At 40.9% G+C, this 57671-nt stretch carries 48 protein-coding genes and 1 pseudogene (1 of these 49 running past the window's edge); 25 read left to right on the top strand and 24 right to left on the bottom strand.

Going from position 1 to position 57671, the window contains the following annotated elements; genetic code table 11:
* Together V7K25_RS10875 and argZ are read right to left on the bottom strand one after the other, a co-directional pair.
* Positions 1 to 14: the beginning of a DUF2085 domain-containing protein gene (locus V7K25_RS10875; RefSeq protein WP_335157721.1), read on the bottom strand. It extends 502 nt beyond the left edge of the window; the window shows 14 of its 516 coding nt (coding positions 1-14); its start codon is at positions 12 to 14; the stop codon falls past the left edge of the window.
* Positions 15 to 138: 124 nt separating this feature from the next.
* On the bottom strand, positions 139 to 2250 hold the full coding sequence (gene argZ / locus V7K25_RS10870) for a bifunctional arginine dihydrolase/ornithine cyclodeaminase (RefSeq protein ID WP_335157719.1): 2112 nt from the start codon (positions 2248 to 2250) through the stop codon (positions 139 to 141).
* 392 nt (positions 2251 to 2642) lie between these two features.
* Between argZ and V7K25_RS10865 the strand changes: the two genes are divergently transcribed.
* Together V7K25_RS10865 and V7K25_RS10860 are read left to right on the top strand one after the other, a co-directional pair.
* The gene (locus tag V7K25_RS10865) at positions 2643 to 6683 is read left to right on the top strand and encodes a DUF2157 domain-containing protein (protein ID WP_335157717.1); all 4041 of its coding nucleotides are present in this window, start codon (positions 2643 to 2645) and stop codon (positions 6681 to 6683) included.
* Between the two features lie 120 nt (positions 6684 to 6803).
* Positions 6804 to 6932 (top strand): hypothetical protein, encoded by a 129-nt coding sequence (locus tag V7K25_RS10860; protein ID WP_335157715.1) that lies wholly within the window; start codon positions 6804 to 6806, stop codon positions 6930 to 6932.
* Positions 6933 to 7097: 165 nt separating this feature from the next.
* Here V7K25_RS10860 and V7K25_RS10855 read toward each other — a convergent pair whose 3' ends face one another.
* The 6 genes from V7K25_RS10855 to V7K25_RS10830 form a co-directional block, all read right to left on the bottom strand.
* Positions 7098 to 7679 carry a hypothetical protein gene (locus V7K25_RS10855; RefSeq protein WP_335157713.1) on the bottom strand — a complete coding sequence of 194 codons (582 nt, stop codon included), beginning with the start codon at positions 7677 to 7679 and terminating at the stop codon, positions 7098 to 7100.
* 78 nt (positions 7680 to 7757) lie between these two features.
* Positions 7758 to 9473, bottom strand: coding sequence for an S-layer homology domain-containing protein (locus V7K25_RS10850; RefSeq protein ID WP_335157712.1), 1716 nt, complete (start codon positions 9471 to 9473; stop codon positions 7758 to 7760).
* Between the two features lie 139 nt (positions 9474 to 9612).
* Entirely contained in the window at positions 9613 to 10608 is a 996-nt protein-coding gene (gene galE / locus V7K25_RS10845) for a UDP-glucose 4-epimerase GalE (RefSeq protein ID WP_335157710.1), read from the bottom strand.
* Complete coding sequence (locus V7K25_RS10840; RefSeq protein WP_335157708.1) at positions 10605 to 12014, bottom strand: sugar transferase; 1410 nt, start codon at positions 12012 to 12014, stop codon at positions 10605 to 10607. The genes galE and V7K25_RS10840 overlap by 4 nt, the downstream gene beginning before the upstream one ends.
* 466 nt (positions 12015 to 12480) lie before the next feature.
* Positions 12481 to 13977 (bottom strand): MBOAT family O-acyltransferase, encoded by a 1497-nt coding sequence (locus V7K25_RS10835; protein WP_335157706.1) that lies wholly within the window; start codon positions 13975 to 13977, stop codon positions 12481 to 12483.
* Positions 13978 to 14072: 95 nt separating this feature from the next.
* Entirely contained in the window at positions 14073 to 15275 is a 1203-nt protein-coding gene (locus tag V7K25_RS10830) for a hypothetical protein (protein WP_335157704.1), read from the bottom strand.
* A 768-nt stretch (positions 15276 to 16043) separates the two neighbouring features.
* On the opposite strand from V7K25_RS10830, the gene V7K25_RS10825 reads away from it, so the two are divergent.
* The 9 genes and pseudogenes from V7K25_RS10825 to V7K25_RS10785 all read left to right on the top strand — a co-directional run bounded on the left by V7K25_RS10825 (position 16044) and on the right by V7K25_RS10785 (position 26377).
* Positions 16044 to 18233 (top strand): GumC family protein, encoded by a 2190-nt coding sequence (locus tag V7K25_RS10825; RefSeq protein WP_335157702.1) that lies wholly within the window; start codon positions 16044 to 16046, stop codon positions 18231 to 18233.
* A gap of 21 nt (positions 18234 to 18254) precedes the next feature.
* A complete protein-coding gene (locus V7K25_RS10820; RefSeq protein WP_335157699.1) occupies positions 18255 to 19580 on the top strand; it encodes a flippase in 1326 nt (441 codons plus the stop codon).
* 240 nt (positions 19581 to 19820) lie between these two features.
* On the top strand, positions 19821 to 20471 hold the full coding sequence (locus V7K25_RS10815; protein WP_335157697.1) for an acyltransferase: 651 nt from the start codon (positions 19821 to 19823) through the stop codon (positions 20469 to 20471).
* A 418-nt stretch (positions 20472 to 20889) separates the two neighbouring features.
* Positions 20890 to 21072: pseudogene (locus V7K25_RS31590) on the top strand (DapH/DapD/GlmU-related protein); the annotation flags it as partial.
* Between the two features lie 97 nt (positions 21073 to 21169).
* Positions 21170 to 22102 carry an NAD-dependent epimerase/dehydratase family protein gene (locus V7K25_RS10805; RefSeq protein ID WP_335157693.1) on the top strand — a complete coding sequence of 311 codons (933 nt, stop codon included), beginning with the start codon at positions 21170 to 21172 and terminating at the stop codon, positions 22100 to 22102.
* Positions 22099 to 23250 (top strand): glycosyltransferase, encoded by a 1152-nt coding sequence (locus tag V7K25_RS10800; RefSeq protein WP_335157691.1) that lies wholly within the window; start codon positions 22099 to 22101, stop codon positions 23248 to 23250. The genes V7K25_RS10805 and V7K25_RS10800 overlap by 4 nt, the downstream gene beginning before the upstream one ends.
* A 59-nt stretch (positions 23251 to 23309) precedes the next feature.
* Complete coding sequence (locus tag V7K25_RS10795) at positions 23310 to 24494, top strand: hypothetical protein (protein WP_335157689.1); 1185 nt, start codon at positions 23310 to 23312, stop codon at positions 24492 to 24494.
* A 54-nt stretch (positions 24495 to 24548) separates the two neighbouring features.
* Positions 24549 to 25313, top strand: a complete 765-nt coding sequence (locus V7K25_RS10790; protein ID WP_335157687.1) for a glycosyltransferase — start codon at positions 24549 to 24551, stop codon at positions 25311 to 25313.
* Positions 25310 to 26377 (top strand): glycosyltransferase family 2 protein, encoded by a 1068-nt coding sequence (locus V7K25_RS10785; protein ID WP_335157685.1) that lies wholly within the window; start codon positions 25310 to 25312, stop codon positions 26375 to 26377. Before V7K25_RS10790 ends, V7K25_RS10785 begins: the two co-directional genes overlap by 4 nt.
* Before the next feature lie 154 nt (positions 26378 to 26531).
* Here the strand turns inward: V7K25_RS10785 and V7K25_RS10780 are convergent, their stop codons facing one another.
* The 4 genes from V7K25_RS10780 to V7K25_RS10765 all read right to left on the bottom strand — a co-directional run bounded on the left by V7K25_RS10780 (position 26532) and on the right by V7K25_RS10765 (position 29187).
* Entirely contained in the window at positions 26532 to 27491 is a 960-nt protein-coding gene (locus tag V7K25_RS10780; RefSeq protein ID WP_335157683.1) for an NAD-dependent epimerase/dehydratase family protein, read from the bottom strand.
* A gap of 309 nt (positions 27492 to 27800) precedes the next feature.
* Positions 27801 to 28073 carry an IS5/IS1182 family transposase gene (locus V7K25_RS10775; RefSeq protein WP_335157933.1) on the bottom strand — a complete coding sequence of 91 codons (273 nt, stop codon included), beginning with the start codon at positions 28071 to 28073 and terminating at the stop codon, positions 27801 to 27803.
* Positions 28074 to 28182: 109 nt separating this feature from the next.
* A complete protein-coding gene (locus V7K25_RS10770) occupies positions 28183 to 28632 on the bottom strand; it encodes a transposase (RefSeq protein WP_335157681.1) in 450 nt (149 codons plus the stop codon).
* Positions 28633 to 28989: 357 nt separating this feature from the next.
* Positions 28990 to 29187: a hypothetical protein gene (locus V7K25_RS10765; protein ID WP_335157931.1), complete on the bottom strand. Its 198-nt coding sequence runs from the start codon at positions 29185 to 29187 to the stop codon at positions 28990 to 28992.
* A 59-nt stretch (positions 29188 to 29246) separates the two neighbouring features.
* Between V7K25_RS10765 and V7K25_RS10760 the strand changes: the two genes are divergently transcribed.
* Positions 29247 to 30311 (top strand): vWA domain-containing protein, encoded by a 1065-nt coding sequence (locus V7K25_RS10760; protein WP_335157679.1) that lies wholly within the window; start codon positions 29247 to 29249, stop codon positions 30309 to 30311.
* A 194-nt stretch (positions 30312 to 30505) separates the two neighbouring features.
* On the opposite strand, the gene V7K25_RS10755 is transcribed toward V7K25_RS10760, so the two are convergent.
* Positions 30506 to 31630, bottom strand: coding sequence for a THUMP domain-containing class I SAM-dependent RNA methyltransferase (locus V7K25_RS10755; protein ID WP_335157677.1), 1125 nt, complete (start codon positions 31628 to 31630; stop codon positions 30506 to 30508).
* Positions 31631 to 31945: 315 nt separating this feature from the next.
* On the opposite strand from V7K25_RS10755, the gene V7K25_RS10750 reads away from it, so the two are divergent.
* Entirely contained in the window at positions 31946 to 33346 is a 1401-nt protein-coding gene (locus V7K25_RS10750; protein WP_335157675.1) for a hypothetical protein, read from the top strand.
* Between the two features lie 212 nt (positions 33347 to 33558).
* On the opposite strand, the gene V7K25_RS10745 is transcribed toward V7K25_RS10750, so the two are convergent.
* On the bottom strand, positions 33559 to 34446 hold the full coding sequence (locus V7K25_RS10745) for a UTP--glucose-1-phosphate uridylyltransferase (protein ID WP_335157673.1): 888 nt from the start codon (positions 34444 to 34446) through the stop codon (positions 33559 to 33561).
* Between the two features lie 52 nt (positions 34447 to 34498).
* Positions 34499 to 35680 (bottom strand): radical SAM family heme chaperone HemW, encoded by a 1182-nt coding sequence (hemW, locus tag V7K25_RS10740; protein WP_335157671.1) that lies wholly within the window; start codon positions 35678 to 35680, stop codon positions 34499 to 34501.
* 404 nt (positions 35681 to 36084) lie between these two features.
* Between hemW and V7K25_RS10735 the strand changes: the two genes are divergently transcribed.
* Positions 36085 to 37161 carry a PIN/TRAM domain-containing protein gene (locus V7K25_RS10735; RefSeq protein ID WP_335157669.1) on the top strand — a complete coding sequence of 359 codons (1077 nt, stop codon included), beginning with the start codon at positions 36085 to 36087 and terminating at the stop codon, positions 37159 to 37161.
* A gap of 86 nt (positions 37162 to 37247) precedes the next feature.
* Here the strand turns inward: V7K25_RS10735 and V7K25_RS10730 are convergent, their stop codons facing one another.
* Entirely contained in the window at positions 37248 to 38039 is a 792-nt protein-coding gene (locus V7K25_RS10730) for an Rpn family recombination-promoting nuclease/putative transposase (protein ID WP_335157667.1), read from the bottom strand.
* Positions 38040 to 38253: 214 nt separating this feature from the next.
* Here V7K25_RS10730 and V7K25_RS10725 point away from each other — a divergent pair, with 214 nt between their 5' ends.
* A complete protein-coding gene (locus V7K25_RS10725; RefSeq protein ID WP_335157666.1) occupies positions 38254 to 38391 on the top strand; it encodes a hypothetical protein in 138 nt (45 codons plus the stop codon).
* Between the two features lie 88 nt (positions 38392 to 38479).
* The gene (locus V7K25_RS10720; protein WP_335157664.1) at positions 38480 to 38740 is read left to right on the top strand and encodes a hypothetical protein; all 261 of its coding nucleotides are present in this window, start codon (positions 38480 to 38482) and stop codon (positions 38738 to 38740) included.
* 165 nt (positions 38741 to 38905) lie between these two features.
* Here the strand turns inward: V7K25_RS10720 and gloA2 are convergent, their stop codons facing one another.
* From gloA2 to V7K25_RS10705, 3 genes are all read right to left on the bottom strand, one after another.
* The gene (gloA2, locus tag V7K25_RS10715; protein WP_335157662.1) at positions 38906 to 39292 is read right to left on the bottom strand and encodes an SMU1112c/YaeR family gloxylase I-like metalloprotein; all 387 of its coding nucleotides are present in this window, start codon (positions 39290 to 39292) and stop codon (positions 38906 to 38908) included.
* Between the two features lie 83 nt (positions 39293 to 39375).
* Positions 39376 to 39903 (bottom strand): PEP-CTERM sorting domain-containing protein, encoded by a 528-nt coding sequence (locus V7K25_RS10710; protein WP_335157660.1) that lies wholly within the window; start codon positions 39901 to 39903, stop codon positions 39376 to 39378.
* A gap of 90 nt (positions 39904 to 39993) precedes the next feature.
* Complete coding sequence (locus V7K25_RS10705) at positions 39994 to 43017, bottom strand: beta-propeller fold lactonase family protein (protein ID WP_335157658.1); 3024 nt, start codon at positions 43015 to 43017, stop codon at positions 39994 to 39996.
* Positions 43018 to 43413: 396 nt separating this feature from the next.
* Here V7K25_RS10705 and V7K25_RS10700 point away from each other — a divergent pair, with 396 nt between their 5' ends.
* Positions 43414 to 44814 carry an esterase-like activity of phytase family protein gene (locus tag V7K25_RS10700; protein ID WP_335157656.1) on the top strand — a complete coding sequence of 467 codons (1401 nt, stop codon included), beginning with the start codon at positions 43414 to 43416 and terminating at the stop codon, positions 44812 to 44814.
* Between the two features lie 117 nt (positions 44815 to 44931).
* Here the strand turns inward: V7K25_RS10700 and V7K25_RS10695 are convergent, their stop codons facing one another.
* Positions 44932 to 45447, bottom strand: a complete 516-nt coding sequence (locus V7K25_RS10695; RefSeq protein WP_335157654.1) for a DUF1036 domain-containing protein — start codon at positions 45445 to 45447, stop codon at positions 44932 to 44934.
* Between the two features lie 72 nt (positions 45448 to 45519).
* On the opposite strand from V7K25_RS10695, the gene V7K25_RS10690 reads away from it, so the two are divergent.
* Complete coding sequence (locus V7K25_RS10690) at positions 45520 to 45669, top strand: hypothetical protein (RefSeq protein WP_335157653.1); 150 nt, start codon at positions 45520 to 45522, stop codon at positions 45667 to 45669.
* Between the two features lie 508 nt (positions 45670 to 46177).
* Here V7K25_RS10690 and V7K25_RS10685 read toward each other — a convergent pair.
* The 3 genes from V7K25_RS10685 to V7K25_RS10675 all read right to left on the bottom strand — a co-directional run bounded on the left by V7K25_RS10685 (position 46178) and on the right by V7K25_RS10675 (position 49072).
* Complete coding sequence (locus tag V7K25_RS10685) at positions 46178 to 46318, bottom strand: hypothetical protein (protein WP_335157651.1); 141 nt, start codon at positions 46316 to 46318, stop codon at positions 46178 to 46180.
* A 204-nt stretch (positions 46319 to 46522) separates the two neighbouring features.
* Positions 46523 to 47803, bottom strand: a complete 1281-nt coding sequence (locus V7K25_RS10680; RefSeq protein WP_335157649.1) for a vWA domain-containing protein — start codon at positions 47801 to 47803, stop codon at positions 46523 to 46525.
* Between the two features lie 12 nt (positions 47804 to 47815).
* Positions 47816 to 49072 (bottom strand): vWA domain-containing protein, encoded by a 1257-nt coding sequence (locus V7K25_RS10675; RefSeq protein WP_335157647.1) that lies wholly within the window; start codon positions 49070 to 49072, stop codon positions 47816 to 47818.
* Positions 49073 to 49310: 238 nt separating this feature from the next.
* Between V7K25_RS10675 and V7K25_RS10670 the strand changes: the two genes are divergently transcribed.
* The 3 genes from V7K25_RS10670 (at position 49311) to V7K25_RS10660 (ending at position 51532) form a co-directional block, all read left to right on the top strand.
* Entirely contained in the window at positions 49311 to 49973 is a 663-nt protein-coding gene (locus tag V7K25_RS10670; protein ID WP_335157645.1) for an ATP-dependent Clp protease proteolytic subunit, read from the top strand.
* Positions 49974 to 50073: 100 nt separating this feature from the next.
* Positions 50074 to 50685 (top strand): ATP-dependent Clp protease proteolytic subunit, encoded by a 612-nt coding sequence (locus V7K25_RS10665; protein ID WP_100901456.1) that lies wholly within the window; start codon positions 50074 to 50076, stop codon positions 50683 to 50685.
* A 220-nt stretch (positions 50686 to 50905) separates the two neighbouring features.
* Positions 50906 to 51532, top strand: a complete 627-nt coding sequence (locus V7K25_RS10660; RefSeq protein ID WP_335157643.1) for a J domain-containing protein — start codon at positions 50906 to 50908, stop codon at positions 51530 to 51532.
* Between the two features lie 172 nt (positions 51533 to 51704).
* On the opposite strand, the gene V7K25_RS10655 is transcribed toward V7K25_RS10660, so the two are convergent.
* Positions 51705 to 52904, bottom strand: coding sequence for an aminotransferase-like domain-containing protein (locus V7K25_RS10655; protein WP_335157641.1), 1200 nt, complete (start codon positions 52902 to 52904; stop codon positions 51705 to 51707).
* A 251-nt stretch (positions 52905 to 53155) separates the two neighbouring features.
* Between V7K25_RS10655 and V7K25_RS10650 the strand changes: the two genes are divergently transcribed.
* The 4 genes from V7K25_RS10650 to V7K25_RS10635 form a co-directional block, all read left to right on the top strand.
* A complete protein-coding gene (locus tag V7K25_RS10650; RefSeq protein WP_335157639.1) occupies positions 53156 to 53488 on the top strand; it encodes a transporter substrate-binding domain-containing protein in 333 nt (110 codons plus the stop codon).
* Positions 53485 to 54045 (top strand): transporter substrate-binding domain-containing protein, encoded by a 561-nt coding sequence (locus V7K25_RS10645; RefSeq protein WP_335157637.1) that lies wholly within the window; start codon positions 53485 to 53487, stop codon positions 54043 to 54045. Before V7K25_RS10650 ends, V7K25_RS10645 begins: the two co-directional genes overlap by 4 nt.
* A 249-nt stretch (positions 54046 to 54294) precedes the next feature.
* Positions 54295 to 56292 (top strand): serine/threonine phosphatase, encoded by a 1998-nt coding sequence (locus V7K25_RS10640; protein ID WP_335157635.1) that lies wholly within the window; start codon positions 54295 to 54297, stop codon positions 56290 to 56292.
* A 147-nt stretch (positions 56293 to 56439) separates the two neighbouring features.
* The coding region (locus V7K25_RS10635; protein ID WP_335157633.1) for a protein kinase domain-containing protein at positions 56440 to 57671 on the top strand (1232 nt) is incomplete at its 3' end.

Raw genomic sequence — 57671 nt, 5'->3', positions numbered from 1 at the left:
GCTACTCTTGTCATTTTCCTTTCTTTGCGTCCTTTGCGTCTTCGCGGTATCCTGCGGGAAGCCCTACGGGTTCGCCAGTTCCTTTATGCCGGGGAACCCGTCCACCGGACTGGCTCACCGTTTTACGTCTACGTTCTCCTAACCTACCTTATTAACATAAGGACTTGTCAACTTATCCAACTGCTGAATCAACAGACTCAAGAATAATCCCACATCTGTCACTACACCCACCGATTCCACAGAACCGCGATCGCTTAACTTAGTTACCACAGCTGGATTAATATCCACACACACCATTTTCACCCCCGCCGGAGTCATATTTCCTACGCCAATGGAGTGCAGCATCGATGACAGCATCAAAATCATCTCCGCACCTTCTAAGTGTTTTGCATATTCCTCCTGTGCTTGAATCAAATCCATTACGGTATCAGGCAAAGGCCCGTCATCCCGAATCGAACCCGCAAGCACAAAAGGTACATTATTGTGGACACACTCATACATCACGCCACTTTTAATTGCCCCCGCCTCTACAGCTTTGGGAATGCTGCCATAACGGCGGATACTATTAATTACCTTCAGGTGATGGCGGTGTCCACCATGCACAGCGATACCCCGCTTCATGTCTACACCCAAGGAAGTGCCCATGATATTTTGCTCGATATCGTGAACTGCGATCGCATTACCACCGAGCAACGCTTGCACGTATCCTTCCCGAACCAGTTGCGCCAAATGTTCACCGCCACCAGTGTGAATCACCACCGGGCCAGCCGTGACAACTACCTTACCACCAGCATCGCGGATTTTTCGCAATTCCCAAGCTACTTGCTCAACAACCAATTCCACGCGCCGTTCGCTGGAAACCCCTGCCGACATAAAGCTGAATTCTTGGGTGCTGCGGAGTTCGCGCGATTCAGTTTTGCGGATGGTGCGGATACCTAGCACGTCTACAATTACCTGTTCGCCAACTTTTAAATCGCGTAGTATTTTACACCGAGCAACAAAGCCATTGGTAGTTTTAGTAATTGCGATCGCGCCATCCATCCGTTGATTTTCCACCTTCACCCACTGGCCATTAATTCGGACTTCGGTGGGATAAATTGTACTAACGTAGAAATCATCAGGTGCAACGCCGTCTTGAATTACCGGCTCCAGTTTCGCGTCTCGCTCATCATGGGGTAAATCTACAGCACCCAAATCAATCAACATTGAGATGATTTCTTCCATCACCTCATGGGATGGCGCTGATACCCTAACCTCTGCGGCTGAGGTACTTTGGCGCTGTTCTCCTAAGTTAAAATTTAGGACTTTGAAGCTTCCTCCAGCGTCTATAATCAAATCCAAAGCGCGGTTAATTAAGCCTGCATCGAGCAAGTGTCCCTCCATGCGAATGACACGGCTTTCTACCGAGACATTGGCATGAATTTCATCTCTAACTGGTTCTGTTACCCGCAAAGTTAAACATTTAGCCGCACCGCCAGCTTTGAGAAATTCGGTAAGCGGTGTTTCCAGCACTTGGAAACCGGCATCTGCAAGGCGGGTTTTCAAAACATGACTCGCCTTGTTCATGATGACGATGCTATCTACATTCACCGCATTACAAGCGAAGTTGACTGCATCAGCCTCTTCAAGTGCAATTCGCTTTTCGGGTGCGACTCGCATTTCGATTAAGCGGTTGGAATAAGAATCAAAAGCGCCTGGATAGTATAGCAAATAGCCATTTGCTAGGGGACAAAAACAGGTATCCAAGTGATAAAAACGTTCGTCTATGAGTCGCAGGGATAGCACCTCAATATCCAGCCATTTAGCTAAATAAGGGTGAGAATCTAATTCTGAGCGGAAACCGTATCCCGCCCATAACCAGCGTCCTTCTCGATCCAGCAGTGCGTCCCCTGCTCCCTCAAAGGGCAAATCTTTGGGAAGTTCATTAACTGTATAACCATTTGCCTCAAACCATTGTTTGAAGAAAGGCTCCTCTCCCTGACGTTCTTTGTGCAAAAAGCGACTGAGGACGACATTAGTCCCCAGTACTAAGCCAGCGTTGGCAGTAAAAACCAAATCTGGCCAACCTTTTTCAGGTGGTACTAAGTCTACAATGGCGTGTTGTTTAAGGATCTGGTGTAGTCCCTGCCACTGTTCCACGGCGCGATCGCGCGATGACTTGTGAATATTCCCTTCCATCCAAGGATTAATCACATAGTCTACATCGTAGTGGTCAGGAGGGCACATCAAAAAGCGAATACGGGAAGTCATAAAAATCTTACAAGCGTTTTATATACTAGCTTATTTGGGATACAGATTTTCGATTTACTGACATTCGGTAGAATCTGTTACTAGAGCTTCTATCTTTTGATAGTTGAAGGCTTTACAAAAGGTTCACTATTAATTCTATTACTGGAAGATGGTAATTGGTCATTAGTCATTGGTCATTAATATTCTCCCCCTGCCTCCTCTGCCTCCCCTGCTTCCCCTGCCCCCCTACCTCCCCTGCCCCCTGCCTCCCCTGCCTCCCCTGCCCCCTGCCCTTTAAATATTGCTCGTAGGTTAAAAATTAATATCAATTAGCCCAATAAGTGGCACAATTAGAGCCAAAATATACTTTAATTAGATGAAAAATTAAGTATATACATATACTGCTGCCGCTTATGTCATCGCCCCTTGAGCGCCCGCTAAAATTTGAAATCAGACTGCCATCCTCCCATCCTCATTTATTAGAAGGGCTAGATATATGGCTGCGCTTAGGTTTGATATCCGATGCCCAAGTTAAGCAGCTATGCCGAGAATTCTTGGTGTGTACGGTGGTGTTGCAACCCCAGCCCGAAGCCGAAACAAAGGTAGCTTTTGTAACTTCTAGTCCCGTGCAGCAGTTGCCTGTAGTAGCTTTACAATCTAGTAGCCGTAGACAACCAGAGCAAAAACAAGCTAAACCCAACTTTATCAGCACAATGTTGCAGTCCTTGGGGGCAGAACTGAGTGTGCGTTGGCTGCTTTTTCTAGGGGTATTCTTGGTAGTAGTGTCCTCTGGGGTACTGGCTGCGAGTCAGTGGGAGAGGTTTCCGGCCTCTGGACAGTATGGAGTTTTATTTGCTTATACTTTGACTTTCTGGGGATTAAGCTTTTGGGCAACTAGGCAAAGCAACCTTAGATTGACGGCTCAGACATTGCTGATTGTCACCCTTTTGTTAGTGCCAGTAAACTTTTGGGCAATGGATAGCTTTCGATTGTGGCAAAATCCTTTAGATTGGATTGTAGTTGCGATCGCCTTTCCTACTCTTACTGCTATAACTGTTCTACTCTCTAAAAATCGCAGTATTTTTCCCAATTTACTTACTGGCAAATTACCTCTAATAAATATTCTGGGGCTGAGTTATCTACATTGGGGTTGGCAATTACCAGGATTTCCCTTGATTGCCGTTTATGTGGCAATGATCGGCACAACTATTATTACCGTTTATCACAATTACCAACAGCCTAATTTTATCAGTGAAGAAGATCGGCGCGATGTCTACGACGGGCTACGCCTACGCCGCCGAGCAAGTATTAGTTTAGCTGCCACTGTAATTATTTATGCTTTGATAGTGCTGCTAGTGCGGGCAATTTTTGTTGTCCGGGTAGATGTCACGCAGTTGGGGTTAGCTATAGGTATTTGTGGCTGGCTAGTAACTTGGCTAGCAGAGCAGGGGAGGGCAAGGGGCAGGGGGCAGGGGGCAGGGGCAGTAGGGGAAGCAGGGGGAGTAGGGGAAGCAGGGGGAGTAGGGGGAGCAGGGGGAGCAGGGGGAGTAGGGGGAGCAAAAGTAATATTCTCCTCATCTCCCTCATCTCCCCCATTCCCTTCATCCCTCTTACTCTGGGAAAGACTGGGCGGCACTCTACTCTTCTTGGGTTGGCTGGTTTCGGTAGTAAATTATCCTTGGCAAGCAATAGCTGTAAGTGGTTTGGGTTTGTGGTTTGTGGGAAGTCGTCTGCGGCAGTACAGTTTCAAGGTAGACTTTGCAGCAGTTTTCGTCATTGGGTTGCAGACGATTTGGTTAGGTTGGCGATTAGTACCTGATAACTTACAGAAATTAGCGATCGCAACTGGTACTCAACTAACTAATTCTCAAAATGAACCTTGGGCGTTGCTAAGTATAGCTTTATTCCCCTACATAATTTTGATGGTGGCGCTCACAGATAGTCTGCATCGCACCGAAAAACGAGAATTGGCTAAATTTGGCGAACTGCTCACCCTCTTATTTGGAGCTTTTTTAACAACAATCGCTATAGTAAATCCGGCATTGCGATCGCTAAATCTGCTATTTTCTACAATTACTCTGGCATTCGTCACTCAACGCCGCTCCCCTGCATCCCTTCCCCTGATATATCTAACTCACATCATGGGAGTGCTGACTTTTTGCTTTACCATTAATTGGTTATTACCAACCCTGAATCATCAAGTCTGGGCAAGTATTTTATTAGCTCTGATGGTTGCAGAATGGGTATTTAGTTTAAGCGAAGGACTATGGCGACGTAGTGCCTGGGACATTGGTTTAGGATTAGCCGCCGCTAGTTTTTTCCTATTGTGGATGAATGCAGAATCATCTTGGTATGGCATAGCTGATGGACAAGCTCTTTGGGGAGTCTTATGGCTAGTTACGCCTATAGCTCTCACGGGTGTTGCCAATGTCACAATTATAGAGCGTCGCCTTACTAGCCGTTACTTGAGTGTATTGGCTGTGGGAGTTGCCCAGCTATTGACTTTACAGCTACCAGAAACCAGATTAATTGGTTTGGCCGTGGGTACGGGATTGATGTTTGCAAATACGCGCTATTTGCGAAATCAAATATCTGCGGTAATTACAGAAGGATTTCTTCTGAGTTTCATTGTGGCGCTGTTATGGACAGGTGTACCTAGCTTACCTCGCCTCACGCTATCAGGTTGGTTTGTCGTCGGAGCGATCGCAATCCTAATTTTATGGTTAACACGGACAGTTTTGAACCGACGCGGTAACGAATTAGCAATTATATATGCAGCCGCCAGTGATAAATGGGCGATTGCCTTGTGTGGTTTTGAGTTGTTTGGTTTAACGGTACACTCAATACTAATTTACTCAGGGTTTATTACTTCTGGATTTTTGTACTTAGCTGCCACTGCAATCACCGTGACAGCTATTGTTTATCGCAGTTGGCGAGAACCGACAAATTGGGCATTTTATGGCATCGGTTGGTCTTTGGAATTGTTAACTGCCCAAGTGTTGGGATTTGGGGAACGATCGATAGTTAAGATTGCGATCGCAAATATTGCTTTAGGTTTAACCGCTCAACTTGTCGGTGAGTGGTGGCGGCGACGACATCAATTAGAAAGACTTCCTAGCAGTTTTCATATTTTGCCATTAATTTATGCTGCATTCAGTGTATTGCTGCGTGTGAACACCTTCACCGAATGGACTGGTTTGTATTCTTTAGGTGTAGCTTTAATTATCATTGGCGTGGGGCGACGCCGCGAAGACTTTAAACCCCTGCTGTACTTAGGAATTATTGGCGTATCAATTTCTGCCTATGAACTTTTGTTCTATCAAATGTCACAAGCTTCAGGAGGAGCATTAGGTGATGGATTGATTGCCATGTCAGCCCTTGGTGCAAGTATTATGTATGCTTACCGTATCCTGTCGCCTTGGTTAGTAAGCTACTTACGGCTGACTCCTCAAGAACTGAAAGGAATTGCCCATATTCACTGGGCTTGGAGTAGCTGTTTATTAATGACTGCGATTCCTCTTCCCATTGGAGTTAACCGTTTACTGGGATTGGGAACGGGGGTATTTTTGATTCGCTATGCCATCTTTCAGGGACGAAATTCGTCCACTTCCCCCAGCATTTTTGGAGGAATCACAATAGCCGAAATGTGGGTTTACCTTGGCTTATTAGAGGTAGCCGGGATGAGGGTTTATTGGCGCGAGACAGCAGTGGGAAAATTTTGGGCTGGGCCGTTAGTTCCTTGGAACGGTGCGATCGCTTGTGTGGTAGCCTATTTTCTATATATTCTGCCTTGGGAAAGTTGGGGTTGGTCTAAAAGACCTTGGCAGCAAGCCGCCTGTATCATACCACTGATAATTTTATGGGAAACTAGACTGCAAACTTACCCCATTACCTTGCTACTCGCAGCTGGATTTTACATTTTCCTTGCAAAGGTGGGTGAAAACATCCGTTTCACTTATGTTAGTGTGGCGTTGATTGATTGGGCACTTTACCGTTGGTTTGATTCCTTACGCCTAACTGATGCTTTATGGTATGTAACGCCAATTGGATTATCACTACTTTATATTGCTCAAGTAGATACCCAACTGAAGCTACCAGAGTACAAATCAACTCGCCATATTCTGAGAGTGCTAGGTAGTGGTTTAATTTGTGGGTGGGCAATTTTATTTGATCAAAATCCAGCCTGGATACCTGGAATTTTCAGCCTCATCGCCATTTTTGCCGGATTAGCTTTGCGAGTGAGAGCTTTTCTCTATATTGGTACAGCCACTTTTTTTATCACTACAATCTATCAATCAGTCATTTTTAGTTTGCAGTACTCCTTTTTAAAATGGGTTGTTGGCTTGCTAGTTGGCATTCTACTGATTTATATCGCCGCTAACTTTGAAACCCGTCGCGCTCAAATAACTTCCTTAATTCGTAGCGCTATTGATGAATTTCAATCATGGGAATAGGCGTAGTACCGCAAGGCAGAAATCAGCCCCTTGGGGGAAATCAAAAGTCTTCGCTCTGCACATCAATTTTAGGAAAAGTATCCTGATAGTGAAACTGGGCTGATTCCTTGCTTTAAACTCATGAACTCGACAAACTTTCAGACTTTTGATGTTACTAATTTCAGTAATCCCCTTTGGAAACGCCACTTTCTTGTAACACTTAACTACTACAAGAATGCGATCGCACTGTGCCAGTTGCGTAAGTCCTGAAAATTTTTAGCGAAACTTATTACTGTTGCAACGAATATCCGTACTGGATTACACCAAACTGAACCAAATACGCTACGGCGGGCGTCAAAAGAGGCAGGGGAGCAGGGGGCAGGGAGCAAGGGGGAAAACACCAGACGAGCTTGTACTCCGCCCCAGTATCACAAATTACGATAAAGCTTTTGTCAATTGCAATAGTATCGATTGAATACCTAGTAGTTCAGGCGGTGGATTATTTAGAAACTGTTCAGAGCTATTATCAATTAAATCATTGTAATTTTTTACTGCTGCGATTAATTTAGTTGGATTAATTTGGACATTTGGTAACGTAGTTACACTAGCTGGACTAATTGTTACCAAACCTTGCAAGCTATTCACTAATTGTTGAACTTGGTTCCCTATAGGCCCACCCTGAACGCTACTTAAAGAGTTCATCAGCCTACTGTTGGCGTTCTCTTGTAATGACCTTGATGTTGTTAGAACACTTAATAAATTCTGTTGTGTCTCAGAAGGAATAGAGTTACCTAATGGTGAAGTTAAGCTATTTACATTCAGTCGACCGATTACATCAAGAGCGGTTTGGTTGACAATAGCCTGCACGCTGCTGGGAAATACTGCTTGAACGCTTCCTCCTTGAGAAGGCTGGGTAAAAGTACCGCCTACGATGTCGCTAGTTGTAACGATCGCACCAGTGACATCTGACTGGTTACCAGTTTGGGCTTGAGCTGGTAGCGATACTTGAAAAAGCATTAAAGCTGCTCCAAAAGTAAAGCTTAGACCCAGGCGAAAGGAAAAATATTTGATATTAATCATGGTGTTTAAGAGGATTTAGAAAGAGTAGCCAAAACCGAAACCGAGAATAAATCTAGCACCATCACCAGCATTACCAGTAATATCACTAACAGCAGGAGTAATCACAAATGGAATATTTCGGAAGGGAGCGATAGAAGTACCGATTGTCAAATCTTGACCAGTCCAGTCTGCTATTAACGATATCGGTTGAGCTACTCTTAGCGCTACACTGCCAAACACATTAACAGAGTCTATACCTTTTTGAACATCGTATTCTGAACGAAAACGACCCCCCCCCAAACCTAATGATACAGTGAGAGCGCTAAAGGGTTCGGTAAGATCATTTTTCAACTGGAAGGTTTTACTAACAACGCCATAAACACTGCTTCCCCCATCTGGAGAACCGAAGGTAACTGCATTTTCTACCCCAAAAGCGATCGCTAAATTATTAGGGAACAAATGGTGAAGCTTAAAGCTAACACCTCCGTTTTTAAAAAAACCTTCTCTCAACGTCGAAAAAGAAGAAACAGCGACTTCTAAACCTACTGTTTGCTGTTCTCCCAAACCAAACCCTAATACGACTCCACCATCATCAATATTAGTAAATCGCGCCCTCGTTTGGTAACTACCTCCCACGAAAACATCACCAAATTCTGCACCGAAAGCAGTAGGGCTAGAAACAGATGAGCCAGGTACATTTAGAAGTCCCGTAATTAGCCTCAGTTTGTTTGAAGATATTGATGGCACGCGAAAACGTTGACGCAAATCTTCAATTTGGGCTATTTCAGGAGTGTTGGTTTGTGGTGGTTTGTACTCTACGACATATTGAGTTACAGTTTCAGAGGTCGTTAGTGCCGGAAGAGTTCCGTCCTTGACTAAAGCTTGATAGATTAACGCTGCGACATCTGCTCGTGTCGCTACTTGATTCGGATTTAGCACCTGAACATCGGGATGATTAACAATCAGACGATTTTGTATAGCAGCAGCAACTTGTTTACGAGCATAGTCAGGAATTTGAGATGCACCCTGAAAATAAGTATTTAAATCTGTTGGCGTTGTTGTGTTTGCGGATAGATTCAGACCACTGACCAGAGAAACTAATATCTGAACGCGAGGGATATTTTGGTCAGAATTGAAGATATTGTTTGGATACCCCTCTATAAAACCCGTTTTGTAAGCAGCTTGAATCGCGTCGTTAGCCCAATAATCGGCAGGTATATCCACAAATTGAACAGCATTGCGAACAGGAGGTTTCGGAAAACCTTTCTGAAGCATAGTGGCGAATTGGGCGCGTGTTACTGGTTGGTCTGGACGGAAAGTGCCATCCGGAAATCCTTGAATAATCCCCCGTACTATCAAAGGTTCAATGAAACTTTGCGCCCAATTACCTTGGATATCTGATAGTATTTTTGTCTGTTGAGCAACAAGAGACTTATTTAGTGGCAGATTAAGTCTTTCATTAGTGCTTGTATTCTGCTGCTGGGTTCTGATATTATTTGGCAATTTCCCCGTTAGGCGATCGCTTAATTGACGAGCCTCAGTCCCTTGCAAGTACTGAGTTTCAGTCATAGGGCTACTTGGAGGAGGGCTAGCCTTCACCGCAAAGCTTTGGCTGATAAGAGCTTTATCTGGTGGTTTGAGATTTATGCTTGCAGATGTAGCAGTCTTGCTCAAAGTGGCATAAGCGCTATGGCCTAGTTGATAAACAACTAAAGTAGCTGAAGTACAAATTGCAACTTTCCAAATCCGCATAATATAAATAGCTCTATTTCTGAAATTAAATCTGAATACTTGGCAAATACTTGAGAGTTTCAGCCTTCACTTCGGTTTGTTAACAGGCTTGCTATGAAAGTTAAAAGGTATTTGAAAAATAGCCGTTGGTTTTTAGAATCTATGCAATACGTATTAGCCCTTCTCGCTGCATTTCCCACGCCAAGGTGCTGCGTATAATCTGGTCAAGGTTGTCATATTTTGGTTTCCAGCCTAAGATTTTGCAGACTTTATCTGCATTAGCGGTGACACAGGCTGGGTCTCCAGGGCGACGATCAGTTTCGAGTACAGGAAAATCTACTCCAGAAATTGCCTTTACCCGTTCGATAACTTGCCGTACACTGTAGCCGTGTCCATAACCGCAGTTGAAAATTTGGCTTTTTTGACCTCGCTCCAAATAGTACAAAGCATCTAGGTGAACTGCTGCCAAGTCTTCAACATGAATATAGTCCCGAACCCCTGTTCCATCTGGTGTGGGAAAATCAGTGCCAAAAATTCGTACTCCCGGTTTGCGCTTGAGTGCAGCATCACAAACAGATCGCACTAGATGAGATGCCTCCGGTGACATCTGCCCTAGTCTACCTGCGGGATCTGCTCCAGCGACGTTGAAGTACCGGAGAATGACGTAGCGCAATTGAGAAGCTTTCCCGTAGTCAGAAATGAGCCATTCGCTCATGAGTTTTGAGCGTCCGTAGGGGTTAATTGGCAGTGTTGGCGCAAGCTCGGTGACAGGATTTTCTTGAGGTTGCCCGTAAACAGCAGCTGTACTCGAAAAGATAATTTTGTTAACACCCATCACACTACAGCAGCGAAGCAAATTCAGAGTATTACGGGTGTTGTTGGCGTAGTAATCTAAGGGATGAGTAACCGATTCTGGCACAATCAGACTGGCGGCAAAGTGCAGCACTGCACTAAATTGATGCTTGGCAAATATTTGATAAAGCCGATCTGTATCAGCTAAATCGGCAACAATCAACTCACCGTGTAGCACTGCCTTTGGTGAACTTGTAGAGCAGTTATCGTACACTACTACATCGTAACCGGCCTCACCCAGTTGCCGCACAACGTGGGAGCCGATATAGCCTGCACCACCTGTGACTAAAACTTTTTTGTTCATCTACCTTTACCTAACAAAACAACTCGAACGGTTTTAAAAGCGATCGCTAAGTCTAACCATAAGGAATAATTTTTGATGTAATAGAGGTCGTAAGCCAACTTTTCGTAAGCATCTTCAATCGAAGCGCCGTAGGGATACATTACCTGCGCCCAGCCAGTGATTCCTGGTTTGACCAAATAACGAACCTCATAATAGGGAATTTCTTGTTTGAGCTTGATATCAAACTCTGGTCTCTCTGGACGCGGGCCAATTAGGCTCATCTCCCCCCGCAACACATTCACAATTTGCGGTAGTTCATCAATTCGCATAATTCGTAACCAGTGTCCCACTTTAGTTATGCGAGGATCGCTTTTGTTTGCCCACTGCGCTCCCTGTTTCTCGGCATCGTGATACATGGAGCGGAATTTATAAACCTTAAATGGCAAGCCATGCAAACCTGTCCGTACCTGGGTGTAAAATACCGCTCCTGGACTATCTATCTTAATTACCAATGCTATGAGTAGCATGAGTGGGGAAAAAATTAAGAGTAAAAGTGTGGCAACAATCATATCTATGAACTGCTTCAGCTTGAGACTGATGCCAGCAGGCAACAAGTTAAATCCAGCACTAAAAACTAACCAACTGTCTTGGACTAGGGATGAAGGAATTTTGTACCATAAGGTTTCACAAACATCTAGTAACCTGTAAACTGGAATACCTTTCAGCCGTATATCCATTAACTGCCGCACGTCTGCATCAGACAAGTCGATTTGGGTTGCCACTATCACACCTGACCATGACTGTTGAATCCAGGTAGGTAAGTCATTAAGACTACCTACGTGATTTAACCGTTTGTCTATTAACTGAGTTGGATGTTGACTAGTTTCTGATAAGATAAACAATCTTCCTAATGAGTTGGATTCTAGAAATATTTGTCCAAACTGAAGAGATGTCTTGCTAGCACCTAGCATTAGCCAACGACTCTGTTGAGTGTGCGATCGCACCCACTTTACTGCTAACAGGCGCAACATCACTGCCCAGATTGTAAAGACCCCTAAACTTGGTAGCAAAATTCCCCGCCCAAAAAGCTGGTGTTGTCCCCATGCACCAGCTAAGTAAACTAGAGCAGCTGTGATTCCACCAACTATCATATTGCTGATCAAAATACGAGCCGGAGCTCGCAAACCTGCAATTTGCGTATCTGGTTGGTAAGAGTTTGTCAGATAAAGCCCCACGAGAGTTAACAGGAAAAATCCATAAAAAACCAGATCAAAACCATCAATAGGTTGACCAAATCGCAACCATAGGGCAAGAGTGAAACTGAGAACTAAGCCAAGAATATCCCCCACCAAAAGCAATATAGGCAGAATATTCTGGATTTGTTGTAACTTATTTCCTTGATTGCTCTGAGAAAAGGTGATGCTCATGAATCTAGCCTTTCCCGCATAGATAAAGTGCAAAAGTAATTAACCACACAGAGAAGTCTCAACGGGGGCTTCCGGCTTTCAGAACTTTGGTCTGAATACAGATACTAGATACTCGTAGAGGCGCACAGATGCTTACTATTCGTGTACCTCTTTTATACGTTGTCTAAAATCTAACTATTAATTTCCCAAATATTACAACCAGTTAAAAACCGTAAAAATACTCAATCAGCTTTTTAATTTAGTATTTATTGGGACTTTTAACTATTAAAATACTTATAATCTTTACTTAAGGTCTTTGTAATCCGAAAAATTACTTAAAAAAAACTTACTGCACTTAAAAAATATCTAGTAAAAATACGTAAGCAATTTCATCAATAAATGCTAACAACTTTTAATCCTTGGCTCAAGGTTGAGCCAAAATATATTTTAATTAAGCCAAGTTATATATCAACCTCTGCTTTTTCCTCTAAAACTGAAAGTAAAGAAATTCACTGCGACTGTTACAGAAACCTACACCAATACAGAACAAAATTCCTATCAACACAGCATAGAGTATTTTCGGCTTCCAGCCCCACCAAGGGGTAGCTTTATTATCTAAATTATCCAAATGTTGGTAAACATCTAACGCAACTGGCTCACCTTTCATAAATTCATAAACGTTCGGCAATAGGAAAACTGCTATTAATAAGCTCAAGATAATGGCTACTGCCTGTATATCGCCGAAGTTTTCAACAGTGCCAAACTCAATACCAAAGCGAGTGAGCATTTGCAACTTCGTCGCATAACTCTCTGGCAGAATAAAGCCATCAAAACCAGCCATACCACATAGTATCCGTTTTGCACCCTCTAAAGTTTCAGCTCGAAACAACACCCAAGAGATAACCACAGCTACGAAAGTTAGCGCCTGTGCTGCGATCCGGCTCAATCGACCGGAAGGTTTCCAGTTGCGCTGCTTGAGAAACTGCTGCCAACCGCGATCTATGCAGAGATAGATACCGTGTAAACCACCCCAGAGTAAGAATGTCCAGTTAGCTCCGTGCCAGAGTCCGCCTAAAAGCATCGTTATAAATAAGTTCAGATAGCGACGTACTTCACCTTTGCGGCTACCGCCAAGGGGGATGTAAAGGTAGTGGCGCAGAAAGCGTGAGAGGCTAATGTGCCAGCGTCGCCAGAAGTCACTAATGCCAATTGCCTTATAGGGCGAGAAGAAGTTTATTGGCAGCTTAATATTGAATAGTCTGGCCAACCCTATCGCCATGTCTGAGTAACCAGAAAAGTCAAAGTAGAGTTGCAACGTGTAGGCGATCGCAGCTTGCCAAGAAAGGAAGAAGCTGATAACTTGACCATTATCAGCCGCTTCAAAGATCGGTGTGGCATAGCCAGCAACAGAATCAGCAAGGACGGTCTTCTTGAACAAACCAATGGTAAAGACTGTAAAGCCGATAGCCAGACTACGAGTATTAAAGCGATAGTTGAGCGAGCGAAACTGTGGTATCAACTCTTTGGCGCTGAGAATAGGGCCAGCTATTAAATGGGGAAAAAAGGTGACAAAAAGTAGAAACTGAGGCAAGCCATAGGATCGTCCTTTGCCGAGCGCGATGCCAACCAGATAGGTGATTTGCTCAAATGTATAAAAGGAGATGCCCAAGGGTAAGACGAGGCCGTTAATCTTCCCCAGCGAAGCACCTAGACTGTTGATGATATCGATAAAGAAATTAATGTATTTGAAATAGCCAATTGCCCCTAGATTTAAAGCAATACCAAGGAAAAGCATTGCTCGGATAGCATTTGTCATTGATTGACTATCGGGTAGGTCAGATCGCAGACGCACTATGACTTCGCCAATTAGCCAGTTGACACCTACACTAACTAGCAGCAGTAAAAGGAATCTTGGCTCCCAATATCCGTAAAAGATCAGTGAAACAAGGAGCAGCCAACCTGTCACCAGCGAGTGGATGCTCATTTGACAAAACAAGAAGAAGCCTCCAAGAGCAAGGGGCAAAAATAGAAAGATAAACTCATAAGAGTTAAAAAGCATAATTAACAATTTTATATTTTTTAAAGATAATTATTTAGAATATTTATGATATTTTTGGTACGCCAATTTCTACCTTTATCATTAGGATGATAAGGAGTATTAAACATCATTTTTTCTTCAAGAAAGCTTTGATTAGAAGAGTCTTTAAAAAGAATACCTTCCTTTGACCAAAATTCATTGATTTTAGAGAAATAAGTTTTATAATTATCAGTATTATAATCGGCATAAAAGAGCGCCGCTGGATAAAGAGGTATAATAGTTATTTTATTATTCTTCGCAAATTTACAGAAATCCCTGAGAGAATCAGATACATCGATAGGTTCTTTCAGAGCAGGATCAATTTTTTCTAGTTTCTTAAGATCACTCGTTGGTGATTTACCTATATTACATGTTTCATCGCCATTCCTATTCAAGGTTATCCCTGTATAGCAATTTCCTGTGTTAGCTCTTTCTAAAATTTGGCTGAAAACTGCTTTTTTATCAAAAACTGACTTTTTAGTAAGGAATTCTTTGATTATTTTAATATCATTTATATTAAAACCGAAAGGGTATACCATAACTTTTAATTTATCAATAAAATTTAGTTTATCAAAGTAAACATGATCGTAAGAAATAATATAATTTTTTAAAGTATTTTCTAATATTTGTTCGTCTGATCTTTGATGATAAAGTGAAAATTCAAGGGGTATTAAAACAATGTCTCCAGGTTTTAATATTTTCTTAGCTCTATACAACATATAATCAATACCAAGCCCTGCATGAACAGCAAAATTTACTGTTGGTATACCAGTTGAAGCTTCTATTTGCTTCGCATCAATACCAAAGAGTCCATTGCTACCTGATATAATTAAGATTTTTTGTTTGACTATTTGCGATGCATACTTTTCCTTGCTTTCATAGGCATAAAATATCCAATCTTCCGTCAAAGGTTTTCTATAGTTTTGTGAAATTATCAGTAAATTAAGAATTGGATTTTTTGCAAAACAAAAAAATATTATTAGTATTGTTACCCCTAAAAAGTAATGATAACTAATTAATTTATTTTGCTTTTTATTTGGAATTTTATTTTGAATACCAGTAGCAGCCTTAATATAATTAATTTTCATGAGCTTTATACCATTGGTTTCTAAAAAATTTTTACTACGCATAAACAAAGCGTAAGATAGCTCAGTATAACAACTGGAAAAACCGAGCCAGCCTTTAGATGCGGCGGCTATTAGCAACTATAAATCCTCTACTATTAAAATAAGTGTTTAAATCTGTTGGTGTTGTGTTTGCGGATAGATTCAGACCGCTGACCAGAGAAACTAATATCTGAACGCGAGGGATATTTTGCTCAGAATTGAAGATATGTCTGGATACCCCTTTAGAAAAACCGTTTTGTAACCTGCTTGAATAGCGTCGTTAGCCCAATAATTGCTAGGTATATCCACAAATTGAACAGCATTGCCAACTGGAGGTTTCTAAAAACCTTTCTGAAGCATAGTGGCGAATTGGGTGCGTGTTACTGATTAGACCTCTTGCAAAAGTTCTAATTTTAGACTTTCTCTCTGCACCTCCCTCTTGAAAAGCTTTGAACGGAGGAAACCTCCGCTCAAACTTTTCGCTGCGCCCACCGAAGCTTTGGTCGGCGGAAGCTGCCGCTAAAACTTCATCTCTGCGTGAGATAAAAAAATATTTATGCAAGAGGTCTATTGGTCTGGACGGAAAGTACCATCTGGACTATCTTAATTACCTAAGTGATAACTATAATCTGCTTTTCCCCATTCATTTAACAACGTTGTATTACGTGCCTGCACACTTATAGTATTTCTACAAAGCATTTTAAATCCGAATAACTACTTAAATTAAATATTAATCCCTGAAGAAAAACTAGTAAAAATACGTAAGCAATTTACATATAAATTGCTAAAAATAGTATAGATAATTTCATTGAAAGTAAATCAAGCTCAAATTAGGCACTCTTCTTGAGCGCTTTAACATTTTTATTTATGCCTTCTAACCAAGAAGACCGAGACTCAGTAGATTTTCATCAGTACTGGCTGATCCTAAAAAGACGTTGGTTACTCATCGCAATTGTCATAGGATCTGTGTTTGGAATGACAGGGTTATTCACTTTCATACAAAAGCCAATTTACGAGGCACAAGGCAAGTTGCTTTTCAACAAGCAGAATGGTGTTTCTTCGCTTACAGGTCTAAGCGATCAGGTTGGACAACTCAGTGGTTTAACAAGCCTCACTAACCCCTTAGATACAGAAGCGGAAGTCATCCGTTCAAATGCCATTGTCCAAAAAACGATTGCTAATCTGCAATTAAAGAACAAAGAGGGCAAACCCCTGGTAATTGATAGGTTTATCAAACAACTGAAGCTTAAGAGTATCAGGGGTACGGATGTTATGGAGCTTTCTTACCGCAGTACCGACCCCCAACAAGCGGCAGAGGTAATAAGAGTGTTAATGGCTAATTACTTAGAGAATAACATTCGCACGAACCGAGCAGAAGCTACAGCTGCGCGGGAATTCTTGAGTAAGCAGTTACCTGATATTGAAAAGAGAGTTATAGAAGCAGAAGCGGCATTGCGTCGGTTTAGAGAAGAAAATAGCATTGTTGCTTTAGAAGAAGAAGCAAAGACTGGGGTGGAAAGACTCAATGAGCTATCAGACCAAATTACCAAAGCCCAAGCGGCTTTGGCGGATGCTAACTCTCGCTCTCAAACTTTGCAAAGTCAATTGCAATTAACTACTCAGCAGGCGATCGCACTTAGCACTCTCAATCGCTCCTCTGGTGTACAGCAAGTGCTAACTGAATACCAGAAGGTACAAGACGAGTTAGCTGTCGAGCGGTCTCGCTTTCAAGATGAACATCCAACTGTCGTTAACTTGATTAGTAAAGAACAAGCCCTCAGAGAACAACTGGAACAGCGAGTTACCAAAACTTTTAACAGTTCCCAGCTTGTGCCAGAAAAGAATTTACAGCTTGGAGAACTCAAACAAACTCTGAGTGTTAATTTAGCCGAATCAGAGGTAGAACGAGTCGGATTCGCACATCAAGTAGAAGTCTTAAGCAAGGCATTCTTACTTACTCAAACACGGTTGAGAGTTATACCCCGACTGCAACAAAAACAGCAACAATTAGAACGACAACAGCAAGTAGCGCGAGTTACTTATGAACAGATGCTGAAGCGATTCCAAGAAGTGCAGGTGGTAGAGAACCAGAATGTGGGTAATGCAAGGGTTATCTCTGAGGCTTTAGTTCCCAAAAAGCCAATTTCTCCCCGCATTGCTCTAAATCTAATATTGGGCGGATGTTTGGGGATTGTACTGGCTGTAGGAATAGCTCTGATTCTGGAAAGTACAGATAAATCCTTGAAGACGGTTGAAGCCGCCAAGGAGCTTTTACGCTATCCCTTACTAGGTACGATTCCTTTATATATTCAAAAGGCTCCAGAGGATGGTACAGAAAGTCAGGTAGAACTGCCTGTACTCAACAATCCCCATTCAGCAATAAATGCAGCCTTTGAGATGCTTCTAGCTAACTTAGGCTTTGCCCTTACTGATAAACCACTGAAAGTGATTGTGGTTACCAGCTCAATTCCATCTGAAGGTAAATCTTATATTGCAGCTAACTTGGCGGTAGCCACGGCGCAGATGGGGCGCAGAGTCCTATTAGTGGATGCTGATATGCGTCACCCACGTCAACAACAAATTTGGCAACTACCTAATTTGATGGGGTTGAGTAATGTGCTAGTTGCTCAGACTACGTTGCAAAATGCTACCCAAGAAGCACTGGTTAATGTGGAGCTATTAACATCTGGTACAATACCGCCTAACCCAGGAGCGTTACTCGATTCACAGAAGATGTCGTCTTTAATTGCTGAGGCTAGTAGAGACTATGATTTTGTCATTATAGATACTCCACCCTTAAGCATATTTGCGGATGCAATGTTCTTGGGTAAACTCGCAGATGGGATACTACTGGTTGTGCGTTCTGGTTTAGTTAAATCTACCGTGGCTACTAATACGAAGATATTGTTGGAACAGTCAGAACAGCGAGTTTTAGGAATGGTAGTGAATGGAGAAAGTACAAAAAGCAGCTACGGCTACTACTACAATCACTACAATGACGGTTCTGCTCCAACTCGCAAGAAGAAGTCTCAGCCACCTAACATTGGTGTTTCTTAATTACGTGTATATTTGGATTTTATGCTAGGTAAGTACAATATTCAGAAATTATTGCCGTTTAAGAAAAACCTTGGCTCTGAACTGCGTGCCATTATTGCGAACACAGGTTGGCTTTTCGCAGATCAAATTTTTCGCATGGTTGTTGGGATAGTTGTGAGTGTATGGATTGCACGCTATCTAGGAGCGCAGCAGTATGGTTTGTTTAACTATGTTGCTGCCTTTGTCGCACTATTTAGTCCGTTTGCTAATTTGGGGTTAGATAGTGTTGCAGTTCGCCATATTGTGCGTGACTCTTGGAGCAAAGAGCAAATTTTAGGAACAGCTTTCTGGCTCAAATTCTTTGGTGGGGTGGGATCTGTTTTCTTAGCAACTGCCTCTATTTACTGGTTACGCCAGGATGAAAAGCTAACTGTGTGGCTAGTAGTAATTTTGGCAACAGCAGGAATTTTTCAGGCTTTTGACACAATCAATTTTTGGTTTCAGTCTCAGGTGCAGTCAAAGTACACTGTGCTTGCCAGAAATATAGCGTTTATACTCATTACCTTGCTAAAAGTTACTTTGATAGTAATGCAAGCACCATTAATTGCTTTTGCCTGGGTAAATTTAGCAGAGATTGCATTAGCTGCTTTAAGCTTAATAATCGTCTACAGAATCAAGGGCTACTCGTTGTGGTTCTGGTCTTGGAGTTTTCCGATCGCTAAACTTCTGTTCAAAGAAAGCTGGCCTTTAATGTTTTCTGGTTTAGCCGTCGTCATTTATATGAAAATTGACCAGATTATGTTAGGAGAAATGCTTGGCAATGGTAGTGTCGCTATTTACTCGGTTGCAGCTCGAATTTCTGAGGTTTGGTACTTTATCCCGATGGCGATTGCCTCTTCAGTTACTCCAGCAATTTTTACGGCTAAAGAAACTAGTGAAGCTCTTTATTATCGACGGATAGAACAATTACTGCGTTTGCTGGTGTTGCTTTCTGTGGTTATTGCTATCCCAATGACATTTATGTCAGGAACAATAGTGACGACACTGTTTGGCAAAGAATATGCAAATGCAGGACAAGTATTAGCAATTCACATTTGGGCTTCTTTGTTTGTTTTCATGGGAGTTGGTACAGCATCTTGGTTTGTTGCAGAGGGTTTGACGCACCTTTCTATGTACAGAAATTTAATCGGTGCAATTACTAATGTTTTGTTAAACCTATTTTTAATTCCTAGTTATGCTGAGGTCGGCGCTGCGATCGCTACTGTATTTTCTTATGCATTTTCTGGATTTTTAATTCATGCTATTCATTCAAAAACTCAAAAGCTATTTTGGCTTCAGATTAAATCATTTGCATTTTTTAGGGACTAAGATATTTTCTGCTATTTGCATTAATTAACATTTTTAAAATTTGCATTATAACATTTGAATTTTAAATACTGAAAAAAATGATTCAACCAATTATGAAAAAACTAGCTCCAGCAAGCATAAAAAATTCTCTGAAGGCTTCTCAAACATTAAGTTTTGAATATGGACATTTCAAAACAGACCAAGACTGGGTATATCTAGTTATTATTAATTGTTTATTAAATAATTAAAATTGGTTAAAAAATGAACTATATTGTTTATATTTTTGTTAGATATGTCAAATATATTATTAATTTAGCAATCCGGCTAGAAAAATACACAAGTTTTTATCAGAATACTGTAATGGAACCATCTGTGAAGATTTTTGCAGAGGCAAACATCGATAACTTAGCTAAAAACCCAGGCTTAATTTCAATTGGTAAAGATTCGGTTCTCAGAGGACAGTTATTAGTTTATCCTCATGCAGGGAAAATAGAAATTGGGGATTGTTGCTACATTGGTGTGGGTACACGTATATGGTCTGCCGATTCGATAAAAATTGGTAATCGAGTTTTCATTTCACATAATGTCAATGTTCATGATACAAACTCACATTCTATAGATATGGATTCGAGATATAAACATTTTGTAGCTATCATGTCAAATGGTCACCCTACTCATAATGATTTTGATATTCAATCTCAGGCTATTTGTATAGAAAATGATGTATGGATAGGATTCAATTCAACAATACTCAAAAACGTAAAAATTGGCAGAGGATCTATCGTTGCTGCTTGTTCTGTTGTAACTAAAGATGTTCCAGAGTTTGTTATTGTTGCTGGAAATCCTGCTAAAGTTGTCAAGCGAATTCAAACAAAAAATACAAAAAATTATTTAGCTAATTATGAAAACTAATAGTTTTTATTGGAATAAAAACTCTATTATTGATAGAATTTTTTGTAAAACAATAAGTTTGTTTTCGATGGTAAAAAGTTTGTTTTCTAATAAATTAATTATTAGAAAATCTGCTAAACTAAATTTACTAAAACTTCGGATGAAGCCTGGATGTTCAATACTAATTGAAGAACAAAGCCAGGTACTTGGATGTGTGATATTTGATAAAGAAAATGCCTCTATTTCAATAGGAAAAAGAGTATTTATTACCGGTTCAATTATTGCATCTAAAAATATAGAAATTGGTGATGATGTATTAATTGCATGGGGAACAACAATTGTTGACCATAATTCCCATTCCATTTATTTTTCAGAACGCCAAAAAGATGCTGTTGACTGGATGGCAGGAAAGAAGGATTGGACTCATGTAAAAATTGCTCCTGTGAAGATATGTAGCAAAGTTTGGATTGGCTTTAACTCGATCATCCTTAAAGGTGTAACGATTGGCGAAGGAGCGGTGATTGGAGCAGGATCAGTCGTTACAAAAGATGTTCCAGCCTGGACAGTTGTTGCTGGTAATCCAGCTCGTATCATTCGAGAGATTCCACAAAATGAACGCTAACTTATTGACTAATGCTTACAAAAAAACTTTGTAAATATGCCTTTGATAAATCCAATACTGCTGGTCATATTTACACATTTCTAATGGTAAAAGAATAATGAATCAATATAAATCAATCTTAATAACTGGGGTTTCTGGTTTCATTGGTCGTTATGTTGCTCGTTATTTCTCAGAGCAAGGTTGGTCTGTCATTGGTATCGATAACTCTCCTCCTGAGAACGCACCTATTGCTAACTTGTCAGCTTACTACTGCCTACAATTGCCAGACATAACATTGAATAACTTACTGAAAGAGCATTTACCTCAAGTTTGCATCCACTGTGCTGGTCGTGCCTCTGTAGGTCTATCTATGAATAACCCTATTGCTGATTTCTACACAAATACAGTTCTGACCTTTGAAATTCTAAATGCCTTGCGCCTCAATACTCCTGAATGTCGATTTATTTTCCTCTCTAGTGCAGCAGTTTATGGTAACCCGGAGTTATTACCAGTAAGCGAAACACAATCTCTTGCCCCTCTTTCTCCTTACGGTTTTCATAAGCAGCAATGTGAACAGTTATGTCTGGAATTCACTAAAGTCTATGACTTGCCAACTGCCAGTTTACGCATCTTTTCTGCCTATGGCCCGGGTTTACGTCGTCAGGTTCTTTGGGACATTTGCCAGAAAGCTATCACTCAAAACTTTGTCACCTTGCATGGCACTGGACAAGAAAGTCGTGATTTCATCCATGCCCTTGATATTGCTAAAGCCTCAATGGTGGTGGCAAATTTTGCCCCAATGCAAGGAGAGGTTTACAATCTAGCTTCTGGCAGAGAGGTCAGTATTTATGAATTAAGCGAGATAGTTTTAAATGCTTTGGAGTATGAGGGTATTCCTCAGTTTGACGGTGTTGTTCCAATTGGTACGCCTCTCAACTGGCGAGCTGAAATATCAAAGTTAGCTGCTTTAGGGTTTTCTGCCTCTGTACCCTTAGAACGAGGTATAAAAACATTTGCAAATTGGTGTCGTGCGGAGTTGATAGGAGTATGAAAAATTTGCATATTTCTCTTTGGATGGCAGGTCGTTCTGGATGGATGGGAGGTGCTATTTACATACAAAATTTAGTCCGTGCAATTACTAGTTTATCATTGGCAGAAAGAGCTAATATAAAACTAAGTATAACTTGTTTATCATCTGACTTAAATTTGGTTAGACCTATACTGCCTTATGTTGATCGAGTTTATATTTTTGGAAAGTTTTATCTAAAAATTTGTCATAGTTTAGCAGATCGGTTAGTCTTTCTACCTACTCAGATTTTCAATCCTTTGAAAATAGATTTTTTATATCCAACTTACGTGGGTTCAATATCTCCCTACTCATGGGGAAGCTGGATTCCTGATTTTCAACATTATTATTTTCCAGAGTTTTTCTCTAAAGAAGAGATTAGTAGGCGTGATGCCCTTCATCAAAAAATAGCTGATTCTGCTCCTGTAATTGTTCTAAGCAGCCAAATGGCGCAGTCAGACTTTCATCGTTTTTACCCTAAAGCAGCGTCACGAACTAAAGTGATGAATTTTGTTAGTTATTTACAGCCAGAGTATTTTGAACCCAATCCAAAACTAATTCAAGAAAAATATGGGCTACCTAATACTTTTTTTCTAGTAAGTAATCAATTTTGGAAACATAAAAATCATAAGTTGGTAATTGAAGCTCTAGGTATTCTCAAGCAAAAAAAAGTTTATCCAACTGTTGTTTTTACTGGTACTTTCAATGCCAAAGATAATTATGAATGTTTTAATGAATTAAGTTATAAAATTGAAAAACTAGATATTAGCAAACAAATACATATTTTAGGATTAATTCCTCGGATTGAGCAGATCCAATTAATGAGGATGTGTTTAGCAGTCATTCAACCTTCTTTATTTGAAGGTTGGAGTACTGTTATCGAAGATGCTAGAACATTAGGTAAGGCGATGTTAGTTTCTGATTTTCCAGTTCATTTAGAACAAAATCCACCTTTTACATTCTTTTTTGAACGCCACAATCCAGAACACCTAGCATCATTAATATTTGAAGCGTTGTATAACTTTCAGCCAGGTTCAAACCTGGAAAAAGAAAATGTAGCTAGAGAAAATAATTTTTATGCTACTCAAGCATATGGTAGACGTTTCTTAGAAATAGTAAATACTTTCAGATAAAGTTAAGAACTATAGTTTTAAAACAAAAATCTTAAGTTTTGTATAACATTAAAAACTAAATGAAAAAAATATCTTTATATATTAATATTTTATTGATTTTCTTCCCTGCTTTTTCATTATCTTATCCCTTCACCGGTATATATTTTCAGTCTAGAATATTAGGATTACCATTTTTAATCTGGTATACGTTAATAAGCAAAAAACATATTAATAAAAATCTGCTTGTTTTTATTTTAGCTTTATTAATATCCCTAATTATTCCTGTTTTAGGTTTACTTACAAACAGGATCTTTAGCTTAATGGATATTGGATACATTTTAAGTTTTTTATATTTAATAGTATTTGCCCAAGCAATGGGAAATAATTTTATTATATTTATTAATTTTGTCAAACTATTTACTTTAGCAAATATAATTTATTCAATTTTACAAACAATTTTGATGAATATTGGATTAGAAACGCTGGCAATGATTCATTCTAATTTGCCTGTTAAAATAGATTCGGGTTATGTCCTTCCTGCCTCTATATTACCTTATACGTTTAGATTTAGTGGACTTTTTAATGAATCTTCTCCTTTAATTTTTTATTTATGTTCTTCTTATATATTTTTATCAGAGATTTCATCTGAAAATCGCTCAAAAAATACTTTTATTATTCAGGTTTTGACGTTATTAACAATATTGATTTCTGGTTCAAAATACTCCTATGCTTTTTTAATAAATTATGTGGTAATTAAATTGGTTGCACTTATTGAAGAAAAAAATCTTAGAAGACTGTCATATGTAATAGTTATAACTTTGATATTATACTTATTTAATCAATATTTTTCTGCAATTCTAAGTTCTATGTCTGAGACACTTCCAGCATTTGAAGATAGAAAACTAAATATTGAAAATAGTATTAATTTGCTTTCATATCTTGATTTTTTAGGTAATGGTTTTCTTCCTAGCTCAACTGGTGAATCTGGTGGACTAGATGCTATTACTATAGTCGTGGGTGGTTATGGAATACTGTTTGGAATGACTATTTTAATCTCTTTCTTAATTTGGATTTTATTGTCGAAACTAAAAAATAAACCAATATTTGTCGTTGTATATATTTTAGGTTTACTATCTAGTGGCTCATTTTTGATTTCTCAATATACTATATTTTTTACCATGATTTATGTGATAAATAAGCAATATAAAATCTCTGCGTTTTATTTAAACGATAGCGATCGCAAAGATTCTTTAATCCAATCATAAATATAAAAAATACTTTTTAGGATTTTAATTAACAAAAGTGAGGTTATATTTAGAATGATTTTATGCGATGTTATAACTATAGTAAGAAATGCCGAGTCGAATATTCATGAAACTTTAAATAGTGTAAGTAATCAAGATTACAGGAAAATTAATCATATAATTGTTGATGGTCACTCAACAGACTTGACGGTACAGATAATTAATAGTTTTCCTCATAATAAAACTTGTGAAATACATACTCAAGAGAGTACAGGTATTACAGCAGCTTTTAATGAAGGTCTCCGTTATGTAACAGGAGATTTAGTAGTATTTTTAAATGCTGGCGATTTATTTATAAATAGCCAAGTTATTGCTCAGGTAGTAGAGTCATATAAAAATAATAAATGGCTTTGGGCTAGTGGGGAAACTATTTCACTTAGCCGGAGAAAATATTTGAAAAGATATATCAAGCAGTATGATCAATGGCAACAAGAACTGTTTTTATATGGAAATCCTATATGTCATCAATCTACTATTTTTTCTCAGGCAATTTTGTCACAAATAGGCTTATATGACGAGCAGCTTTATTTAGAAGCAGATTATGATTTTAATGTTAGAGCTTCTTTAATTTCTCAACCATATCTTTTCAGATTTCCAATTTCATATTATGACACCACTGGTATATCTTCTATAAAAGTTTTTCAAAGTTATATTATACAGAAAAGGCTACGTAAAAAATACTTTCCACTCACTTATAAGCAGAACTTAATAATTGATAGTATTTGTTTTATCAAAGCGATTAAGCGATTTTTGCTGATACCAATAAAACTATATTTATGATTTTTGCAAATAAAAAGTACCCTACAGTGACTCTAGCTATCCCTACTTACAACGAATCATGTACTATAGCAAATATTATCCAAAGATTTTTAGCGACAGAATATCCTAATTTAATTGAAATATTTGTAGCTGATGGTGGTAGCACTGATAATACTCAACTTATTGTGAAAAAACTATCATTAGCAGAACCGAGAATTAAACTTATACATAATCCTTTAAAAATCCAAGCTGCTGGTAAAAATTTAATTTTACAAGAATCTAAAGGTGATATTTTTATCGTAGCTGATGCTCATTCAGATTATGCACCTGACTATATAGAAAGATGCGTGGAGGTTTTACTGAAATCCAAAGCCTTGAATGTCGGTGGAGCGCAGCGTTTTGTAGCTAAAACTCCTTTTCAGGCAGCTGTTGCAATAGCATCTAAAAGCTTTTTAGGCAGTGGTGGTGCTAAATATCGAGATCCTAATTATAACGGATATGCTGATACAGTTTATTTAGGATGTTTCTGGAGAAATATACTAATTGATATTTCTGGATTTGATATATCACAAATTACAAATCAGGATGCCGAATTAAACCAGAAGCTACTTAAAAAAAATCAGAAAGCTATCTATATAAGCTCAGAAATTATTGTTTGGTATTATCCCAGGAAGACATGGAAATCTCTCTGCATTCAGTACTTCAAGTATGGTAGAGGACGTTATTTAACAAGTGTTAAGCATAAAGCTAATTTTCAATTGCGGGGTAAGCTTCCATTTTTAGTAATATTAACTACACTTTTAATATTGCTAATTGATTTGATATTTCCTCAATTAGAGTTACCCATAAAAAAAATTATTTTACTAGGTTTATTTTTGCCATTCTTGGAAAGTTTACGGCTCAAATTAAAATTTCGTAAAAAGCTTAAATCAGAAGTTTGGCGAGGAATTGAAGAAGAATATCCTTCTTATTTTTATCTCTGGTTTTTTTGTGCAATAACTTTACTAAGTATGCCGTTGGCTCACTTTTCTGGCTATACTTATCAGTTAACCAGATACAGAATTTTAAGAATAAGTGATTGGTAAGCTGAACGCGAACACTTTTTTGTAGTACATAACTACTAAAATATATCGCACTCTGCAAGTTGCGTAAGTCCTGATACTGTGCGCCAAGGTGTTATTTTAACTACCAGCTAAGGGCAAGACTCTTGAAAACTGAAGCTTAAGAAGATGAGGAAAATTAAGAGGATAGGGAATACAAAGATTTTACCCACTCCCATTCCTGTATCAAACCCTCTCTCAAGGAAACTTGCGGCTGATATCCGAGAATTTTTTTCGCTTTAGATACATCAGCAGCCGTGTGGCGGGCGTCTCCCATCGCTTTTTCTATGTGGTTTCTCTTAATTGATTTCCCAACAATTTCTTCAATCGTATCCAAGACTTCTGCTAAAATCACCCTGCTACCGCCACCGATATTAAAGATTTCTCCCACTGCTTCAGGTGTGGAGGCGGCAGCTAAATTGGCGGCGATGACATCACTAACAAACGTAAACTCCCGCGTTTGCTGTCCATCGCCGTAAATAGGAATCGCCTCATCCTGCAAAATCGATTTAAAGAACTTATGAAATGCCATATCTGGGCGCTGTTTGGGCCCATATACTGTAAAATAGCGCAATGAGACACAGGGAACGCCAAAGTTTTTGTGATATAGTTCACATAAAAACTCCGCTGCTAGTTTCGTAATGCCGTAAGGAGAAACTGGTTTAGGACAAATTCCCTCATGGGTAGGTAATGTTTCTGCATCACCATATATACTAGATGAAGAGGCAAACACTAACCTTTTCAGGTGTTTAGCATCCTTAGCTGCTTCTAGCAAAACTTGTGTAGCGTTAATATTTCGTTCTGTATAACCTCGAAAAGCTTTACCCCAACTTGCTCTAACCCCTGCTTGCGCCGCTTGATGGTAGACTATATCAACATCTTTTAGCAGTTTCTGCCAATCTAAAAACTGAATATCTCCTTCAATTAATGTAAAGCCAGGTGACTGATGTAAGTGTGCAATATTTTTACGCTTTAACATCGGATCGTAGTAATCATTGAATTCATCAATCCCGATCACTTCTTCTCCTTGTTGCAGCAATGTTTCTACAAAATGAGAGCCAATAAAGCCAGCAGCTCCAGTAACAATAATTTTAGCCATGTTGCCTATTTTTCGATATTTAAATTATTTTCTATATTCACAGATTCATAATTGTAATCAATAATCGTCATTACTTGAAGATGATTTTTTTTACTCAATTATTTCAATGGTTAAAAATCATCATAAATAGTTAAATATTGTACTGACATTGGAACAGGTTAAATATATTCATTTAAGTATTGCAATTTGATAAAAGTTATAATTATACTAATTAACTAAGTTAAAATTTAAGAATAAATACAGTAAAAATTCAATATAGTGGTTCTCAGTTGAGTAGGTATATAGGACTCATAGAACCCATTTGACATCTTAGCAAGGGTCTGCAAGCCCCTTAATCATTGGCCTGATGAAACAGAGGTTAAGTTTGGCAGTGGCACCAGCTAGAGTTCGTTCAAAGTTTTTCACCAGAATTTTGCAACGCTCCATCCAAGCATTGGAGCGCTCGATCACCCATCTAGCTACTGCTGGGACAAATCCAGATTTCCCTTGTACTGCTTTCTCTTGTTTTGAGGGTTTCGTAGAAAGTTGAAACTGGATTTTGGTCATGATATCTGGGTAAATCCGCTCTAACTCTTGAGTCAAATATTCTGAGTGATACCCATGATCTAGCAGGATGGTGATCTTGGCAATATCGATAGGTTTTGACTTGAAGTAGTCGATGTTGAGAGTAAACTTCTCTTATAATCCGGCATCATCCGAGACATTGCCACGAGTAGAATGCGTCAATGTTGGGAAACCCAAGGGTGTCAATAGCCAGATGCCTTTTAATACCGTTGGTGGCTTTATAGAAACAAAAACCTTTCGACTCCACACTGGCATTGCAGGTATTTTTTACCACTTGGGAGTCAATGATGATCAACCTCGTCCAGTGCGTTTTTTTTACCTGTTCACGCACAAGCCCATGTAAGACACTCATCAGTTCCTCAAATACCCCTGCGGCTCGCCACTTTTTGTAGTGCCAATAGACAGTGGAATAAGGGGGAAGATTTTTGGGTAAGTCTTGCCAATTGCACCCATTTTTCAGTTGATAGAGAATTCCGTTGAATATCCCTGGCAATGTCGGGTTGGTCGGTCGAGTCTGCTTCTTAGTCGGTAAGATATCTTGCAATAAGGGTTCAAAAATTTCCCATTCTGCCTGCATCAGTGAGGCTGCTGGAATACTCCATTAGTATTGGATTGTAGATGCTCAGAAGTACCTTAATTCAAAACCTCATAAGATGTCAAATGGGTTCTATAAAGGCTACGGTGTCAATACTGCTCGGTTAAGCCCAAAAAAGCATTCCGGACATTTTCAAGGCTTTGTTGGGTTTCACTCCGTTCAACCCAACCTTGTATCTTAGAAACCTACGCAGTATTGGCTACGGTATACACACATTTTTATACAAAACCAAAGTCTTGTAGATCCTCCTAAATCCTCCTTAAAAAGGAGGACTTTGAAAGAAAGGTTTTTGCCCCTCTTTTTAAGGGGGGTTGGGGGATCAAAGCCTGTGGGGTAACTCTAGAAGAATTGTGTGTACACCGACACTGTAGCGTTATAAAGGGGAGGGTTATCGATATAATTAGCGCCCAGTGCGTAGGCGCAGCCCGCCGCACTGGGCGCTAATTCATAAGCAGCTAAAGTATGTTCTGAACGATAACCACTAGCGCCTCGGTGAGCAATGATAATAGGGCGCTTACCTATAAAATTTTTAACCATAGTTGGGTGCCATTTGTAATTTTGTAAGTTAAAAATTAAATATTAATTTAGGTGAGCGCATGACAAGTAATAATATTGAGATTGTTTTCAGTTTTGATACAACTGGGAGTATGTACCCTTGCCTTACCCAGGTACGGCGAAAAATCAAAAATACCGTTACTAGACTGATAGACGAAATTCCCTTAATTCGGATTGGGATTATTGCTCATGGCGACTACTGCGATGCAGGCTCAACTTATGTCACCAAAATATTTAACATATCCGGTGATGTTGATGCTATCTGTGATTTTGTGCAAAATGTCGAACCTACTGGTGGCGGAGATGCACCAGAATGTTATGAATTGGTATTACATGAATCCCAATCTTTATCTTGGTCAAAGTCAGCAACAAAATCACTGGTTTTGATTGGCGATGATATTCCCCATCCTCCAGCCCACAATCCTAAAAAACTGAATTGGCGCAAAGAGTTAGATAAATTAGCTGAGGCAGAAATTACAGTTTACGGAGTTCAAGCACTCAATCGCTCTCATGCCACTCCTTTTTATCAAGAACTTGCAGAAAAGTCTGGCGGTTTTCACATCAACTTAGACCAGTTTTCGTATATTAGTGATTTGTTTTTAGCAGTTTGCTACCAACAATCTTCTAACGATCAGCTACAAGCTTATGAACAAGAAGTAATTGACCAAGGACGCATGAGCCGTGGGTTAAATAAAATATTTAACACCATGATGAACCGGGAAGCAACATCCTATTACGAATCGGCTGATTTACGGGCAGTTTCTCCAGGGCGTTTCCAAATTTTAGAGGTTGAACAAGATATTTCAATTAAAGCCTTTGTATTAGAAAATGGTTTAAGTTTTAAAGTTGGGCGGGGTTTCTACGAATTTACAAAAACAGAAACTATCCAGGCTCAAAAAGAAATTATTTTAATGGATCGAGCAACGGGTGATTTATTTGAAGGAGGTGCTGCACGAGAAATGTTAGGTCTACCGATGGATGCAACGATTCGGATTAAACCGAGTAACCTAGAAAAGTATGTTGTGTTTGTCCAAAGTACCTCTGCTAATCGTAAACTGATTGGCAAAACTCGATTTTTATATGAAGTCGAAGACTGGGATCGCTAAATCCCAACGACTAGCGACTGTTTTCAAACTCGAAGATCCTAACCCCCCTTTTTAAGCTACGGTGTACACACAAGTGCTGTCCACATACGTTTCAACTCTTTTACCCACATTTTTGTCAGAGTTAAACTGTCACACTTCCCGACATCCCGCCCTGAACTTTAGGGCGGCGCGGGGAGTATGTCACCGATTCAGTCTTAGTACAACTCATATTTCATTAACTGACAGGGCAACGTTCCGTTATACACCGCAATTCGCTGGGATGATTTTAGCCCAATCGATTGAGACAGTTCCTTGTTGCCACTCAGGACAAAGGCAGTCCAGCCTTTGAAGCGTTGTTTCAGCACATCGCCCAAAAGTTTGTAAAATGCCCCTAAATCGCTATCTCGCCCCAGCCGTTCGCCATAAGGTGGATTGCAGAATAAAATCCCACTGTCTGCGGGGGCAACAACATCAGCAAGCTCCATTTGAGAAAACCATACATGGTTATCAACGCCGCAGTTTTGAGCATTGTTAATCGCTTGCTCAATTATATTTTCATCGCGATCGCTTCCCCAAATAGGTGCAGGCAGAGTATCCAGTTGGCTATCCTTAGCTTCTTGCAGCAGCTTTTCTAAAAGGGATAAATCAAAATCGAGCCAATTTTCAAATCCAAAGGATTCACGAAACAACCCTGGTGCGATATTAAGTGCCTTTAAGCTAGCTTCGAGAGGTAAAGTGCCAGAGCCACAGAGAGGATCGTAGAACATTTGGTTGGGCTGCCAACCCGAAAGTTGAATCAGGGCAGCAGCTAGAGATTCCTTTAGGGGGGCTACTCCAACTGCCGGACGGTAGCCTCGACGATGCAAACTATTTCCAGAACTGTCGAGTTTAACTGTACAAAAGTCGCGTTCAATATGAACATTGATCCGCACATCTGGGTCATGAAGCTCTACATTTGAACGCTCACCCAGATTTTCTTTCTGCTGGTCAACGATCGCATTTTTGATCTGGAGAGATGTGAAGTGGCTGTGGTTGAGGCGATCGTTTTTGCCTGTGGTATTCACCGCCAGCGTCATATCTGGCGTTAAATAATTTTGCCAATCGATACTCTGGATGCCGCGATAGAGATCCTTGGCATCAAGGCAAGGAAACTCATGGATATTCACCAAGATTCGGAACGGCAGCCTAGCCCAGAGGTTGACGCGATAAAGTAGAGTGCGATCGCCCTCAAAGGCTACACCGCAAAACCCTGGCTCCACTGAATTAGCACCCAACTGCTCTAATTCCTGAGCCGCGAGGGTTTCTAATCCACGAGCAACCGTTGCAAAATACTGATTCATCCGCTAATCCAAAGCATACTCTTCACTACTGACCCATTGACGAACTTGAGCTTAACTTATATATTGTGACATTTTCTGTTAAGTCTGCGATTATAACGTTAGTAGAATACAACGAATTAAATAACAAGCCCCAGCTAAACGAAATCAAGCCGGAGTAATAATACCACAGCAAGTATTTGTGGAAAAAGATTATTATTTCTTCATTTTAAGTACGATCTTAAATCCAATTAATCCTGATAACATCAAGCTGAAATAGTGTTCAGGCACTTTGTTTGCAAGACAACCCATTAATTAAAATAATCAGAGGGATAAACAATGACTTTCGTATCTGATATTGTTCTGCTAAAAGACTTAACATCGTCATCAGATAAGGATTTGGCCCGGGTAAAAGCCGTACTTCCGGCTACGGTAAATCGGTTAACCAACCCGAAGTTAGCAAATATTTTTGGTAATGAGCTGAAATTCGGTATTGCCTCCTTCAAGGATAAGCCAATACCGCCTCTTGGGGGTTATGCTGACTATGTATATAAACCAGAAGTCGCTTTAACAAATAATGTAACAACAATCAAAGACAAAATCTTTGACTTGAAAGCTTTTGGTGGCAATGATAGCTCCGAATCACAATTAGACGCACTCTTATACACAGCTTTAGATAGCGGTGGCAGTCTCGGTTACAGAGTCGGTTCATTTCGTGTTGTTATAATTGCCACCGATAGTATTTATCATGTTGCAGGCGATCGGGCAGCTGTTAGTCCGAGTGATACTATTCCCAATAATGGAGATGGTGTAATTGATCCTAATGAAGATTATCCAGAGATTGGACAAGTAAAAACTGCACTAGAAGCAAATAACATTATTCCAATTTTTCTCACTACGAGTGATGTTGCACTCGATTACCAGACACTAGTTACCCAGCTTGGTCGAGGCGGTGTACTGACTCTTGGTTCTAAAAGTGAGAATTTTGCTGATGCCATCAAAGAAGCAGTTGCTCAATCCAGAAATGTCATAAGTAGTGATGTTGTTACGACAAATGGAGACGATACCTTTAGCTGGGGGAATTTTTCGGCTGGCGATAAGGTTATTTTTGCTGGGGATGGTAATGACAAGATTTCGCTTTCTGGTGTTATTGGTAACCATTACATTGATGGGGGGGCCGGTTCTGACATCCTTGTGGGTGGAGATGGTACAGACAGAATAGATGGGGGTAGTGGTGACGACAAGCTTGTAGGGGGCAAGGGTGATGATATTCTTTTTGGCAGTAGTGGAAAAGATATTCTGATCGGGAACATTGGTAACGATTATCTACAGGGAGATAGTGGGAATGACTTCTTAAAAGGAGGCGCTGGTTCAGATAAGTTTGCATTTGCAACAGGATCAAAGTTTGATATTAACGAACTCGGAGTTGATACTATTAGTGACTTCAATCCTAAGCAAGACAAGATCCAACTATCTAAATCTACCTTTACTGCTCTAAGTAACTCAGTTTTCCCAACTGAATTAAATTCCGCAGACTTTGCCACAGTGACAAGCGATACTTTAGCCGCGAAGAGTTGTGCTGAGATTGTTTATAATAGCGCAAATGGTAGTCTCTTTTATAACCCCAATGGTTCGGCAGATGATTTTGCTGATATAAATTCTGGGGGGGGTAAATTTGCACAATTGGGTGCTAGCTCTTTTCCTGCTCTAACTACTGCTAGTTTTGAGATAGTTTTGTGATAAGAATTCAGGAGTCAGAATAGTGGAAACAGGAAATGAGTTAAAGGGATGAATATACTTGTGATATCAAACCTTTTATTAATTTTGAGTGCTGAATTCTTACGTTTTATGATTGATTTAGTTTAATTTTCAACTTCACATAAGAGACTTCCAAGGAATAAAGGAAGGAAAAGTGAGATCCTCCCAGGCAAATGAATTAAACTGAGATTACTCTATAATTTTCTAAAATCAATCATTGTCTGACGATAAGTATCTGGCAAACCTGTATCAAAACACTTGCCTTTAACAACATATCCTGTCATTCCCTCTTCCTGACATAATCTATCAAGACAAGAGGTTAACTGAAATTCGCCTCGTTCTCGGAAATTTTGGTTAATGTGTTCTGCTAAAAAGTCAAAAATTTTTGGCGTTAGTAAATACAAACCAAATATGCATAAAAACTCATTTTCTGCCATTCCCTGTACACGAAAATGTTGTTGTGCATACTCAATGGTAGGTTTTTCATAGAGTTGTGTAACTTCTAGAATCGAGTTTAACTCTTGCCAAACTCCTGTTACACATCCAGATGTATGAAGATTTTCGCCTAGCGTTGTAGTTAAGCTAACAACGCTTTGATTAACTTGCTCATAAATATCTAAAAGTTGACTAGCACAAGATTTGTCAATATCGGATGCATAAATGTGGTCGCCCAACATTAGCAAAAACGGCTCATCTTGCACCCAATCTTTGGCACAAAATACCGCATGACCATAGCCTAATTGCTCCTCTTGCAATAATATGGTAACTCTGCTTCCTAAATCTTCGAGATATCGGCTATATTCTTGATTTTGCGGTGAAAGTTTATCTAAAAGTTCTTTTTTCGGTGGTTTTTTCAATAAATCTTCAAATATTTTTTTGTCATCCGGCTGTACCACAATCCCCACTTCTGTAATTCCAGCACTTATTGCCTCTTCAATAATTGCTAAAATTACAGGTTTTGCCCTACCATCTCGATCAATAATCGGAAAAAGTTCTTTTTTCACAACCTTAGTCGCTGGAAACAACCGAGTCCCAAAACCAGCTACCGGAATCACAGCTTTTCTAACTTTATTTTTCTGCATCAATCCTCAATCCTCATCAGCTTAAAATCTCCCCTGCCCCCCTGCCTCTTAGTCACCCCAACTTCTCAAACAACTCCGCTAACACCACATTAGAAAACAAAAACCCTTGGGGATCAATCAAACGCAACCTTCCCTCTGCAACTTCCACCCAACCTTTCTCAAAATATCCTTGCAAACACCAGCAAATCTCCTCTACCTTCTCTTCCCCAAACCCCTCGGCCAACGCCCCCAAACTCACACCTTCCGCCAAACGCAACCCCAACATTAACGTTTCTAACAATACTTCTTTTGGGGGAGTTACATCACAATCAATCACAGCCCCAGCTTGCACCCACTGGTAATACTCCCTAGTTTTGCGCGGACGAGTGAAGCGCTTCCCGTCAACATAACTCGCCGCACCCATACCAAAGCCATAGTAAGGGCGGTTTTCCCAATAGACTCGATTATGCCGACACTGATGACCAGGTTGAGCATAATTAGAAATTTCGTAATGTTCATAACCTGCACTAGTCAAAACTTGCTGCCCCATCTGGTACATTTTGACTGTAGCTTCATCCGTAGGCATTGGAGTATCGCCAGGTTTGTAGTAACGACCAAAGACTGTACCTGGTTCGATGGTAAGATCGTAGATGGAAATGTGAGTGGGTAAAAGTGCCACTGCTTTTAAGAGAGAATCTTGCCATTGATCCAAAGACTGATGCGGCAACCCAGAAATTAAGTCTAAGCTAAATTCGGGAATCTCGACTTGGTGGATTAGTTCCACAGCTGCAAAAATATCTTCAACTGAGTGCGATCGCCCCGCCCTCTGCAATAATTCTGATTGAAAGGCTTGTACACCTAAACTTACCCGGTTCACGCCGACATTGCGATAGCCTGCTATATGGGCTAAATCAAAGGTGGCTGGGTCAATTTCCATAGAAATTTCTGCCCCAGACGCAATACCAAAATACTTCTCTAGTTCTGTTACTATCCGTTGTAACTGCTCTATTGATAGCAGCGAAGGAGTACCACCGCCGAAGAAAATTGTCTTCAGGGGTTGACCCAATGCTGGTGTAATGGCAATTTCTTGACATAGCACCTCAACATATTGGGAGATAGTACCAGATGTTTCGCCCCGCAAGCGATCGCCCACAACAGACACCGGGAAATCACAATAAAAACACCGCCGTCTGCAAAAGGGAATATGTACATACGCAGAACTCGCAATTCCAGAAATACTAAATTTTTGACTCATTTTGAGAAAAGATTAAGTTAAGCCAACTGCGAATTAGAGACAATAAAAATGAGATAAGAATTCAGGAGTCAGCAGTCAAGAGCCAGAATAACTCTAAAATCAAGCGTGAAATCACTTCTAGATTTCATTAAAATTATCAAGTTTGGGTATCAAAGTCTTCTTAATTCTGACTTCTGGATTCTGGATTCTGAATTTTTACAAAATAAGTAGTTTCTTTACAAGTTTTTGTCGTTTTACAACGAAACAATGAAAAATATGAAGATAAAAGCCTTTGGTTATAATAATTGCAGATATTGCCCTACTAAACCCTTAGTGTAAGTCAATATTGATTAGTTTATCTTACCGATAAAATAAAAAATACTTAACTTTATCGGTTACCACAGTTGCAGGAAAACAAGACAACCATGCTTGACGCCATTATTATTTTCTCATTTATTCTAGCAGCGTCGGGAATAGGGTTCTACAGCATTGAACTACTGCCCAATGGCACACTAGATCAGGTAACAAATCTTGAAGCTTTACGCTTAGTTGTTGCCGTCTTTGCCGCTATTATTGGTGGTGCGATCGGGCTGAGTTTCCAGACGACATATCGTCGCCTAGAATCACAAATCAAAGAAATGCCTCTGGAAGTGATCTTAACTCGTGCGATCGGCTTAGTGATTGGGCTATTACTAGCTAACCTCATGCTAGCACCACTATTTTTGCTACCCATCCCGGCGGACTTTGGATTTATTAAGCCACTGGTGGCAGTTGTTGGTAGTATTATCCTCTCCGTTACTGGCATGAATTTGGCAGACACCCACGGACGAGGCTTACTGCGGTTTATTAATCCCAACACCGTCGAATCAATGGTAGTGGAAGGAACCCTAAAACCCGCCAATACTAAAGTTTTAGACACCAGCTGTATTATCGATGGTCGCATTGAAGCGTTACTAGAAACAGGGTTTTTGGAAGGGCAAATTCTTGTACCGCAGTTTGTCTTGCAAGAACTTCAACAAGTAGCGGATGCTAGTAAAGACCAAAAGCGGGTGCGGGGAAGGCGAGGACTAGAAATTCTCAACCGCATCAAACAAGAATATCCCGATCGCATCGTGATTAATACAATTGACTACGAAGATATTCCCACAGTCGATGCCAAGTTAGTGCGCTTTGCCCAAGAAATTAGCGGTACGTTGCTAACCAACGACTACAACTTGTCTAAAGTCGCTAGCGTCCAGAAAGTCCCTGTTTTAAATGTAAATGATTTAGTAAACGCCGTCCGTCCCAGTTATTTACCAGGCGACAACCTTGATTTGAAAATTCTCAAGGAAGGCAAAGAACCCAGTCAAGGTATTGGCTACCTAGACGACGGCACAATGGTAGTCGTTGAAGAAGGCAGCAGTTATGTGGGTGGCGAACTGCGAGTAGTAGTTACCAGTGCTTTGCAAACCACCGCAGGAAGAATGATTTTTGCCAAACCCCAAGCTTCAGCATTGGCGTGAGGGAAATATTCGGTGCAATTAAATATAAATTGTGCGTACGCGCAGCGTCGGCGCAGCCATCGGTGCAGGTTGACTGCACCGATTATTTATTTGGACTCACCAGAGTCAGTTACCTGCAAATACTGTAACTGCTCAATTGATAACCCTGTCAACCTTGCTATCTGTTCTAATGGCATACCAGTATTAAAAAGATTGCTTGCCACTTCAAGTAAAGCTTCAGCTTTGCCTTCAGCTTTGCCTTCAGCTTTGCCTTCTTCTAAAATATCTTGATAAATCACTGACTCGCGCATAATATCTGACCTCAAAACTCGTCTGATAACCTCTTTCTCTAATACTAAACCAGCTAAAATCGCCGTGGAAGCAGCAATATTACTTTGATTTCTTGATTCTGTCATACTATTAATTTCTCGTGCAACTTGGTTAAGCACGGCTTCTGGATCAATTGTACTACTCAAAACTGCAAAGGGTAACAGTCCAGGCGTCCTTAGAAATACTTCAGTTGGTTGTTCCCAGAGTCTGATAACTGAAAATTCATGCCTTGTCCCAGCAATTGTAAATGTATTTTGTTGCACCAAATCTGAATTTGTCTGCTTGAGGTAAATCACAACTTGATGCATTGCTTTGCCTGGAAAGCGGCGATATACTCGCAACCGATAGTCAATCATCCGAAAAGGAATTTCAGGATCAGCTTGGGTTTGAAATTCCAAATGTAAAATATTTTGCTCCGACTGTAGCAGAATTAGGGCATCAGCACGAATGGGCTCGAGAGATAATTCTTTTGGACTGAGTTCGGTTAAAGTGATGGGTTCGCCTAATAACCAAGTGGCGAAGTCGCTGGAGAAATTTTCAGCTAAAAATTTACAGATATTGTCAAACATTTTAAAATTTTACCAAATAGCTCACTCATTTGCTATTTATCCGAAATTTTTTAATCAAAACATCTATATATCCTAATTTTCATCAATATTTAATAGTAAATTATTTGATTATTTAAAGAAAGGAATTTTTTTATTTGTAAGCGTAATTAAAAATTAATTAAACTGGTGGTTATAAGTTATTAGCCTTTTGAGCATTATGAAGCGCATTTACACTATGTTTAATATTTTTACAATAACTTCATTATTTGCTTTTGTATTTGCTGGTGCTACTACTTTATTACTCGTGCAGACAGTCACAGCTAAACCAGTACAGACAAAAAAGCAAGTAAATCAACCAATACATACCATTTAACTCAAGAGTACGAATATACCCTGCAAATAATAGCCTACCAGCAAGTCGTATGATTACGATTGAACGTGTTATTAAAAGGTCTAGTAAGATGCAAATAACAGAAGCAAAACTTACAACATACGAGGAATTTGCAGCCAAAACAGGAGAGTACAAATCATCGATTTCTAACAACCGGATGGTGTGGATAGTGACTGGTTTTGTTCATCAAGGTGAGTTAAGGATGTCTAAAGGTAGAAGCGTCTGTACCGATAACGCTAAACTTGTGGAAGTAATGGATGCAGAAACTGGCGATTCTTTTGGTAGAAGTATTTACTGTCCCCCCAACAACGTGATAAATTTTATGCCGTAAATTTGCCGCATAAATGGAGGGATACTATATAAAAACGTATCTTAAAGCGATCGCTTCTACAAGAGTTGTGAATATACCAATTTGGGTAGCAATAAGCCGTAATTCCGCGCTTGGCGATCGCTTCATTATCTATAGTGATGGCAAGTTAGCCCGTCAGCACTAAGTTTAATACTCATAAATCTCTAATGGCAAATTATCTGGGTCTTTAAAAAAAGTAAATTTTTTATTTGTAATTTCATCAACTCTGATATTTTCTACCTCTATTCCTTTCGATTTTAAATAAAAAACAGTTTCCTCAACATCATCAACTTTAAAAGCAAGATGTCTTAAACCACAAGCCTCTGGTTTACTAGGTCGTTCTGGAGGATTTGGGAAAGAAAATAGCTCTATTTGAGCATTTTCTCCAACTCGTAAATCTAATTTATAAGAATTTCTCTCGGCGCGAAAAGTCTCTTGAATAATCGGAAATCCTAAAACTTCTACATAAAACTTTTTGGAGCGATCGTAGTCAGAACAAATAATAGCTACATGATGAATGCCAGTAGTTTTCATTGGATTTTGCTTATTTTACTACATTTATTAAGAGAGTGTACGTAGGTGCTAACATAACCAGATTACACTCTCTCAAGTATAGATTAAGCTTTAATCTTTTTAATTGATCTTACCTTTCTTTTCAGGAACAAGCCAATGCTGCCAACAAGAAATGTGCTACCTAAAGTACTAGGTTCAGGTACTTGTCGATAAGAAACTATACCGTAATCGGAAGTTTCGGAGGAAACAGAAAATAATGTTCCAGTAATGTCGTAACTTTTGTTAGGATTAGCTTTATCAAGGAAGCTGTACAGCAATCCAATAGGTGCGTTATCTGCTAAGGATACAGTTGGAAATGCAACGGGATAATTTGGGTATTCAACATCATCAGTTGCGGTATAAATATTGGGGTCATTATCGAATTGAAAAGTTAGCAATTGAACTGGTGCTACGGGGATATTATCATTGTTGAAAGTTGCGTCATCAAAGCTAAATAGACCGTTACCTTTAGCAGTATAACTATCAACATTGAACGCATAATTAATAATTGTACCCGATGCAGATTTAGTGGTTAAGGTAGCTAAACCCAGAATCAGAGTAGTAGCGATCGCTAGTTTTTGAAACAATTTCATCTCAATTTTCCTGTTGCATTAGATAAATAAACTATTTAAACCCTGTAGAGACGTAGCTACGTCTCTACGTTTTCACCAGACGCCTAATACTTACTTCTTAGCGCCAGTAGAGTTATTCGTTTCACTCAATTGCCAATCCTTTAGAAGTTGAGCGCGGTTTTGTCGTAAGTCTTTACCGTTACGTTCTTCAGGATAAGGAATATTATTGCCCTTAATTCCTGTCCAAATAATTTCGTTGAATTCTTCTGGGTCGACCTTATCTTCACCAATAAAATCGAAACCCTTGGTTATAGCAGCCCACCATTTTGCATCATTGAGAATGGGCATAGCTGCTGTATTTTCAACATTGGGGTCTTGGCAGGCTGGTACTAGTTTCGGATCTACAGATTTAGCACACAAGTTACCCGGCACAATAGCTGTGTAAGGCTCAAAATTCGGTTCTCTTGTGAAAGCATCTGACATTGGTTCGGCATTAGCATCAGTAATTGCCAAATAGTTAATGTTTAACAAATCCTCCATTGTCCGCAAAATATTAATGGTGTTGTAGTTAGTGCTAATGAGCGCACCCCGTTTTGTATAGGGCGAAATAACGTAGGCTAACGAACGGTGGGAATCAACATGATCGGGCCCATTTTGAGAATCATCTTCAATGATGAAAATTGCTGTTTCTTTCCACTCCGGCAGATGAGAAATTTTCTCTACCAGCTTGCCAATAGCATAGTCATTGTCTGCCATTTGCAATTCAGGAGTATTTAGTCCAAATAAAGCAGTGCCAAAGGAACCAAAATGATCGTGAGATAAACGCACAAGCATTAAATTGGGTAATCCATTTTGCTTAAGATCCCTTTCCCATTCGTTGTACAAATAAATATCGGCATTATTTTGATCGAATGAGCGGAAGTAAAGATCGGTTTTATCCAACAATGCAGTTTTAGTAACGGGTGCTTGAGGAATCTTGTCAGCGTAAGGGGTTGGGGAAATGGGGATATAAGCTGGGTTTTTCGGATCGGGTTTAGTAGGATCAGTTTGGCTAGTGGTGTAAGGAATTCCGTTATCAACAAAGAAACCGTAATTGCGTACAGTCTTGCCAGCACGTAGCGCCGTATCCCACAGATAACCACCAATGGCATCCGGCTGGAGATTACCATCTCCTTCGGGAGCATCAACATCTCTATCTCCAGGTAATATGGAAGACTGCCCAGAAGGATCTAAAACTCCTGTTATACGGGTATTGATTGGCGAGTTATTCGAGGAAGTTTGCGGGAGTCCAAGACTGATATTCCGATTTGTACCTTCGTAATCGTAGGTTAAGCCGTTAAAGCCAGCGTTACCGTAAAGAACTGATTGACTTTTTTCGGTGTAGTCTGTAGTACGAGCGTAAGTAGACCAGTTCCAACCTACTCCACTAGATTCGCCACTGTCGTAGAAGTTATCAAAAGTTGCAAAGCCAAGGGAAAGCTTGTGATGGTTGGGTGAAATCTTGTAGGGAAACAAGGTAAGTGCTGGATCGCCATTACCGATAGGTAAGTCACCGAGTACCTGGTCGTAGGTACGGTTTTCTTTAACTATATAGATAACGTGCTTGATTTTGCCTTGTAAATACCTCATTGTCCGGTCAGGACGACGACTATAAAAACCGTTGTTTTTGTCTACCTGCGTTGAAAGCATAGCCAAAGTACTGCTACTTGGCACTGGAATAATTGAGATCCCAGCTTTTTCTAAAGCCCAGGTGTAATCGTTTTTAAAATTAGTGTTACGTGCAAGTCCTGCTGGTGTCGTTCGACTGTTTGACGGGTTGGGGCCGGAATTGCTCTTGGCATTGACAACGTAAAGTCTTTGACCATCAAGGCTGACACTTACGGAATTAGGATACCAGCCAGTGGGGATGCGTCCATTCACACCACCACCTTGCAAGTCCACAACAGCGATCGCATTCTCGCCGCCTAGAGTAACATAAAGTGTTCGTCCATCTGGGCTGAGAGTTAAAGAGTTGGGATTAGCACCTTTATATTTCTCACCAGGGCGAGACAGAGAGATGGTTTGAACAACTCTATTGCTATTTGTATCAATGACTGAAATCGAGTCATCATTACCATTAGCTACATATAGTCGATTTTGATCGGCCGAAAGCAGTACTTTGTTTGGCTGGCTACCTATTGGTATACGGGTGATTTTTCCAGAAGTAATTTCAACAGCAACTACTTCGTTATCGCGCTGGCTACTAATGAAAACTTTAGCTGCTTGACCATTTTCTGCGCTTTTGATAGCGACATCAAAAGGAAATTCACCGGTTGCTATTTTATCGCCTGCCCTAAAGAACTTAATTTCTTTAGTTACCTTACGGGTAGGAGTGTCAACGATTGATATAGAGTCATTTTCAAAGTTTGCAGCCACCAAGGTCTTGCCATCTTTACTAACTGCAATACCCGCTACAACTGCTCCTGTACTTACAGCCTTAGCTGGTGTATCCTTCAACAAACCACCATCGTATTTAGGGAAGGGTGCAGTTTGGTTAGAATTGTGACCTAGTAAAATAAAGGGAGCATCTGGTACGTACTGACTACCATTAGACGCATAAACATACACGCGATCGTCAATCCCGCCTGAGACAAAGAAGCCTGAGGCATCTTTAGCCCAAGCCAAACCGTTATAGGTATTAGGAATATTAATTTGTTGTTTTTTAACTAACTTACCGCTAGTGACATCATATACAAAAACCCATTCTGCTTTTGGGGTTGTTGTACCACTTGGCTTACCAGTTACCGGATCTAATACAGGATAGGTGAAAGTACTACCTGTATTTTCATCCTTGAAGTTTTGGTTATAGCCACTGGTAAGCACCAGTAGAGTTTTTCCATCAGGGCTGAGGGCTGTGCTTACGGCTTCAGCAGCATCAGCATTATCATCTGTACGCAAACCAGTTCCTAAAGGTGCAAACGTCGAGCCTGGTGCTGCTGCCGGTGTGATTATTTGACCTGTAGGTAGCAAAGCTGCTCCACTCTCTGAGTTACCAACGGGTCTGGTAGTTCCAGCGCTAGCTGATTGGATACTTGCACTCAAGCTACTTAACAGCAAAAGACTTAATAGATACCCTTGGTTTCTACTAATTTTCATGCAATTTTTCTATAATAGGGATAACAATAACTATTCAAGTACAGATGTTTATGGTTGATGGTTAAGCCATCAGTAATTTTTGGTTATATTTTGGTAGTAGCGGATTTACTATATTAAGTTTTTAATTTTGAATTGTTAATTTTACTTTTGGATTGTAAGTATTTAATTTTTACGTTTTAGACTTTATCTTTACCAATTTTTATTATATATAATATGGTTTTTATTTGTTTCTCACTAGCAGATTTTGAGTGCTACTAGTGAAAGTTTTATACAAAATTTAATATTTTTAATTAATCTAAGCTTAACTTTTGCTTAACCACTGATAATAGATACTAAAAAAGTAAAAAAACTGACAATATTTTTTAATAAATACTGTCTTTTCACAATAAAAGTGATATGCCCAACAAAAGTCTTATTTTGTCATTGTTAATGTTATTTGCAATGGCTCCTGCTGCCAATGCAGAGGTTAAATTGATTGCAGTTGGGAGCCTAGATGGTAAGATAGGTGATCGCTCCACCGAAACATCTGCTCCCCTAGAAAATAGCGTTGCGGGAAATCTCTTGGGTGGTCTAGGGTCGGGACTAGCCTACGCTGGGAATAATACCTTTATCGCTATCCCAGACCGGGGCCCAAATGCGGTGGTGTACAATAGTGCTGTGAGTGATACAGCATCCTATATCAACCGCTTCCAAACTATCAAACTGGAACTTGTACCAAGCGAACTTGGTTCAGCGTTGCCCTTCACCCTTACCCCTTCCTTGATTGACACAACTCTGCTGTTGAGCAAAGACCCTCTTTACTACGGAAGTGGTGCTGGATTGGGTGTACCTAGCGGTGTCCCAGCCTTGAATACCAAGAATAAAAACTATTTCACTGGACGCTCAGACAACTTCGACCCCAACCAAATCTCAACATATCCCAACAATGCGCGTTTTGATCCTGAAGGGGTGCGTGTATCCAATAGTGGAGAGCAGATATTTATCTCGGATGAATACGGCCCGTATATATATGAATTTAACCGTAATACAGGTAAGCGGATGAGGGCGTTTAACCTACCTAGCAAGTTTGCAATCAGCAACTTGAGTCCCGTTAGTGATATAGAGATCAGTGGTAACACCTCCGGCCGGGTTGCGAACAAAGGCATGGAAGGACTTGCAATTACTCCCAACGGTAAAACCCTGATTGGAATTTTGCAGAGTCCACTGCTCCAGGACGGTGGTACTAATGGGGCTTATACCAGAATCGTCAAGATTGACATCGCCACAGGTGCAACTGAGGAATACGCCTATCAGCTAGATAATATTGGTACGCCGACTAAACCGAAATATCCCACCGTCAGTGAAATTTTGGCTATCAGCGATCGCGAATTATTAGTAGATGAACGCGATGGCAAGGGTTTGGGCGATGGCTCTAAGGCTGTCTTTAAGAAGATTTACCATATCGATCTGACAAATGCTCAAGAAGTTAGCAATATCACCGGGGAAAATAATCTTGCTGGCAAGGCGGTTAGTAAGACCCTGTTCCTTGATGTGGTGGCTGCGCTGACTCAATACGGCATCAAACAAGAAGACATTCCTGCCAAGCTTGAAGGTTTAGCTTTCGGAGAAGATGTGACGATTAATGGAGTCGAAAAGCATACATTGTTCATCTCCAATGACAATGACTTCGTTGGTACTTTACCCTCGGATACCTACCATTCAACAAGTGTTGACAACCCAAACAAGTTTTTCGTTTTTGGGGTTGACAGTACTGATTTGCCGGGTTTTGTACCGCAGAAGATTAAAGGAAAAAATTGATATTGAGTTGGGTTGATAGCGATGTCTACGACGGGCTATTCGGCGTCGCTAGAAGCATGTAGAGTAAGCATCTTGCCGACTCTACATGCTTAACTATTTTCGCTTGTTTGCTAGTTGTTATCGTTCAGCACGCGGAGAGTTCCAGTTGATGGAATAATTATTGGGTGCAAAGGTGTAAGCGTAGAACCCAGGAGTGATTCCTGTTACTGCATTGGGAACCCAAACCGAGAAAAAGTTTTTTACAAAACTGCCGCAATATTGAGTTTGTTCAGCGTAGGGGATTGTAAAGTTTGGGGTGTTTCCAATACAAAAAGGATGGTTTCCTTGCCACTCGTTACCTGAATCACTAGTGGCATAAAGGTAGTAGCGAGTGTTATTGAGTGAGTAAAGAGTTTGTATGCATGAGCCAGGTGTTTGAGATAACGGGAATCGACCTTGGGTAGTCCAAGTACCATTGTTGTAGTAGCTGACTATGACATTAAGATTTTCACCCGATTCGTTGCAAACATAGAAACCTGGTGATGGCTCGGCAGAAGCTTTTTGATTTGGTAGGGCTACAAATGTCATACCAACAAATAAAGCTGCAAGAGTTGCAGTTTTTGTGCAATAATTTAAAATGAGTCTCAATAGCATATAAAAAACCCCAAGTTAGTTAAGAAATAAGTACAGAACTCTTGAGGAATATTACGATTTACGTCACAAAATATGGGTCAAGTTGAGCTAAGGAATGCAGATACTAGTACGAACTACAACAGTGTTCATGCAACAGTTGATAATATCTACATTCTTAATGCTAACGAGTTAATTCCGATGCTAAACCGCTTACCCCAAGCTACCGCAAAGTCAAGAAATTAAGGATTTTAAAAATCTTTTAGGAGCTGGTATAGCTACTTAGCTATTAAACCAATTCGCAATTTGCAATTACGTTTTGTAACGGGAATTTAACCCCTACACAAAACCTGATGCCTGTAGAGGCAGGGGACTTAAACTCCCACCACTTATTAAAAGATTTTATAAAATTAATAATAGAATTTTTTATAATTCTTTTATAGAAGAATTAAATAACTTAACTATATATTTGAGATTTTGAGCGTGTTTAAAAATTTGTTTAGTAGCGCTATTTTATTATTCTTGTAGAGTAAAATGTGAAACTTTTACCTGGGTTAGTATGAGGGTTCATGTCACTAGGAGCAAAGTAAGCTAAAAATTTGCTGGACACTTGCTTTCACCAAAGCCAATACCGCGCAAAGAAGTTGAGAGGCATTGGCTCAATGCTTTTCTTATCAGTTAGCCAGGATCTAGCAATTAAGGTGTCAGGAGTACTGATATTATAAGAATAAGCGAGATAATCACCTAGAGGTTACTAATTCTGTAAAACGGTTTTTGATACAATCCTAGTTTTCTTAAGGTCTGCTTCAGAAAGTTCTTCTCCAGCTTGCAGACGAGTGGCAGAGGTTTGCAACAATGATGTCTCGGCAGTCAGTGTGGAGTTTTGGGCTGTCAAAGAGCCACCACAGCAGAATATGGGTGTCGATAAGGTAGCTCATTCCCATTGCTGAAGTTCTTCTTCTGGCAGTGGTTCAAAGAAAGCATCGCCGAGTTGTCCTTTTAATAAACCAGGGGTGCGGGGTTGTGTACGTTGTTGACTTAAACCTAGTCGAAAGTAGTGAATTAGGTCATAACGTTAATCAGCAACGCTGAATTTTTACTATTCCTGTAAAACAGTCTTTGATACAATCCTAGTTTTCTTAAGGTCTGCTTCGGAAAGTTCTTCTCCAGCTTGCAAGCGTGTGGCAGAAGTTTGCAATACTGTCGCCGCCCCTTTATCTCCAATTTGTAAAGCGGTTTTAGCCGCCGTTTGCAACATCGTGGCTGCACCAGTGCGATCGCCTTGTTGCAATTTCGCTTCAGCTAACTGGGTTTGCCGATACTTCGCTAATGTTAAAATAGACTGATGCACCTGGGGATTAGAATCTGGTTGATATGCCCGCACTACATCTGCATACACTGGCACGAGGGACGAAAGTAAACCTTGTTCGTTAACCAACGGGTTATCATAACGAATTTGCAGATGCCCGATCGCTTGTTTACCCTCTGGTAATTGTCCCAGATAAATGTTCGCCAAAACTACCCGTTCTACATCCTGCATCAAATCTCCCAAACGTACAGCAAAGCTACCATCAGCTTCGGGTTCAACTGGTAACTCAATTGTGTCCGGGGCAACTTGGGCAATGGGTTTCAATTCTGCTAATCGGACATTGGGCACTAGAGATAACAGCAAGTACGCATTAGTTAGCCCAATCGACTGAATCCTTCCAAACAGTCGGCTAAATTGCTCCACAGCTTGTTCAGGGCGTTCAATATGCGCTAAAGTCCCACCACCGACATCAGCAATTTTTTCTAGTAAATCCTGATTCCAGCTATTGCCAAATCCGAAAGTGTTGATAGTTAGGTTCAGTTTGGCAGCTTTTTGCGCTAGTTGAACACAGCGTTTGTTGTCATCTCGCCCAATATCCCACTTCCAAATCCGCAAACCGCTTTCACCATGCCCATCCGTCAGCAGAAATGCCTGGGAAACAGCGCCTCTTGTCCCCTTCATCAGTTCTGTAATTCCCAATTCCAAACCATCAGCGATCGCAGTGCCGCCGCTAGCAGTCAGTTTGCTTTTTATTTGAGATTTGATGCTTTCGGGGTCTTCGATCGCTTGGTTTGGGATAATGACTTCCGCAGTACCAGAAAAAGCCACAACTGAAATGCGATCGCCTACTTTCAACCGATCGATTAATCCTTCCACTGCCTGGATCACCGTTTTAATTGGTTGTCCATGCATGGAACCACTTCTATCCAAAATCAAGCAGAGATTAAGGGGCAGATTTTGGTCAAACTCATCAGCGATAGCAAAAATTGTAATTGCTAGTTGACGTTGGCTACTTGTTTGAGCCATATCAACATTATTGTCATTTAACGCCGAGAGCAATTTAACTTTCATCTAAACCTGAGTTTACTGGGGAGGGGTATCTTGCAAAACTGTTTTAGAGACAATCCGGGTTTTCTTGCGATCGCTTTCAGATAAATCTCCACCAGATTGTAGCTGGGTGGCAGAAGTTTGCAACACCGTTGCCGCCCCAGTATCTCCCATTTGCAGTGCAGTTTTAGCAGCCGTTTGTAGCATCGTCGCCGCACCAGAGCGATCGCCCTGTTGCAATTTCGTTTCGGCTAGCTGGGTTTGGCGATACTTAGCTAATGCTAAGATAGAATGTTGCATCTGGGGATTCGGGTCTGCTTGGTAATTTTTCACTACATGGGCGTAAACTGGGATATTTGCTGTAACTAAACCTACTTTGTTGGCGGCTGGATCATCGTAGCGGACTTGCACATGAGCGATCGCTTGTTCACCTGTTGGCAATTGTCCCAAATAAATATTAGCTAAGATTACCCGTTCTGCATCTTTCATTAAATCTCCCAACCGCACAGTGAAACGTCCATCAGCTTCTTGTTGCAGTGGTAACTCAATTGTGTCTGGGGAAACTTGGGCCACAGGTTTAAGTTCTGCGAGGCGGACATTGGGCATTAGGGAAAATAACAGATAAGCATTAGTCAATCCTACAGTTTGAATACGGCTAAACAGGCGATTGAACTCTTCCACTGCCTGTTCGGGTTTTTGAATATAAGATAAAGTACCTAGGCCAGCATCAGCAATTTTTTCTAAAACATCTTGGTTCCAATTGTCACCAAATCCCAAAGTGTTTAAAGTCAAATTATAGCTAGCAGCCAATTGAGCAAATTTTAAACAGCGATTATTATCACCGTGTTCATTTTCACCGTCGGTTAATAAAAAAGCTTGGGAAACAGTATCTTTTTTACCCTTTGCCAACTCCTCAATGCCTAAGCGCAATCCTTCATCAATCGCAGTTCCACCATCGGCGGCGAGGCGATTAATTTGCTGTTTGATTTTCTCTGGATCTTCGACACTTTGATTGGGTACTAAGACTTTGGCACGGTGATCAAAAACTACAACACTGAGGCGATCGCCAGGATTGAGTCTATCTACCAAACGATTCGCGGCTTTTTTGACCGTTTCTAGCGATCGCCCATTCATCGAACCACTATGATCGAGAATTAAGCATAAATTCAGAGGTACATGGCGGTCTTGATTTTCTGCCTTCGCTGAAATCGAAATTCCCAACTGACGTTGACTGTTCAGTTGATTTGCGTCCAAATTACCATCATTCAAGGCAGGCTGCAAATTAACCTTCATAACTCAAAGTCCCTATTCAGGATATACATACTAAAAAATAACTTCAAAGCACCACTTTAGCTCTACGGAAAACCTATCCAACACAAATACACTAATATAATCAGAATATCTTAGAAGCCAAGCATTGGCAGATGCGAAGCCACCTTTAGCATTAGGGAGAAATCCGCACCTTAAGGAAGGCTGGCATCGCGCTAGGATGTATTACAGTTAACGGCATAGTTTCAGGCGATCAGTTGCTATGGACATTTCCCCAATTAAGGCTGTTCAAGCCCCATATTACGGCGATAATTTTTACCGGACACCACCGCCAGATTTACCTTCCCTCTTATTGAAGGAGCGAATTGTCTATATTGGGATGCCTCTGGTGCCTGCTGTCACGGAATTAATCGTGGCTGAATTGCTGTTTTTGCAATCTGACGACCCCGAAAAACCGATTAAAATCTATATCAATTCCACCGGCACTTCCGGTTACAGTGGCGAACCCATTGGCTTTGAAACCGAAGCTTTCGCCATTTTTGACACCATGAAATATATCAAACCTCCTATCCACACCATTTGCGTCGGTTCCGCAATGGGTATGGCCGCGATGCTACTCAGTGCTGGTACAAAAGGTTGCCGCGCTAGTTTGCCTCACTCCTCGATTATCCTGCATCAGCCTAAGAGCTACGCCCAAGGTCAAGCAACGGATATTCAAATTCGCGCCAGGGAAGTTTTGGTAAATAAAGGGGCGTTAGTTGATATCTTGCATCGCACCACTGGACAGGCTCCAGAAAAAATTACTAAAGACATGGATCGGCTGTTGTATTTAACACCCTACGAAGCGAAGGAATACGGTTTAATTGACCGAGTTTTTGAGAAAGAAGAACTCGCCAATCCCCCACTCCCTGCCAGTGTCCTTTAGTGAGTGCTAAGTAGAGACGCGATTAATCGCGTCTTTACAGGAGTTATGAGTTATTTCTAACTCTCCTATCGTCCGCAAATTATTAAGAACGGAGTAAATTATGCCTATAGGCGTTCCTAAAGTTCCTTACCGGATGCCCGGAGGACAATATACAGATTGGATTAGCATCTACGATCGCCTTTACCGGGAACGGATTATATTCTTGGGGCGAGATATTGATGATGAAATTGCCAATCAGATTATTGCTGTAATGCTGTATCTGGACTCAGACGATCCAGGTAAAGATATTTATATATACATCAATTCCCCTGGTGGAATGGTTACATCTGGCATGGCTATTTTTGATACCATGCAACATATCAAATCAGATGTAGTGACTATTTGCGTCGGTTTAGCAGCTTCAATGGGGTCTTTCCTGCTGGCTGCTGGCACCAAAGGCAAACGACTAGCATTGCCTCACTCACGGATTATGATTCACCAGCCTTCAGGTGGCACCCGTGGACAAGCAAGCGATATCGAAATTGAAGCTAGAGAGATTCTGCGGATTCGTCACCAGCTCAATGGCATTTATGCCGATAAAACTGGTCAGACCATAGAAAAGATTGAAAAAGATATGGATCGCGACTTTTTCATGTCTGCCGAAGAAGCAAAACAATACGGTTTAATCGACCGTGTAATTGAAGAACGAACCTCGATAGTAACAGGAGAGTAGGAAGACAGAGGGCAGGGAGCAGGGGGAGCAGGGGAAGCAGGGGGAGAGTAAAAACTCCTAACTCCCGACTCCCGATTCCCCACTCCCCATTCCCCTTCTTTAAACAAACTGTAAACATTGAACTTAAAAATAGCAAATTAGCCCTTATTATTAATAGTTCAGGCGTGAAGCAGATAGCTTAATAGCCTCTTGCTGGATATTCGATAGCTCATAGCTCAAGATGGATCTTGGAGATTGCTACCGTTTACTAGGTTTGAGATCGGGAGCTTCTTTTGCTGACATCAAAGCGTCTTACCGACGATTGGCGCAGCAATATCATCCCGATATCAACCCAGATGACAACAAAGCCAAAGATAAGTTTATTGCGTTGACAGAAGCGTACAAACTCCTGCTGACTGTGGTACTGCCAGAGGAAACTGTGGCATATTCAAGTCAGGTGTCAACATCTGGTGTGCGTGGTGATGCTAAGGCAACGCATAGGCAGAAAACACCAGTAACAACGGTGACAAGCCAAGAACCAGGGAAACCAAAGCCGCCTAATGTGCTGGAAATAGAAGAACGGCTGAAGTGGAAAACTTATGAGCAATTGCAGCGATTTTTGCAAGAAAGACGATTTCCGCAAGCGATCGCCCTAGCGGAAGCTTTAGCAGATCGTTTGTCAACAGATGCAGAAGTTCGCCAATGGCTAGCGATCGCCTATCAAATTTGGGGACGGGCGCTAATTTCCCAAAACCAGCTGCTTAAAGCCAGAATTTATCTCAAAAAAGCTCTGAAGACAGACCCCCATAATAAAAGTCTCTGGTATGAAGTGCAGCGTGATTTCCAACGATTAGAACAAATTTTTTAAAGATTTACAAAATTTATTGAAAACCAAAATTTCATTTCCAGGTTCTAAGAAGGAAAAGGAAATAGTCTTCATTGGGCTACTTGCCACTAAGACGGGAGGCGGGAGCCTCTCAAAGAGCATTCCCAGTCTCAGACTGGGAACGAGGTAGGAATGACGAATTACGAATTACGAATTACCGCCATCCGCGCAACACTGCTCCTAATGTAGCGATTCCCTCAACAATCTTCTGAGTTGGCTGAAAGCTAAAAGCTAATCTGATAGCATTATCCCCCTCTCCATTGGTGTAGCAGCGAGTCCCAGGTAGAAAACTGACGCCGTGTTCACTGGCAGCCATTAAGAGTGCTTTGGCGCTAATGTCTGAGGGCAATTTACACCAAACGAAGAAGCCGCCATCGGGACGCAAAGCAACTACATCACTGGGAAACTCTTGAGCGATCGCTTCTAATAACAAATTGCACTTATGCTTGTAGCAGGCAATTAACTCCTGAATGTGATTCTCTAATTTGCCTGTGGCACAATAGCGGGCGACCACATGACTGACAAATGGCCCCACCGGCCCCTCACTTTTGAACATTGCCAGCCGCTCAATAATCGCTGGATCGCCACAAGCCCATCCCAACCTGATACCGGGCGCAATAATTTTTGAGAAAGTACTCACATATAATACCCACCCCTCCTTGTCGAGGGTTGCCAGAGGGGGCACAGTTTCTCCTTGGAAGCGCAAATCGCTATAAGCATCGTCTTCTACTACCATCACGCCATATTCAGCCGCTAATACTACCAGTTTTTGGCGGCGAAATAACGGCATAGTAGTGCCTGTGGGATTGTGAAAGGTGGGGATGGTGTAAATAAACCGGGGCCGGATGCCTTGCTTCTTCAAATCGCTCAATGTTACTTCTAAGGCATCTACATCCATCCCCAACTCATCCACCGGAATGGTAATTATGCGTGCGCCAGCGTGGACAAATCTCACAACTACTCCCAGGAAAGTTGGTCCTTCGACAATTACCACATCACCAGGTTCGACAAACACATCTGGTAGCAAGCCCAGAATTTGACCAGAACCATAGCCAATGATTAGGCGATCGCGATCGGTAGTGATTCCTTTTGCCTGCAAGCGGAGGATAATTTGCTCGTATAGTTGAGCTGAAGGTGGGCCGTAATTGAGAGCGAGGGGAGCCTCTTCTGCCAGCACAGCAGCACTTGCAGTAGCCAAGTGAGCGTGAGGAAAGAGAATTGGGTCAGCTAAACCGTAGGTAAAGCTGACAGTGGTGATTTTGGTTAACTCTGTACTATAAGTTGGTGGTGCGATGTTTCTAGCCCGTTCGGCGAACAAATCAGCAATTCGGTAAGCAGGGGTAGTGGCAGCCATAAGAAGTTCAAAATTGGAAGTCAAAATAGAGAACACACAAGAAGACAATTAGCGAAAAGTCAGATTGGAGGAAGCCTTTAATCTGTCAGCGCAGTGGGGGAACAAGCATCACTTTTCAACAAAAGGGGGGTCTTAAACTTTCGTCAGGAGCCAGAATTCATAGTGGATTCTGGCTCCTGACGGATGTATTCTTCCTTATAACATGATGAGGAGTATCGTGAATATTGCCTGATAGAAGGGAATTACTGACAGTGAAATTAATTAACCTCAAGTGGCAGCAGCTAATTCTAAGCTTAGGCTGTCTACTACTGATTATTGCCTGTAAAAGTTTCTATCCCACTACTAACCCAAATGCTAAACTTCTTAAGGTTGCTACAGACCCTACGTTTATCCCTTTTGAAATCCAAAGGGCTAGCGGGAACTTGGAAGGTTTTGATATTGATTTTATGAATGCGATCGCTAAAGTAGCAGGTTTTGCAGTCCAGTTTGAAAGTCTGCCCTTTGATTTAGCGATATTTATCCCACCAGCAACACAAATCTCGGTTTTGCAGTCCCGTTTGAAAGTCTGCCCTTTGATGGCATGATCTCGACTTTGCAAGCCAAAAGAGTCGATGCTGCAATTAACGGAATCACTATTACCACCGAACGTCTGAAAACAATTGCTTTTTCACGACCTTATTTTAAAGCTGGACTAGCGATGTCTACGACGGGCTACGCCTACGCTATCCGCGAAGACAATCAAAATATTAAAGACTTCAATAGCCTTAAAGGTAAAAAAATCGCTGTACAAATTGGTTCCACTGGGGCAGATTTTGTCAAAACCATCCCCAACGCCAAAATTAGTACTTTTAGTTCTGGGCCAGAATTTTTCCAAGACTTACTCAATGGCAATGTTGATGCTGTGGTTAGCGATGCTTTCGCAACTTTGTATGCGATTAAAAATGGCAAACTCCAGGGCATCAGAGTTGTTGCCGACCTGCTCACCCAAGAATACTACGGGATTGCTACACCTAAAGACTCCCTCCATCTAGATGCAATTAACAAAGGTATAGCGACCTTGTTATCCAATGGCACTTACAAGCAAATTTATCAAAAATGGTTTAACGTTGACCCTCCGCAATTGCCAGATTCTTGGGAATAGGGCATTGGACATTGCTTCTTTCTCCCTCATCCCCCTCATCTTCCCCACTCCCCACTCCCCATTTATAAGCAATTACCAGCCAATATATTAAATATTTATCTAATATGCGTCACAATTAATACTGCCACCAAAATTCATTGATAAACTACAATCTCTTGTAGGTCTACTGTATTCAGGGACAGCCAATTGTGGCACCTTGGATCTTAGTGGCTAGAAGCACCTTGGAGCAGGAATAAAGGAACTTCCACTATGCTGATTTGCCCTCAGTGTAAATTTGAAAACCCCAATAGCAATAAATTTTGTCAAAGTTGTGGCACATCCCTGACTCACAAGGTTTGTCCTGAATGCAGTACCGATGATGTACCTGTGAATGCACTACGTTGTCATAACTGTGGCACGGAATGTGGAAAAGTGTTTTGGGCAATTATTGCTAAGGAAACGATTACGAAAGCTTTGGGAGTAGAGAAAGATGAAGGAGATGTGAGAGTTGAGGGAGATGAGGAAGATGAGGGAGCAATATCTTCTTCATTATCCCCTAGTTCTCAGATTGCACCAGGCTCCTATTTAGACTCCCAAGAGCGCTATCAATTGTTAGATCCGCTACCTGCCCAAACGGAAACTGCCACCATTAATGATGTAGGGGTGAGAGTTCTAGACTGCCAGCCGTATCAAATATCACCCATTGAGGCAATACTAGCAAGTCAACAATCGGATTTGCTAACGCCATCAGTAGAAGCAAGTAGAATTCCTCACCTTGCTAAACTTTATATTGCATTACAATACCAAGATCAGCTGGGGATACCGCCGATTCATGATGCATGGCAACAGGGAAATATGCAGATAGTCATAATCGAAGACCGCTCACATTGGCAGCTTTTACTCGATTTATGGCAAGAAGAAACCACAAGTTCGTTAAAAATTTTACACTGGTGTTATGAAATGACCCAACTTTGGGCATTATTGGAACCAGTAGGTTGTCGTCAAAGCCTTTTAGATTTGTCGAACTTGCGATTGGATGAAGACCAAACGCTGGCGCTACAAAGATTGTATGTGGAATCATCCAATTCTTGGTCTGTCACCGAGTCGCCAGAAGATGCCGAAGGCCAAACATCTGCTATTCTAGAGCAACCGTTAACCATTCAAGCTTTGGGGCGGGTTTGGCAAGCACTATTTAGGCAATCTCAACGCACTCAATTTGGCCCTGTAGTCCAGATGTTGGGGGATTTAGAGGTCGGTAAGATTCAGACGATGGCACAATTGCAATCGCGTTTGGAGGAAATCTCTATTGAACTGGAAGCACTAGAAAACGCAACTTTACCCCCAATAACGGAGAAAAATACTGCTGTGCCCACTATCCCGCAATCAGATGAGCCAGAAGATATCATTAGCACAACTGATGATATGCCTACGGTTGTACTGGCGATGCAGTTAAGTAGCTTAGAAGATGCAGGACGCACAGATGTAGGGCGTCAACGTCATCATAACGAAGACTACTTTGGCATTGAAACCAAAATTCAAAAGCTGGAGTTGCCCAAAAGTCGAATCCTGCAAGGGCATGGTTTGTATATTCTCTGTGATGGGATGGGTGGACACGCTAGCGGCGAAATAGCCAGTGAGTTAGGAGTCAACACCCTACGGCAATACTTTCAAGAACACTGGATTACTAACCAACTGCCAACAGAAGATAGCATTCGTGAGGCAGTGTTTTTAGCGAATGAGGCGATTTACAAGCTCAATCAACAAGATGCCCGTTCTGGAGTTGGGCGCATGGGTACAACTCTGGTAATGCTCTTAATTCAAGATACTCAAGTAGCAGTTGCTCATGTGGGAGATAGCCGTCTCTATCGCCTGACGCGCAAGCGGGGACTAGAACAAGTCACAGTAGATCACGAAGTTGGGCAACGGGAAATTACACGCGGAGTGGAAGCAAGCATAGCTTACGCTCGCCCGGATGCCTACCAACTTACGCAAGCTTTGGGGCCTCGTGACGAAAACTCGATTAATCCCGATGTGGTTTTTTTTGAGATCAATGAAGATACTCTTATGCTGTTGGTATCGGACGGTCTATCAGATAATGATTTAATAGAAACCCATTGGCAGACTCACTTAGAACCCTTACTTAGTTCTGGCGTTAACTTAGAACAGGGCGTTACTGACTTAATTGATTTGGCGAACCAACACAATGGTCACGACAACATTACTGGTATAATTGTCCGGGCAAAAGTACGCCCAAATTTGGAAAGTTGAAAAAATGGGGAGTGGGGAATCGGGAATCGGGAATGGGGCATGAGGACTGGGAAATAATTTTCCTAATACCTAATCCCTACTTCCTAATCCCTACTCCCCACTCCCCACTCCCCATTCCCCATTCCCTCTTAACTTGTAGGTTGTATTGTGGTTAGTCTGACTCTGTTAGAACCGCAACAGAAAACGCCCCTCCAGCAGTGGTGCTTTGAGAACTCTTCCATAATTCGGATTGGTCGAGCGGCAGATAATCATGTTGTTTTAACTGATAGTTTAGTTTCGCGGCATCATCTAGAACTGAGACACGATTCTGCTGACAATGGCGGTGGTTGGCGGCTGATTAGTCAGGGTACGAATGGGACTTTCCTCAACGGTATCCTTGTAATTCAGAGTCCGTTACCAGATAATTCATTGTTGCAATTGGCACAAGGAGGCCCAATACTGAAATTCCAAATTCAGGATGTAACAGTACTGGAAACTGGCGTGCGATCGCAACAACTGCAAGAAACAGAAGAAAACGCCGTTGCAACGCTCCACTCTGCCCAAGGTAGATACACTTGCACCCATGAAGGCAATTCCCCAAACAATCTGTTTTGCATCCACTGCGGACAACCTCTCTCAGTACAACAGAAAATTCGCCATTATCAGGTGTTGCGAACCATTGGACAAGGAGGCATGGGTACTACTTATCTGGCTTGGGATGCGGCTGGTCAGATTGCGGGTATGCCACAACTGCTGGTGTTGAAGCAAATGAATGCTGATATGGTAAAAATTGCCAAAGCTCAAGAATTATTTGAGCGAGAGGCGTATACTCTCAAATCCCTTAACCATCCAGGAATTCCCAAGTATTACGACTTCTTTGTAGAAGACGGAAAAAAATACTTAGCAATGGAACTAATCCACGGACAAGATTTAGAGAGACGTGTCTATACTACTGGGCCAGTTACACCAAGCCAGGCGATCGCTTGGATGATCCAAACCTGCGATATCTTAGACTATCTTCATAGCCAAGAGCCGCCACTGATTCACCGCGACATTAAACCCGCTAACCTGATGGTGCGAAGTTCACTAAATCGCATAGTGCTGCTAGATTTTGGCGCAGTTAAGGAAATTGGCACAGCGCCTGGTACTCGTATTGGTGCAGAAGGTTACTGCGCTCCTGAGCAAGAACGAGGACAACCTTTGACTCAATCTGATTTGTATGCAATTGGGCCAACGGTGATTTTTCTACTCACAGGCGAAAACCCTTTCAAGTATTACCGCCAACGAGGGCGAAACTTCAGGTTTGATGTGGCAAAAGTTCCCACCATTAGTTCCCAATTAAGAGATGTGATTGATCGCGTTACAGAACCATTGCCACGCGATCGCTATCAAACTGCAAA

It is taken from the genome of Nostoc sp. (assembly GCF_036919495.1).
Classification (GTDB): Bacteria; Cyanobacteriota; Cyanobacteriia; order Cyanobacteriales; family Nostocaceae; genus Nostoc.
This window is presented reverse-complemented; position numbering and strand designations above follow the sequence as displayed.

Excerpts from the sequence above, each read along its gene's own strand:
- V7K25_RS10710 (WP_335157660.1), bottom strand. The coding sequence starts at position 39,903 with ATGAAATTGTTTCAAAAACTAGCGATCGCTACTACTCTGATTCTGGGT.
- V7K25_RS10655 (WP_335157641.1), bottom strand. The coding sequence starts at position 52,904 with ATGGCTGCCACTACCCCTGCTTACCGAATTGCTGATTTGTTCGCCGAA.
- V7K25_RS10780 (WP_335157683.1), bottom strand. The coding sequence starts at position 27,491 with ATGGCTAAAATTATTGTTACTGGAGCTGCTGGCTTTATTGGCTCTCAT.
- V7K25_RS10750 (WP_335157675.1), top strand. The coding sequence starts at position 31,946 with ATGACTTTCGTATCTGATATTGTTCTGCTAAAAGACTTAACATCGTCA.
- V7K25_RS10720 (WP_335157664.1), top strand. The coding sequence starts at position 38,480 with ATGCAAATAACAGAAGCAAAACTTACAACATACGAGGAATTTGCAGCC.
- V7K25_RS10745 (WP_335157673.1), bottom strand. The coding sequence starts at position 34,446 with ATGCAGAAAAATAAAGTTAGAAAAGCTGTGATTCCGGTAGCTGGTTTT.
- V7K25_RS10675 (WP_335157647.1), bottom strand. The coding sequence starts at position 49,072 with ATGAAGGTTAATTTGCAGCCTGCCTTGAATGATGGTAATTTGGACGCA.
- V7K25_RS10815 (WP_335157697.1), top strand. The coding sequence starts at position 19,821 with ATGAACTATATTGTTTATATTTTTGTTAGATATGTCAAATATATTATT.
- V7K25_RS10735 (WP_335157669.1), top strand. The coding sequence starts at position 36,085 with ATGCTTGACGCCATTATTATTTTCTCATTTATTCTAGCAGCGTCGGGA.
- V7K25_RS10670 (WP_335157645.1), top strand. The coding sequence starts at position 49,311 with ATGGACATTTCCCCAATTAAGGCTGTTCAAGCCCCATATTACGGCGAT.
- V7K25_RS10730 (WP_335157667.1), bottom strand. The coding sequence starts at position 38,039 with ATGTTTGACAATATCTGTAAATTTTTAGCTGAAAATTTCTCCAGCGAC.
- V7K25_RS10665 (WP_100901456.1), top strand. The coding sequence starts at position 50,074 with ATGCCTATAGGCGTTCCTAAAGTTCCTTACCGGATGCCCGGAGGACAA.
- hemW (WP_335157671.1), bottom strand. The coding sequence starts at position 35,680 with ATGAGTCAAAAATTTAGTATTTCTGGAATTGCGAGTTCTGCGTATGTA.
- V7K25_RS10835 (WP_335157706.1), bottom strand. The coding sequence starts at position 13,977 with ATGAGCATCCACTCGCTGGTGACAGGTTGGCTGCTCCTTGTTTCACTG.
- V7K25_RS10700 (WP_335157656.1), top strand. The coding sequence starts at position 43,414 with ATGCCCAACAAAAGTCTTATTTTGTCATTGTTAATGTTATTTGCAATG.
- V7K25_RS10790 (WP_335157687.1), top strand. The coding sequence starts at position 24,549 with ATGATTTTATGCGATGTTATAACTATAGTAAGAAATGCCGAGTCGAAT.
- V7K25_RS10705 (WP_335157658.1), bottom strand. The coding sequence starts at position 43,017 with ATGAAAATTAGTAGAAACCAAGGGTATCTATTAAGTCTTTTGCTGTTA.
- V7K25_RS10820 (WP_335157699.1), top strand. The coding sequence starts at position 18,255 with ATGCTAGGTAAGTACAATATTCAGAAATTATTGCCGTTTAAGAAAAAC.
- V7K25_RS10850 (WP_335157712.1), bottom strand. The coding sequence starts at position 9,473 with ATGCGGATTTGGAAAGTTGCAATTTGTACTTCAGCTACTTTAGTTGTT.
- V7K25_RS10855 (WP_335157713.1), bottom strand. The coding sequence starts at position 7,679 with ATGCTTTTTCAAGTATCGCTACCAGCTCAAGCCCAAACTGGTAACCAG.
- V7K25_RS10860 (WP_335157715.1), top strand. The coding sequence starts at position 6,804 with ATGAACTCGACAAACTTTCAGACTTTTGATGTTACTAATTTCAGTAAT.
- V7K25_RS10770 (WP_335157681.1), bottom strand. The coding sequence starts at position 28,632 with ATGCAGGCAGAATGGGAAATTTTTGAACCCTTATTGCAAGATATCTTA.
- galE (WP_335157710.1), bottom strand. The coding sequence starts at position 10,608 with ATGAACAAAAAAGTTTTAGTCACAGGTGGTGCAGGCTATATCGGCTCC.
- gloA2 (WP_335157662.1), bottom strand. The coding sequence starts at position 39,292 with ATGAAAACTACTGGCATTCATCATGTAGCTATTATTTGTTCTGACTAC.
- V7K25_RS10865 (WP_335157717.1), top strand. The coding sequence starts at position 2,643 with ATGTCATCGCCCCTTGAGCGCCCGCTAAAATTTGAAATCAGACTGCCA.
- V7K25_RS10765 (WP_335157931.1), bottom strand. The coding sequence starts at position 29,187 with ATGGTTAAAAATTTTATAGGTAAGCGCCCTATTATCATTGCTCACCGA.
- V7K25_RS10680 (WP_335157649.1), bottom strand. The coding sequence starts at position 47,803 with ATGAAAGTTAAATTGCTCTCGGCGTTAAATGACAATAATGTTGATATG.
- V7K25_RS10805 (WP_335157693.1), top strand. The coding sequence starts at position 21,170 with ATGAATCAATATAAATCAATCTTAATAACTGGGGTTTCTGGTTTCATT.
- V7K25_RS10760 (WP_335157679.1), top strand. The coding sequence starts at position 29,247 with ATGACAAGTAATAATATTGAGATTGTTTTCAGTTTTGATACAACTGGG.
- V7K25_RS10785 (WP_335157685.1), top strand. The coding sequence starts at position 25,310 with ATGATTTTTGCAAATAAAAAGTACCCTACAGTGACTCTAGCTATCCCT.
- V7K25_RS10660 (WP_335157643.1), top strand. The coding sequence starts at position 50,906 with ATGGATCTTGGAGATTGCTACCGTTTACTAGGTTTGAGATCGGGAGCT.
- V7K25_RS10825 (WP_335157702.1), top strand. The coding sequence starts at position 16,044 with ATGCCTTCTAACCAAGAAGACCGAGACTCAGTAGATTTTCATCAGTAC.
- V7K25_RS10645 (WP_335157637.1), top strand. The coding sequence starts at position 53,485 with ATGATCTCGACTTTGCAAGCCAAAAGAGTCGATGCTGCAATTAACGGA.
- V7K25_RS10695 (WP_335157654.1), bottom strand. The coding sequence starts at position 45,447 with ATGCTATTGAGACTCATTTTAAATTATTGCACAAAAACTGCAACTCTT.
- V7K25_RS10840 (WP_335157708.1), bottom strand. The coding sequence starts at position 12,014 with ATGAGCATCACCTTTTCTCAGAGCAATCAAGGAAATAAGTTACAACAA.
- V7K25_RS10690 (WP_335157653.1), top strand. The coding sequence starts at position 45,520 with ATGGGTCAAGTTGAGCTAAGGAATGCAGATACTAGTACGAACTACAAC.
- V7K25_RS10640 (WP_335157635.1), top strand. The coding sequence starts at position 54,295 with ATGCTGATTTGCCCTCAGTGTAAATTTGAAAACCCCAATAGCAATAAA.
- V7K25_RS10755 (WP_335157677.1), bottom strand. The coding sequence starts at position 31,630 with ATGAATCAGTATTTTGCAACGGTTGCTCGTGGATTAGAAACCCTCGCG.
- V7K25_RS10725 (WP_335157666.1), top strand. The coding sequence starts at position 38,254 with ATGTTTAATATTTTTACAATAACTTCATTATTTGCTTTTGTATTTGCT.
- V7K25_RS10795 (WP_335157689.1), top strand. The coding sequence starts at position 23,310 with ATGAAAAAAATATCTTTATATATTAATATTTTATTGATTTTCTTCCCT.
- argZ (WP_335157719.1), bottom strand. The coding sequence starts at position 2,250 with ATGACTTCCCGTATTCGCTTTTTGATGTGCCCTCCTGACCACTACGAT.
- V7K25_RS10800 (WP_335157691.1), top strand. The coding sequence starts at position 22,099 with ATGAAAAATTTGCATATTTCTCTTTGGATGGCAGGTCGTTCTGGATGG.